This is a genomic window from Actinophytocola sp. (assembly GCF_035942955.1).
Classification (GTDB): Bacteria; Actinomycetota; Actinomycetes; order Mycobacteriales; family Pseudonocardiaceae; genus DASYTH01.
The window spans coordinates 1-46,846 of the sequence record NZ_DASZCQ010000211.1 but is presented as its reverse complement, the minus strand read 5'-3'; the positions used below and the strand labels follow the sequence as shown (position 1 = coordinate 46,846).

At 72.5% G+C, this 46,846-nt stretch carries 41 protein-coding genes, 1 pseudogene and 1 riboswitch; of the genes and pseudogenes, 36 read left to right on the top strand and 6 right to left on the bottom strand.

Annotation, left to right across the window (positions count from 1 at the left end):
- The 5 genes from VGX25_RS21645 to VGX25_RS21625 all read left to right on the top strand — a co-directional run.
- Positions 1-2,065, top strand: a 2,065-nt coding sequence (locus tag VGX25_RS21645; RefSeq protein WP_326919681.1) for a vitamin B12-dependent ribonucleotide reductase, incomplete at its 5' end; no start/stop codon positions are given.
- Positions 2,066-2,098: 33 nt separating this feature from the next.
- Entirely contained in the window at positions 2,099-2,437 is a 339-nt protein-coding gene (locus VGX25_RS21640) for a hypothetical protein (RefSeq protein ID WP_326919680.1), read from the top strand.
- Between the two features lie 72 nt (positions 2,438-2,509).
- On the top strand, positions 2,510-2,761 hold the full coding sequence (locus VGX25_RS21635; protein WP_326919679.1) for a hypothetical protein: 252 nt from the start codon (positions 2,510-2,512) through the stop codon (positions 2,759-2,761).
- Positions 2,751-3,353, top strand: a complete 603-nt coding sequence (locus VGX25_RS21630; protein WP_326919678.1) for a TetR/AcrR family transcriptional regulator — start codon at positions 2,751-2,753, stop codon at positions 3,351-3,353. Before VGX25_RS21635 ends, VGX25_RS21630 begins: the two co-directional genes overlap by 11 nt.
- 57 nt (positions 3,354-3,410) lie before the next feature.
- On the top strand, positions 3,411-4,376 hold the full coding sequence (locus VGX25_RS21625; protein ID WP_326919677.1) for a neutral zinc metallopeptidase: 966 nt from the start codon (positions 3,411-3,413) through the stop codon (positions 4,374-4,376).
- A 143-nt stretch (positions 4,377-4,519) separates the two neighbouring features.
- On the opposite strand, the gene VGX25_RS21620 is transcribed toward VGX25_RS21625, so the two are convergent.
- Entirely contained in the window at positions 4,520-5,548 is a 1,029-nt protein-coding gene (locus VGX25_RS21620; protein ID WP_326919676.1) for a PHP domain-containing protein, read from the bottom strand.
- A 309-nt stretch (positions 5,549-5,857) separates the two neighbouring features.
- Between VGX25_RS21620 and VGX25_RS21615 the strand changes: the two genes are divergently transcribed.
- A complete protein-coding gene (locus VGX25_RS21615) occupies positions 5,858-6,271 on the top strand; it encodes a DUF3040 domain-containing protein (RefSeq protein ID WP_326919675.1) in 414 nt (137 codons plus the stop codon).
- 119 nt (positions 6,272-6,390) lie between these two features.
- On the top strand, positions 6,391-7,959 hold the full coding sequence (locus tag VGX25_RS21610) for an aldehyde dehydrogenase family protein (RefSeq protein ID WP_326919674.1): 1,569 nt from the start codon (positions 6,391-6,393) through the stop codon (positions 7,957-7,959).
- Here the strand turns inward: VGX25_RS21610 and VGX25_RS21605 are convergent.
- From VGX25_RS21605 to VGX25_RS21595, 3 genes are read right to left on the bottom strand one after another with little or no spacing between them, the layout of a single operon-like run.
- Complete coding sequence (locus VGX25_RS21605) at positions 7,956-10,376, bottom strand: DUF3488 and transglutaminase-like domain-containing protein (protein ID WP_326919673.1); 2,421 nt, start codon at positions 10,374-10,376, stop codon at positions 7,956-7,958. The genes VGX25_RS21610 and VGX25_RS21605 overlap by 4 nt on opposite strands.
- Positions 10,373-11,638, bottom strand: coding sequence for a DUF58 domain-containing protein (locus tag VGX25_RS21600; protein ID WP_326919672.1), 1,266 nt, complete (start codon positions 11,636-11,638; stop codon positions 10,373-10,375). Before VGX25_RS21600 ends, VGX25_RS21605 begins: the two co-directional genes overlap by 4 nt.
- Positions 11,639-11,644: 6 nt before the next feature.
- The gene (locus VGX25_RS21595) at positions 11,645-12,775 is read right to left on the bottom strand and encodes an AAA family ATPase (RefSeq protein WP_414635904.1); all 1,131 of its coding nucleotides are present in this window, start codon (positions 12,773-12,775) and stop codon (positions 11,645-11,647) included.
- 378 nt (positions 12,776-13,153) lie between these two features.
- On the opposite strand from VGX25_RS21595, the gene mraZ reads away from it, so the two are divergent.
- The 26 genes from mraZ (at position 13,154) to VGX25_RS21465 (ending at position 42,633) form a co-directional block, all read left to right on the top strand.
- Positions 13,154-13,585, top strand: a complete 432-nt coding sequence (mraZ, locus tag VGX25_RS21590) for a division/cell wall cluster transcriptional repressor MraZ (protein ID WP_326919671.1) — start codon at positions 13,154-13,156, stop codon at positions 13,583-13,585.
- A 160-nt stretch (positions 13,586-13,745) separates the two neighbouring features.
- The gene (gene rsmH, locus VGX25_RS21585; protein ID WP_326919670.1) at positions 13,746-14,684 is read left to right on the top strand and encodes a 16S rRNA (cytosine(1402)-N(4))-methyltransferase RsmH; all 939 of its coding nucleotides are present in this window, start codon (positions 13,746-13,748) and stop codon (positions 14,682-14,684) included.
- Positions 14,681-15,388, top strand: coding sequence for an FtsB family cell division protein (locus VGX25_RS21580; protein WP_326919669.1), 708 nt, complete (start codon positions 14,681-14,683; stop codon positions 15,386-15,388). The genes rsmH and VGX25_RS21580 overlap by 4 nt, the downstream gene beginning before the upstream one ends.
- Positions 15,388-17,307: a penicillin-binding protein 2 gene (locus VGX25_RS21575; RefSeq protein ID WP_326919668.1), complete on the top strand. Its 1,920-nt coding sequence runs from the start codon at positions 15,388-15,390 to the stop codon at positions 17,305-17,307. The genes VGX25_RS21580 and VGX25_RS21575 overlap by 1 nt, the downstream gene beginning before the upstream one ends.
- A 459-nt stretch (positions 17,308-17,766) precedes the next feature.
- Complete coding sequence (locus tag VGX25_RS21570; RefSeq protein ID WP_326919667.1) at positions 17,767-18,918, top strand: hypothetical protein; 1,152 nt, start codon at positions 17,767-17,769, stop codon at positions 18,916-18,918.
- Between the two features lie 31 nt (positions 18,919-18,949).
- Positions 18,950-20,503: a UDP-N-acetylmuramoyl-L-alanyl-D-glutamate--2,6-diaminopimelate ligase gene (locus VGX25_RS21565; RefSeq protein WP_326919666.1), complete on the top strand. Its 1,554-nt coding sequence runs from the start codon at positions 18,950-18,952 to the stop codon at positions 20,501-20,503.
- Positions 20,504-20,582: 79 nt separating this feature from the next.
- Positions 20,583-22,022 carry a UDP-N-acetylmuramoyl-tripeptide--D-alanyl-D-alanine ligase gene (locus VGX25_RS21560; protein ID WP_326919665.1) on the top strand — a complete coding sequence of 480 codons (1,440 nt, stop codon included), beginning with the start codon at positions 20,583-20,585 and terminating at the stop codon, positions 22,020-22,022.
- Positions 22,019-23,104 (top strand): phospho-N-acetylmuramoyl-pentapeptide-transferase, encoded by a 1,086-nt coding sequence (gene mraY, locus VGX25_RS21555; RefSeq protein WP_326919664.1) that lies wholly within the window; start codon positions 22,019-22,021, stop codon positions 23,102-23,104. The genes VGX25_RS21560 and mraY overlap by 4 nt, the downstream gene beginning before the upstream one ends.
- A 4-nt stretch (positions 23,105-23,108) precedes the next feature.
- On the top strand, positions 23,109-24,434 hold the full coding sequence (gene murD / locus VGX25_RS21550) for a UDP-N-acetylmuramoyl-L-alanine--D-glutamate ligase (RefSeq protein WP_326919663.1): 1,326 nt from the start codon (positions 23,109-23,111) through the stop codon (positions 24,432-24,434).
- Positions 24,434-25,762 (top strand): putative lipid II flippase FtsW, encoded by a 1,329-nt coding sequence (ftsW, locus tag VGX25_RS21545; RefSeq protein WP_326919662.1) that lies wholly within the window; start codon positions 24,434-24,436, stop codon positions 25,760-25,762. Before murD ends, ftsW begins: the two co-directional genes overlap by 1 nt.
- 28 nt (positions 25,763-25,790) lie before the next feature.
- The gene (murG, locus tag VGX25_RS21540) at positions 25,791-26,894 is read left to right on the top strand and encodes an undecaprenyldiphospho-muramoylpentapeptide beta-N-acetylglucosaminyltransferase (protein ID WP_326919661.1); all 1,104 of its coding nucleotides are present in this window, start codon (positions 25,791-25,793) and stop codon (positions 26,892-26,894) included.
- The gene (murC, locus tag VGX25_RS21535) at positions 26,884-28,332 is read left to right on the top strand and encodes a UDP-N-acetylmuramate--L-alanine ligase (RefSeq protein ID WP_414635903.1); all 1,449 of its coding nucleotides are present in this window, start codon (positions 26,884-26,886) and stop codon (positions 28,330-28,332) included. The genes murG and murC overlap by 11 nt, the downstream gene beginning before the upstream one ends.
- Positions 28,329-29,078: a cell division protein FtsQ/DivIB gene (locus VGX25_RS21530; RefSeq protein ID WP_326919660.1), complete on the top strand. Its 750-nt coding sequence runs from the start codon at positions 28,329-28,331 to the stop codon at positions 29,076-29,078. Before murC ends, VGX25_RS21530 begins: the two co-directional genes overlap by 4 nt.
- Positions 29,079-29,243: 165 nt before the next feature.
- Positions 29,244-30,485: a cell division protein FtsZ gene (gene ftsZ / locus VGX25_RS21525; protein ID WP_326919659.1), complete on the top strand. Its 1,242-nt coding sequence runs from the start codon at positions 29,244-29,246 to the stop codon at positions 30,483-30,485.
- A 260-nt stretch (positions 30,486-30,745) separates the two neighbouring features.
- Complete coding sequence (gene pgeF, locus VGX25_RS21520; protein ID WP_326919683.1) at positions 30,746-31,462, top strand: peptidoglycan editing factor PgeF; 717 nt, start codon at positions 30,746-30,748, stop codon at positions 31,460-31,462.
- Positions 31,459-32,196, top strand: coding sequence for a YggS family pyridoxal phosphate-dependent enzyme (locus tag VGX25_RS21515; protein WP_326919658.1), 738 nt, complete (start codon positions 31,459-31,461; stop codon positions 32,194-32,196). Before pgeF ends, VGX25_RS21515 begins: the two co-directional genes overlap by 4 nt.
- A 35-nt stretch (positions 32,197-32,231) precedes the next feature.
- The gene (locus tag VGX25_RS21510; RefSeq protein WP_326919657.1) at positions 32,232-32,888 is read left to right on the top strand and encodes a cell division protein SepF; all 657 of its coding nucleotides are present in this window, start codon (positions 32,232-32,234) and stop codon (positions 32,886-32,888) included.
- A 19-nt stretch (positions 32,889-32,907) separates the two neighbouring features.
- The gene (locus VGX25_RS21505; RefSeq protein ID WP_326919656.1) at positions 32,908-33,192 is read left to right on the top strand and encodes a YggT family protein; all 285 of its coding nucleotides are present in this window, start codon (positions 32,908-32,910) and stop codon (positions 33,190-33,192) included.
- A gap of 47 nt (positions 33,193-33,239) precedes the next feature.
- Complete coding sequence (locus tag VGX25_RS21500; protein ID WP_326919655.1) at positions 33,240-34,064, top strand: DivIVA domain-containing protein; 825 nt, start codon at positions 33,240-33,242, stop codon at positions 34,062-34,064.
- Between the two features lie 152 nt (positions 34,065-34,216).
- The gene (locus tag VGX25_RS21495) at positions 34,217-34,756 is read left to right on the top strand and encodes a hypothetical protein (RefSeq protein ID WP_326919654.1); all 540 of its coding nucleotides are present in this window, start codon (positions 34,217-34,219) and stop codon (positions 34,754-34,756) included.
- 231 nt (positions 34,757-34,987) lie between these two features.
- Positions 34,988-38,119, top strand: coding sequence for an isoleucine--tRNA ligase (gene ileS / locus VGX25_RS21490; protein ID WP_326919653.1), 3,132 nt, complete (start codon positions 34,988-34,990; stop codon positions 38,117-38,119).
- Positions 38,120-38,122: 3 nt separating this feature from the next.
- The gene (locus VGX25_RS21485; protein WP_326919652.1) at positions 38,123-38,494 is read left to right on the top strand and encodes a nitroreductase family deazaflavin-dependent oxidoreductase; all 372 of its coding nucleotides are present in this window, start codon (positions 38,123-38,125) and stop codon (positions 38,492-38,494) included.
- A 22-nt stretch (positions 38,495-38,516) separates the two neighbouring features.
- Entirely contained in the window at positions 38,517-39,083 is a 567-nt protein-coding gene (locus VGX25_RS21480) for a TetR/AcrR family transcriptional regulator (RefSeq protein ID WP_326919651.1), read from the top strand.
- Positions 39,084-39,240: 157 nt separating this feature from the next.
- Positions 39,241-39,519, top strand: a complete 279-nt coding sequence (locus tag VGX25_RS21475) for a DUF167 domain-containing protein (protein ID WP_414635901.1) — start codon at positions 39,241-39,243, stop codon at positions 39,517-39,519.
- Between the two features lie 43 nt (positions 39,520-39,562).
- Positions 39,563-41,041 carry a potassium/proton antiporter gene (locus VGX25_RS21470; protein ID WP_326919650.1) on the top strand — a complete coding sequence of 493 codons (1,479 nt, stop codon included), beginning with the start codon at positions 39,563-39,565 and terminating at the stop codon, positions 41,039-41,041.
- An 83-nt stretch (positions 41,042-41,124) separates the two neighbouring features.
- Positions 41,125-41,241: riboswitch (SAM riboswitch) on the top strand.
- 33 nt (positions 41,242-41,274) lie between these two features.
- Positions 41,275-42,633 carry an aminotransferase class V-fold PLP-dependent enzyme gene (locus VGX25_RS21465; protein ID WP_326919649.1) on the top strand — a complete coding sequence of 453 codons (1,359 nt, stop codon included), beginning with the start codon at positions 41,275-41,277 and terminating at the stop codon, positions 42,631-42,633.
- Between the two features lie 290 nt (positions 42,634-42,923).
- On the opposite strand, the gene VGX25_RS21460 is transcribed toward VGX25_RS21465, so the two are convergent.
- A complete protein-coding gene (locus tag VGX25_RS21460; protein ID WP_326919648.1) occupies positions 42,924-43,760 on the bottom strand; it encodes an alpha/beta hydrolase in 837 nt (278 codons plus the stop codon).
- A gap of 59 nt (positions 43,761-43,819) precedes the next feature.
- Between VGX25_RS21460 and lspA the strand changes: the two genes are divergently transcribed.
- Both lspA and VGX25_RS21450 read left to right on the top strand, forming a co-directional pair.
- Positions 43,820-44,383: a signal peptidase II gene (gene lspA, locus VGX25_RS21455; protein WP_326919647.1), complete on the top strand. Its 564-nt coding sequence runs from the start codon at positions 43,820-43,822 to the stop codon at positions 44,381-44,383.
- Positions 44,384-44,474: 91 nt separating this feature from the next.
- A complete protein-coding gene (locus tag VGX25_RS21450; RefSeq protein WP_326919646.1) occupies positions 44,475-45,404 on the top strand; it encodes an RluA family pseudouridine synthase in 930 nt (309 codons plus the stop codon).
- On the opposite strand, the gene VGX25_RS21445 is transcribed toward VGX25_RS21450, so the two are convergent.
- On the bottom strand, positions 45,401-46,378 hold the full coding sequence (locus tag VGX25_RS21445) for an AsnC family protein (RefSeq protein WP_326919645.1): 978 nt from the start codon (positions 46,376-46,378) through the stop codon (positions 45,401-45,403). The genes VGX25_RS21450 and VGX25_RS21445 overlap by 4 nt on opposite strands.
- An 80-nt stretch (positions 46,379-46,458) precedes the next feature.
- On the opposite strand from VGX25_RS21445, the pseudogene VGX25_RS21440 reads away from it, so the two are divergent.
- A pseudogene (locus tag VGX25_RS21440) lies at positions 46,459-46,846 on the top strand (hypothetical protein); the annotation flags it as partial.

Below are 46,846 nucleotides of genomic sequence, written 5' to 3'. Positions count from 1 at the left end.
CGTCTGGACCAAGGCGCGCGAGGAGAACAAGATCCGGGCGCTGCGCGACGCCGGCTTCGACATGGACCTGGGCGGCGCCGACATCGTCAGCGTGCAGTACCAGAACGCCAACAACTCGGTCCGGGTCTCCGACGAGTTCATGCGTGCGGTCGAGGACGGCGCCGAGTTCGGGCTGCGCGCCCGCAAGACCGGCGAGGTGATCGAGACCGTCGACGCCCGCGAGCTGTTCCGGAAGATCTCCCAGGCCGCGTGGGAGTGCGCCGACCCGGGCCTGCAGTACGACGACACCATCAACGACTGGCACACCAACCCCGAAACCGGGCGGATCACCGCGTCCAACCCGTGCTCGGAGTACATGAGCCTGGACAACAGCTCGTGCAACCTGGCGTCGCTGAACCTCATGAAGTTCCTGAAGAAGGACGGCACCTTCGACAGCAAGAACTTCGTGAAGGCCGTCGAGCTGGTCATCACGGCGATGGACATCTCGATCTGCTTCGCCGACTTCCCGACCGAGCCGATCGCCGACACCACGAGGAAGTTCCGCCAGCTCGGCATCGGCTACGCCAACCTCGGCGCGCTGCTGATGGCCACCGGGCACGCCTACGACTCCGACGGCGGCCGGTCGCTGGCCGCCGCGATCACCTCGCTGATGACCGGCACCGCGTACCGCCGCTCGGCCGAGCTGGCCGGCGTGGTCGGCGCCTACCAGGGTTACGCGCGCAACGCCGAGCCGCACCAGCGGGTGATGCGCAAGCACGCCGCGGCCAACGACCTGATCCGCACCTACGGCTCCGACGACGCGGCCGTGCACCGGTTGGCCACCCGGGAATGGCTGCGCGGCCTGGAGATCGGCGCGCGCAACGGGTGGCGCAACGCCCAGGCGTCGGTGCTCGCGCCCACCGGCACCATCGGGCTGATGATGGACTGCGACACCACGGGCGTCGAGCCCGACCTGGCTTTGGTCAAGTTCAAGAAGCTGGTCGGCGGCGGCTCGATGCAGATCGTCAACCAGACCGTGCCGCGCGCGCTGAAGTCCCTCGGCTACCAGGACGAGCAGATCGAGGCGATCGTCGAGTACATCGCCGAGCACGGACACGTCGTGGACGCGCCGGGTCTGCGCCGCGAGCACTACGAGGTGTTCGACTGCGCCATGGGCGTGCGGTCCATCGCCCCCACCGGGCACGTCCGGATGATGGCCGCCGTGCAGCCGTTCATCAGCGGCGCGATCTCCAAGACGGTCAACATGCCGGAGTCGGCGACCGTCGAGGACATCGAGGAGATCTACTTCCAGGGCTGGAAGCTCGGCCTCAAGGCGCTGGCCATCTACCGCGACAACTGCAAGGTCGGCCAGCCGCTGTCGGCGGGCAAGGGCGCCAAGGGCGCCGCCGAGAAGGACACGGTGGTCGAGTACCGCCCGGTCCGCAAGCGCCTGCCCAAGAAGCGCCCCAGCCAGACCGTGTCGTTCACGGTCGGCGGCGCCGAGGGCTACCTGACCGCAGGGTCCTACCCCGACGACGGCCTTGGCGAGATCTTCGTCAAGCTCGGCAAGCAGGGCTCCACCCTGGCCGGTGTGATGGACGCGTTCTCCATGTCCATCTCCGTCGGCCTGCAGTACGGCATCCCGCTGGAGTTCTACGTCCAGAAGTTCGCCAACCTGCGCTTCGAGCCGGCCGGCATGACAGACGACCCGGACGTCCGGATCGCCACCAGCGTGCTCGACTACCTGTTCCGCCGGCTGGCCCTGGACTACCTTCCCTACGACAAGCGCGCCCAGCTCGGCATCTTCACCGCCGAGGAGCGCACCGCCCAGGTCGCCAACGACTACAACGGAACGTCCGATGTAGACATCGAGGGGCTGCAGACCTCCGTCGACGCCACCCCCACCCCCAAAGCCGTCGAGCCCGCCCCACCCAAGCCCGAGGCCCACAGCTCCACCGAGCTCCTCGAGCTCCACCTCGGCAAGGCCGCCGACGCGCCCCTCTGCATGACCTGTGGCACCAAGATGCGCCCCGCCGGCTCCTGCTACGTCTGCGAGGGCTGCGGCTCCACCTCCGGCTGCAGCTGACAGCTCGGTCCGTGCCGCCCGATACTCGACCTCGTGGAGATCGGTTCGGGCGGTACGGAGGGGCCTCGGCTCGCCGGAGAGTTGAGTGGGCTGGACAACAACCTGTACGGCTCGCTGGCCGGAGGCCCGGAGCCGGCGGAGGTGGCACGGGCGTTCGTCAATGCGGGGTGGCGGGCGCGCCGACCGTCCTGGACCGGCTACGAGGTCGAGCACTCGTGGGCTCAGATCGAGTTCTTCCCTCGCTGTGACGGCATCACCGGATTCGCCGGCGTGATCGACCCGGGCCGGGTCGATCAGCTCATGGCCACGTTCGGCGCTCTCCGGCTGTCGGGCTCGCTCGAGCTCGAGCCCGGTTCTAGAATGGAATTCTAGAAAGTTGTTCTAGAATCTGGTTGGAGTTCCAGCCGTGGTGATCACCGGCGGGGCGCGGGAACCGGCTACCCCGTGGCGCAGCAGCTCGGCGGCCCGGTCGGTCTGCTGGTGAAGGGCGTGAAGCTGTTCTGGCGGCGGCCCGAGGCGGGCGCCAGACCCGTCGTGCGGCTGGCGACCGATCCCGGGCTGGCCGGGGTGACCGGCCGGTACTTCGACGTCGACGAGGAGGTGCCGCTCGAGCCGGTGGCCGACGACGAGGACCTGGCCAGGCGGACGTGGGACGAGGCGATGGAGCTGACCGCGACGGGATCCGATGTCCCCTAAGCAGGTTCGCGGCGAGCAGACGATCACCAGGCTGCTGGACGCCGCGCTGGAGGTGTACCGGGAGCGGGGGCCGGAGGGCTTCTCGGTGCAGGCGGTGACGGCCGCGAGCGGCGTCAGCCTCGGCAGCCTCTACCACCACTTCGGCGGGTTCGACGACCTCGCCGCCGCGCTGTACGGCCGGTGCATGACCGAGCTGCTCGACGCGATCTTGGACCGGCTTGACCGCGCCCGCACCGCGCGGACCGGGGTGCGGGCCGTGGTCACGGCCTACCTGGAGTTCGTCCGGACGGACCCGGCCAAGGCCCGGTTCATTCACGCCTGGGCGTACGCCGCGTTCCTCCCGGCAAGGGCTGCCGTGATCGCCGAGGCGAAGCGGCCGCGGATCGAGCGGATGATGGCGTGGGCTCGCCCGCACGTCGCGGCCGGGCGGCTGGTCGACCTGCCCGACCCGTACCTGGAGATGCTGCTGATCGGCCCGGTGGCCGAGACCGCCCGGCGGTGGCTGGCCGGCGGGTCGGGCATCGACCTCGAGCGCGCCGAACGGGTGCTGCCGGAACGGGTGTGGCAGTCGCTGCGCGGTCCGGCGGGCTGATCGCCGCGTGGCCTATGCTGTGGCCAGACGCTGGGGGACCGACTCCGAGGTGGGCGAATGCACGATCAGGGGGGCAACTGGTCCACCTGGCCGCCCGCCCAGCCGCCGCGGTCGATCCTGGCTCCGGACTCGCCGGAGCAGCCCAACTCCCCGGCGAAGCTGGCCGGCGTGCTCGGCGTCGTGATCGCCCTCGTCCTCGCCGTGGCCCTGCTCGGCCGCGACGACGTGTTCGACGGCGTCACCGAGATCGCCGGCGTCCCGATCGCCGCGCCCGGCGCACCCAACGCGGCGCCGGGCTCCACCACCCCGAGCACGGGGGCCATGCCGCGCGCGGTGTACCGGTTGGGCGACAACCCGTTGCTGGCCGAGGGAATCGCCATGCCCCAGGTCACCTGCGAGCTGCCGGCGATGAAGAGCGACGCCGAGCAGCTGCGTGCCTACTACCAGGCCGCGATCGGCTGCCTCGACCAGGCCTGGCGGCCGGTGCTGGCCAGCGTCAACGAGCCGTTCACCCCGCCCCGGCTGGAGATCGAGGCCGCCCGCAGCATGTGCGGCGAGGCGCCCTCGGCCGACGAGGCCACCGCCTACTACTGCAGCGGCGGCAAGGTGATCTTCATGCCGGTCGACCGGCTGCTCGATCAGGCCGGGCTCAGCCAGGCTGCGCACCTGACCGTGCTTGCCCACGAGTACGGCCACCATGTCCAGGCGCTGAGCGGGATCCTGACCGCCGCCTACGACAAGGGCGAGCCGTTCGACAAGAAGTCGCCGGAACGCCTCGAGCTGACCAGGCGCGCCGAGCTGCAGGCCAACTGCTTCGCCGGGCTGTTCATCGCCAGCGTGGCCGGGCGCGGATCGGTCGGCACGAAGCTGGCAAGGGCGGCCGCGGACAGCTTCCGCGACACGATCGCCGACGACGCGCACGGCACCATCAAGCACCAGGTCGCCTGGGGCCGGGCCGGCTACGACAGCGGCCGCACCGCCGCCTGCAACACCTGGAACGCGCCGGCCGAAGAAGTGAGCTAGGGGGCCAGTTTCGGTGAGGTGAGGTCTTGACCCTGCCAACCGCACCTCAGGGGACCGTGATGGCACCCAGCCACAATCAACCCGATACCCGCACCATCGGCTGGAACGCAACGACAGCAGTTAATCTCGGAGAGGCGGATCAGCTAATCCCGGAGAGGCGGATCAGCCCAGGCCAGGATGTCGTCGGCCGGCAGGGTGTTGATCACCCGGTCCGGGGTGACGCCGCACTCCTCGCCGCGGGCGCAGCCGAAGGGCTGCCAGTGCAGCTGGCCGGGGGCGTGGGCGTCGCTGTCGATGGCGAACACGCAGCCGAGCTCGACGGCGAGGCGCAGCAGGCGGCGCGGGGGATCCAGCCGGTCCGGCCGGCAGTTGATCTCCACGGCGACGCCGTTGTCCCGGCACGCGGTGAACACCGCCTCGGCGTCGAACTGCGACTCCGGCCGGGGCCGGCGGCCGAGCACCCGGCGGCCGGTGCAGTGGCCGAGCACGTCGACGTGCGGGTTGGCGATCGCGGTGAGCATCCGCTCGGTCATCTCCGCGGCCGGCGAGCGCAGCAGCGAGTGCACGCTGGCCACCACGATGTCCAGCTCGGCGAGCAGCTCGGGCTCCTGGTCCAGCCCGCCGTCGGCCAGGATGTCCACCTCGATGCCGGTGAGGATGCGAAACGGCGCCAGCTCGGCGTTGAGCTCGGCGACGACCGCGAGCTGCCGGCGCAGCCGCTCGGCGGACAGCCCGTTGGCCACGGTCAGCCGCGGGGAGTGGTCGGTGAGCACCATCCACTCGTGGCCGAGCTCGATCGCGGCCTCGGCCATCTCCCGGATCGGGCTGCCGCCGTCGGACCAGTCCGAGTGCGTGTGGCAGTCCCCGCGCAGCGCGGCCCGCAGCGTCTCGCCGCCCCGCACGTCGACCAGCACCCGGGTGGGCCGCCCGCGCAGCTCGGTGAGGTAGGCGGGTTCCCGCCCGGCCGCGGCCTCGGTGATCACGGCCGCGGTGGTCTTGCCGATGCCGGGCAGCGCCATCAGCGTGCCGGCGCCGATCCGCTGGTCCAGCTCGCCGGGCGGCAGGCCGGCGACCCTGGCCGCGGCCCGGCGGAACGCTTGCACCTTGTGCGTCGGCTCGCCGGTCCGCTCGAGGTGGAGGGCGATCTGTCTGAGGGCGTGCACGGGGTCCACGCACAGTGCCTACCGCACCCGGCCGGGAACCACGACCGGCGGGCAGGTGTGAGGCTGTACGCAATTGAGTGACAACTCAGCGTGTATCCAGGTGAGAGTTGTCTGATTTGCCTCCTCGATCGAGCATCCAGGCATGCGCGAGCCCGATCGGTTTTCCTGGTGCCTAAGACCGTGATGCAGGATCGGGTAGTCGCGGAGACTCGTGGCTCGTATTCTGGAAGGTGACGTCCCCGCCCGTGGGGTGCCCGCCGGGACCGGCGGCAACCGTGATCGCCCGGCGCCTGCGACCGTTGTGCCGGAGGAGGAACGATGCCACTCTCCGAGCACGAGCAGCGTCTGCTCGACCAGATCGAGCGCGCGCTCTACGCCGAGGATCCCAAGTTCGCCTCGACGGTTCGTGGCGCGCGACTCAGGCGCCCGTCACGGCGCCGTCGGCTGCAGGGCATCGCCCTCTTCGTGCTGGGCGTCGCCCTTCTCGTGCTCGGTGTGATGCCGGTGCTGCCGCTCAAGCCCGGTGGCATACCGGTGGTGAGCCTGATCGGCTTCCTGGCCATGTTCTTCGGTGTGCTGCTCACGCTGACCGCCATCCGCAACGGCGACCGGGGTGAGGAGGGCTCCGACGAGTCCGGCGGCTCCGCCGGCAACGTCACGAAGCTGCGCAGGAGCTCCTTCTCGCAGCGGATGGAGGAGCGCTTCCGCAAGCGCTTCGACGACGAGCACTAGCACCGGGACGCACAACCAACACGGTCGACGAGACATACGCCGGGCTGTCGGCGTGGACAGCGCTGGTGGGGGTGAAGGCCGCCCCGATCCGTCCCGCCGCACGGAAAGGCTGACGTCCTTTGGCTGGTCTGCACGTACCCGAGTACGCCGAATGGCCACGACTGCTCGAGCGGGTCGCGCGGCTCGCTCCCGCCGCGTTCTCCGGCGACCGTCTCCGCAACCTGCACGAGGGCCGGTGGCAGGACTCCGGTGAGCCGTCGGTGATCACCAGCCCGGTCGACCAGAGCACGCTCGGCCGGCTGTCCAAGATCGACGAGCCGACCGCGCTCGCCGCCGTGGCGCACGCGCACGAGCAGCACCGCGACTGGTCGAAGGCCGTGCTCGCCGACCGCAAGGCCCGGGTCCTGGATGCCGTCGACGCGATGACCGCCGCGCGCGACGACCTGGCGCTGCTGCTGGCCTGGGAGATCGGCAAGCCGTGGAAGCTGGCCTGCGCCGACGTCGATCGCGCGCTGGACGGCGTGCGCTGGTACGTCGACAACATCGACGGGATGCTCGCCACCGACGCCGACGGGCGGCCGTACCAGCGGCAGCCGCTGTCCGGCCCGGTCAGCAACATCGCCAGCTGGAACTACCCGATGAGCGTGCTGGTGCACGCCGAGCTCGTCCAGCTGCTGGCCGGCAACGCGGTGGTGGCCAAGACGCCGACCCAGGGCGGCGCGTTCTGCCTGACCGTGGCGCACGCGCTGATGCACGACGCCGGTCTGCCGGTGACGCTGCTGTCCGGTGACGGCTCGAAGCTGTCCTCGGCGCTGGTCCGCTCCGCGGAGATCGGCGCGCTGGCGTTCGTCGGCGGCCGGGACAACGGCGGCAAGGTGGCCGCCCAGCTGGTGGACACCGGCAAGCGGCACATGCTCGAGCAGGAGGGCCTGAACTGCTGGGGGATCTGGGACTTCTCCGACTGGGACAGCCTGGCCGCGCAGCTGCGCAAGGGCTATGAGTACGCCAAGCAGCGGTGCACCGCCTACCCGCGGTTCGTCGTGCAGCGTGAGCTGGTCGACACCTTCCTGGCCACCTACCTGCCGGTGGTCACGTCGGTCCGGTTCGGCCACCCGCTCGCCGTCGCCGACGACGGGGACCCGCTGCCGGAGCTGGCCTTCGGCCCGCTGATCTCCGCAGCCAAGGCGGCCGAGCTGCGCGCCAAGGTCGACGAGGCGCTGCACCACGGCGCCATCCCGCTGTACCGCGGCACGCTGGACAACGGCCGGTTCCTGCCCGGCCAGGACACGTCGGCCTACGTGGCGCCGAACGTGCTGCTCGCCCCGCCCGGCGCCAGCCGGCTGATGCACGAGGAGCCGTTCGGCCCGGTCGACACGATCGTCGTGGTGGACACCAAGGCCGAGCTGCTCGCCCAGATGAACGCCTCCAACGGCGCACTGGTCGCCAGCATCGCCTGCGACGACGTCGAGCTCGCCACCGACCTCGCCGAGCACGTCCAGGCGTTCAAGGTCGGGGTCAACAAGCCCCGCTCCCGCGGCGACCGCGACGAGCCCTTCGGCGGCCGCGGCGGCTCCTGGAAGGGCGCCTTCGTCGGCGGCGTCCACCTCGTGCACGCCGTCACCCAGGGCCCGGCCGACGAGCTGCTGTACGGCAACTTCCCCAACTACAGCCGTTACCCGGAGGTCTAGCGGGCTCGGCGCAGCCGGCCGAGCACGGAGCGGGGGAACAGGCGGGCCCGCAGCGCGACGGGGGAGGTGCGGTGCAACCCCGCGACCAGGTCGTCGAAGGCGGAGGGGAGGGCCGGGTCGGGGTCGGGGCGGGCGCTGTACCAGGAGCGCTCGACGGCGCCGACCACGGTGCGCAGCGCGCGCTTGCCGTCCTCGTCGAGGTCGTGCTCGCGGGCAAGGCGGCGGGCGGTCATGCGAACGGTTTCGGCGCGGATGAGCTCGGTGCCGCGGTCGAGCGTCTCGGCCATCAGCTCCTGCCACGCGGCGGACGCGGCCAGGGCATGGTTGCGGTGCACGGCATGGCGGCGGGAGCGGCGCTGCCACTGGCGCACGAAGCCGGGGGCGGCGGCCAGGGTGAGGGCGACGATCAACGCCGACAGCCACCACGAGACCAGGGCGGCGGCGAGCACGACGGACAGCAGCCAGCAGATGGCCGCGATCGGGATCAGCACCCGCCGGCCGGTGATGAACCGGCCGGGCAGCATGCCGCCGGCCGCGAGCAGGGCCAGCACGGACAGCAGCAGCGCGACCAGCGCGATGGCGCCGGTGGTCCAGCCGATCCAGGCCGGCTTTCCTTCCTGCGGCGCCGAACCGGGCGCGGCGCCCTGGTCGGGGTCGGCGCGGTCGTCGCGCGGGGTCGCGGCGCCCGCCGACGACGGGCTGCTCGGCGTGGTGGTCTCCGCGGTCGGGTCGTCGGTCGGGCCGGCCGTGCCGCTCGGCGTGGCGTAGGGCGGAGTGTAGGCGCGGCCGTCGTTCAGCGGCGTCGGGTCGAACATGATCCAGCCCTGGCCGGGGAAGAAGATCTCCACCCAGGCGTGCGCGTCCTTCGTGGTGATCGAGCGGTAGTCGCCGATGACGTACCCGCCGGTGTAGCCGATCGCCACCCGGGACGGCAGGCCGGCCGCGCGGGCCAGGATCGCCATGGCCGAGGCGTACTGCTCGCAGAACCCGGCCCGGCTGCGGAACAGGAAGTCGTGCAGCGCGTCCTCGTCGGCGCCGGTGGCCGTCTGCAGCGCGTAGATGAACCTGTTGCCGTCGAAGAACTTGTCCAGTGCGACGGCCTTGTCGTACGGGGTCGACCGGCCGGCGGTGATCTGCTCGGCGAGCCCGGCGACCTCCGGGTCGATGTCGCCGTTGTCCAGGTAGCTCTGGTCGATGTCGCCGTAGTCGGTCCCGGCCACGCGCAGGTCGTCGGCGGTCGGCTGGCCGAGGTCGACGTCCTCCCGGTACCGGGCCAGCCTGCGCTTGCTCTCGCTGTAGACCATGCCGCTGCCGGCGTCGTAGCGCATGCCCTGGGGCAGGTTGCGGATCCGCCGCGGCGTCCCGTACACGCCGGCGAACAGGTCCTCGTAGTTGATCGTCTCGATGTCGATCGTGGTGAACTGGCCCGGCTCGCGGCTGCCTGGCGGCAGCGGCAGCTCCCGGCCCGCCGGCGTGCCCTGCGGCATGGGCTGCCGCAGCTCCCAGCCGCCGTTGCGGTTGTAGACCGACAGCGTCATCGCGCGCATGTACCGGCCGTCCTGGCCGAGGCCGCGCACCCGGAACAGCTCCCGGTTCTCGCCCTGGTCGAGCATGCCGCGCAGTTGGGTGAACGGCTTGAGGCCGAGGCCCCCGGCGCCGCCGGTGCCCGCGTTTCCGGGCAGCTGGCCGACCGTGCCGATGGCGGTGATCGTCGAGCCGGCGATCAGCGCGAGCAGCAGCGCGGCCGACACGTGCGTGGCCGGCGAGCCGACCCCGGCGCCGGTCCCCGGCATGGTCGGACGGTTGCGCCACTGCTGGTGCCGGTGCGCCCCGTCCACCGCGAGCAGCAGCGCGAACGAGCCCGCCCCGAGCACGAACGACCACCAGGGCAGCATCTCGTCGGCCAGCGACGCCGGCACCGCGTACACGCACAGCAGCACCAGCCCGCACGCGGCGGGCGTGCCGGCGGCCACGGCCAGCGTATCCACCAGCACGGCGACCAGGCCGATCGCGATCACCACGAGGCACAGCACGGCCGCGGAGGGCTCGACCGGCGGCACCCCGGTGCGGACCACCTCGACCGAGCGCTGCAGCACGTCGCCAAGCTCGGAGATGGCCGCGGGCCCCGGCAGCAGCCCGAGGATGCCGGTGTTGGTGAACAGCGCGACCAGCAGGCACAGCACGGCGAACAGCTGCGCGAAGGCGACCAGCACGACCGGCGTCCGCACGGCCCGCAGCCCGAGGCCGGTCGCGGTCACCACGATCACGGCCACGCCGGCGTAGCCCAGCCAGCGCAGGCCGTCGATCACCCCGGACATCGCCGTGGACGCGCACAGCGTGGTCAGCGCGGCCACCACCGGCGTGACCGTCATCGACCACTGCTGGGCGGTCATCTCCGGCTGGGCTGGTGCGCTCATTGACCGGCTCCGGCGATCATGGCCTCGCCGCGGCTGAGGCCGGTGCGGCACAGGTTGGCCCAGACGCGGTGCATCGCGATGTCCGGCTGGGCGACGGTCACGCCCCAACCGGCGGCGCGCAGCAGCGCGACCGAGCCCTGCTGGTCGAGCGGCGGGTCGTCGCCCGCGCCCCACGCGGGCGCGTCCAGCAGCACCGCGAGGCTGCGGCTGCCGCGGCCGCGGTGCCGGACGAGCTGGCCGAGCGACTCGGCGCTGGCCGCGCCGACGATGGCGATGAGCTCCTGCCCGTGCCCGGGATCGGACCGCAGGTCCACGTCGCGCTGCGGGGTGGGCTGCAGCGCGGCCAGCGCGTCGAGCACGAGGTTGTCGTGGTGCGTGCCGTCGCCGGAGTCGCCGACCAGCAGCCGCCCGCTCTCGGTCACCAGCCGGATCCGGTGGCCGTGCCGGTGCAGGTGCAGGCACACGCTGGCGGCGAACGAGATCGCCCACTCCAGGCTTGCGCTCGGGCCGGCGCCCCGGTGGGCCGACGCCCGGTGGTCGAGCAGGATCGTGGTGCCGCCGCGCCACGGGCGCTCCTCGACCCGCACCATCATCTCGTCACGCTTGGCCGTGGACCGCCAGTGCACCTTGCGCAGGTCGTCGCCCTGGCGGTACGGGCGGACGATCGCGTCGTCCTCGCCCTGGCCGGCGTTGAGCCGCACCGAGCCGTCGTCGCCGGAGCCGAGCCCCGAGCCGCCCGGCACGCCGGCCAGCCGGACCACCCGCGGCACGACGATCAGCCGCGAGGTGTGCGCCAGGTCCCGTTCGAACTCGGCAAGCCCGAACGGGTCGGTGATCGTGGCCTTGAGCGGGCCGAGCTGCTGGATGCCCCGCAGCGTGGGGTGCACGGTGTAGCGCAGCTGGGTGCCGGTATGCCGGGGCAGGTGCTCGATGACGAACCGGGGCTTGCCGCCGAGCGCGTACGGCACGCCGTCCTGGATGAGCAGCCCGCCGGTGGGCAGCCGGCCGGTGCTGCGCACGTGCAGGGCGACCTCGGCCCGGCCGCCGACCGGCACCCGGACCGGGTTGATCCGGCGCTCGGCGTGCAGCCCGACCCTGGCCACCGCGGTGAGCACGCACACCAGGATCGGCAGCGCCACCACGAACACCGAGACCCGCAGCAGATCGCGCTCGTTGAGCACGATCGAGCAGAGCGCGGCGGCCAGCCCCGCGGCCAGGAGGCACCGGCCGCGTGTGGTCAGACCGGACAGCGCGCCCCGCACCGGGGGTTACCTCGTTCGCCGGGGCGCCACCCCGGTCACCCACTGGGTGCTGGGATCGTGCGCGCCCTGCGGCACCGGAACCCGCTGCACCAGGCTGCGGATCAGGTCGGCCGGGGAGCGCCGGCTGGCCTGCGCCTCGGCGGTGAGCACGAGCCGGTGGGCGAGCACCGGGATGGCCACCGCGTGGATGTCGTCCGGCACCACGAAGTCGCGGCCGGCCAGCGCCGCCTGCGCGCGGGAGGCCCGCACCAGGTGCAGGGTGGAGCGCGGGGAGGCGCCGATGCGGATCTCCGGCAGCCGCCGGGTGGCCGACACCAGCTCGACGGCGTAGCGGCGGACGTCGGCGGACAGCTCGACCCGGCGCACGGTCTCGATCAGCGAGATGATCTGGGCGGCCTCGGAGACCGGCTGCAGCGCGGCGAGCGGGTCGGCGCCCGCGTGCTCGTCGACCATGGCCAGCTCGGCGTTGGGGTCCGGGTAGCCGATCGAGACGCGGGTGGTGAACCGGTCCCGCTGCGCCTCGGGAAGGGCGTAGGTACCCTCCATCTCGATCGGGTTCTGGGTGGCGATCACCATGAACGGCGCCTGCAGCCGGTAGGTCTGCGTGTCGACGGTGACCTGCTGCTCCTCCATGCACTCCAGCAGCGCCGACTGGGTCTTCGGGGAGGCGCGGTTGATCTCGTCGCCGACCACGATGTTGGCGAACACCGGACCGGGGCGGAACTCGAAGTCGTTGGTCTGCCGGTTGAAGATCGACACCCCGGTCACGTCGCTTGGCAGCAGGTCCGGCGTGAACTGGATCCGGCTGACGGTGCAGTCGATCGACCGGGCCAGCGCCTTGGCCAGCGAGGTCTTGCCGACCCCCGGCACGTCCTCGACCAGCAGGTGGCCCTCGGCCAGCAGGGTCACCAGCGCGATCCGGACCACCTCGGGCTTGCCGACCAGGACCTTCTCGACGTTGGCCGCGATCCGCTGGGCGGTCGAGTGCAGCTCATCGAGGGCGGGAGCCGCACGGTACGCGGCGCCGTCGATCGGGTGGTGGGAGTTCGTCGTGGGGACTCCCGGCACATAGCGATCGCCGCCAGGCGCGCCGTAGGGGTTACCGGGCAGCGCAGCTGGCGGGGTACTGGACGTCACTCGACCTCCCGATGGTCGGACCCGTCAGCCACATGGGTTGCGGCGAGGGCGCAGCATGTCACCAAGTGTGTCAAACCAAGGCGAAGTCCCCCACACCCCACGATGCCCCACAACCAGTACGTCGCGCAGCCGAATGACGTTCCCGGGGCTACCTAGGGGCGGGGTGAGTGACGCCAGATCTCCGGTATTCCCCGGGGCGGCATCCCCCAACCCGGTCATTCTCCCCACCGTCCCCCACCCGTCTGACCAGCGCTCTAGCTGGGCAAACGGCGACTGCCCCGCGGCCCGAATGGGCCGGAACGGGTTGACCGTGGTGAAAAGTGGGGTACTGTGGCGCCATGTGGGGCAGACGGGGGCCCCATGGGGAGGTGAGCACCGATGTTTCTCGGTACCCACACCCCGAAACTCGATGACAAGGGGCGGCTCACGCTGCCTGCCAAGTTCCGAGACGCGCTAGCGGGTGGACTGATGGTCACCAAGGGGCAGGACCACTGCCTCTACGTCTTCCCGCGAGCGGAGTTCGAGGAGATGGCACGCAAGGTGGCCGCGGCGCCCCTGACCAACGAGGCGGTCCGCGCCTACCAGCGGTATCTGTTCGCCGGCACCGACGAGCAGCGCCCGGACGGGCAGGGACGGATCGCGATCGCACCGGAGCTTCGGCGCTACGCCGGGCTGACCAAGGAGTGCGTGGTCATCGGTGCGATCACCAGGCTGGAGATCTGGGACGCGCAGGCGTGGCAGAACTACCTGGACGAGCACGAGGACGCCTACTCCGCGGCTCGCGACGAGGTTCTGCCCGGCGTGTTCTAAAGCTTCCGGCCCGCACGTGGAGCCGTAGGGGACGCGGGTGCCGCCAGGCCTCGGTCCGCTCGCCATCGGCCCTGGCGCACCTTCCCCGGTGCCAGGTCCGACGAGCGGGCGGGGACCTGGCGGTGCTCGGGTTTGGACAAGCGCAGGGGAGGCGAAGCCGATGCACGAGCCGGTGCTGCTCGACCGCGTGCTCGCCCTGTTCGCCCCCGCGCTGGCCGAGCGGCCCGCCGTGCTCGTCGACGCCACCGTAGGGCTTGGCGGGCACGCCGACGCGCTGCTGTCCGCGCACCCGGAGCTGACCCTGGTCGGGCTCGACCGGGATCCGCACGCGCTGGCCGCGTCCACCGACCGGCTGGCCAGGCACGGCGACCGGGTGCGGCTGGTGCACGCGGTGTACGACCGGATGCCGGCCGTGCTCGCCGAGCTCGGGCTGTCCTCTGTGGACGGTGTGCTGTTCGACCTCGGGGTCTCGTCGATGCAGCTGGACCGCGCCGAGCGCGGGTTCGCCTACGCCAAGGACGCCCCGCTGGACATGCGGATGGACCAGACCGCCGGCAAGACCGCCGCGGACGTGCTCAACACCTACCCCGCCGAGGAGCTGGCCAGGATCCTGCGGGAGTACGGCGAGGAGCGGTTCGCCCAGCGGATTGCCAGGGCCGTGGTGAGCGAGCGGGCCAGGGAGCCGTTCGCCACCAGTGCCCGGCTGGTGCGGCTGCTCTACGACACCGTGCCCGCGGCCACCCGGCGGACCGGCGGCCATCCGGCCAAGCGGACCTTCCAGGCGCTGCGCATCGAGGTCAACGGCGAGCTCGACGCGCTGCGCAGGGCACTGCCCGCGGCGCTGGCCGCGTTGCGGGTCGGCGGCCGGATCGTCGTGGAGTCCTACCAGTCGCTGGAGGACCGGCTGGTCAAGCAGGCGTTCGCCGAGCTGGCGCGGTCCCGCACCCCACCGGGGCTGCCGGTCGAGCTGCCCGGCCACGGGCCGTCGCTGCGCCTGCTCACCAGGGGTGCCGAGCGGGCCGGTGAGCAGGAGATCGAGAAGAACCCCCGCGCCGCCTCGGTCAGGTTGCGTGCGGCCGAACGAATCGAGGCAGCATGACGATGACGGCACCGACCAGGACCCGGACGCGGACTCGCGGCCGGGCGGCCACGGAGACCGCGAAGCCGGCGGCGACGGTCGACACCACTGCGCTGCTGCCCGACACCAGCCCGGCCACCGAGCGGCCGAGCGGGCGGCCGCGATCGGCCGCGGCACAGCGTGCCTACGCCCGGCGGGCGCAGCGCGAGGGCCGCGCGCCGGAGCGGGCGGAGGCCGACTCCCCAGGCGGGCGCGCCCGGTTCGTCGTCCTGATCATCGCGCTGCTCGTGGTCGGGATCGCGGCCACGCTGTGGCTGTCCACTCAGGCCATCGCCGACTCGTACCGGTTGGAGCAGGCCAAGAAGGAGGCCACCGACCTGTCCGAGCGGGCGGACGCGCTGCAGCGCGAGGTGACCAAGCTGGGCTCGCCGGCCGCGCTCGCCGAGCGCGCGCGGGAGCTGGGCCTGGTCTTCCCCGGTGAACCGGCCCGGCTGGTGGTCCAGCCGGACGGCACGGTGGTCGTGGTCGGCGAGCCGAAGCCGGCCGAGGCCCCCGCCCCGCCTGCGCCACCCGCCGAGCAGCAGCCACCGGCCCAGCAGCAGCCGGCCGACCAGGCGCCCCCGGCCGACCAGTCGCAGACCGCGCCCGACGGCGAGCAGGGCGACGCCGAGCAGGGCGCCGACCCGCCCGCACCCGAGCAGGGCGCCGCAGCCGGGGCAGGCTGATGCCCCATCCACGGGGCGGGCGCCCGGCACGACCAGCGGCCCGCCGGGCGCCGCCGCCCCCGTACCGGACCAGACACGCGCCCATCCGGCCGCGCCGGGTACGGCCGGCGACGCCGCACGTCAACCCCCGCATCCGGGTGGTCGTCGTGCGCTTCCTGCTGATCGCCGCCCTGGTGGCGGCCGGGCTGCGGCTCATCCAGGTCCAGGGCCTCGAGGCGGAGGCCCTGGCCACGCGGGCCGAGCGGCAGCGGGCGACCGAGATCGACATCCCGGCCACCCGTGGGTCCATTGTGGACAGAAACGGGGTGGAGCTCGCGTTCAGCGTGGAGTCGCGGGTGCTGGCGTTCCGCCCGAACGCCCAGCGCGTGGAGACCGACAAGTACAACCGGGAGCATCCGGACGCGCCGCTGAGCTTCGACGAGCGGACCGCGTACATCGCAAGGACCATCCGGGAGACCCTCGGCGGCGGGATCAACGAGCAGGAGCTGCTCGACAAGCTGCGCCGCGACGCGTCGTTCATCTACCTGGTGGACAACGTCGAGCCGGCGAAGGCAAGGGAGATCCAGAAGAAGGTCCCCGAGATCAACGTGGAGTACCGGGCGGTCCGCGAGTACCCGGGGCACTCGGTGGCGTCCAACATCGTCGGCGTGGCCAACTGGCGCATGGACGACCCCGATCCGGAGAAGCACAACCTGCACGGCCTGTCCGGGCTGGAGATCCTGCGGGACAACGACCTGGCCGGCACGCCCGGCCGGCGGATCGTGGACACCGAGAACGACAGCGGCGTGGTGATCCCGGGCACCGAGCGGGACGTGCAGGGCGCCACCGACGGCTCGGACCTCGAGCTGACCATCGACGCGGACCTGCAGTACTTCCTGCAGCAGCGGGTGGCCGACTACGCCGCGCGGGTCGGGGCGAACAGCGCAAGCGCGGTGATCATGGACGCGCACACCGGCGAGGTGTACGCGCTGGCCAACGACAAGAGCTTCGATCCGATGAACCCGGGCGGGTTCGAGCTCAAGGACATGGGCAACCCGGCGGTCACCACCCCGTACGAGCCCGGCTCGGTGAACAAGATCGTCACCGCGCTCTCCGCGATCGAGTACGGGATCACCACCCCGGACGCGCAGCACCGGGTGCCGGGGCAGATCCGGATCGCCGACCGGGTGGTGCACGACGCGTGGAACCACGGGACGCAGACGTTCACCACCACCGGCGTGTTCGCCAAGTCGTCCAACGTGGGCACGCTGATGCTGGCGCAGAAGGTCGGGCCGGACCGGTACGCCGACATGCTGTCCCGGCTCGGGTTGGGCCAGCGGACCGGGGTCGGGCTGCCCGGGGAGAGCCCCGGCCGGGTGCCGCCGCGCGGGCAGTGGTCCGGCAGCACGTTCGGCAACCTGCCGATTGGGCAGGGGCTGTCGATGACCGTGCTGCAGATGGCCGGCATGTACCAGACGATCGCCAACGACGGCGTGCGCGTGCCGCCGCGGATCGTCCGGGCCAAGATCAACCCGGACGGGACCCGGGTCGAGGAGCCGCGGCCGCAGGAGGTCCGGGTGGTCAGCCCGGAGACCGCGCGGACCGTGCGCGACATGTTCCGCGCGGTGGTGCAGAAGGCCCCCAACGGCAACTCCGGCACCGCGCCGGCGGCCGCGCTGACCGGCTATCAGATCTCCGGCAAGACCGGGACCGCGCAGCAGGTGGTCAACGGGCGGTACAGCGACTCCAAGTACTGGATCACCTTCGCCGGCATCCTGCCGGCCGACAGCCCCCGGTTCGTCGTGGGCATCGTGCTCGACGGGCTGTCCCACGGCTCGGCCGCCCCACTGTTCCACGACATCGCGTCATTCCTGGCGCAGCGCTACGCCATCCCCATGTCCAAGGAGCCGAGCCCGTTCATGCCCTTGGTGGCCGGGTGAGGTGCTCGCCCGACTGCGCGGCCACCAAGGTGACCACAGCGCGCGCCACGGGGGCCGAAGGCAGGGCTCCGGCAAAGTCGCCAAAGATCGCCACGCGAGAAGACGCGGCCGCGCGGCGGCCGCCTCTTCTGGCATTGCCAGCTGGGGCCATCGGCCGCACCCGACCCGCCGCACTCCCGACCGGGCAACCCGGTGAGCAGACCGAACACCGAAAGCATGATCATGGCTTTGTCGAAGCCCGGGGCCGAAGGCCGGTGAGGTGCTCGCTGACAGCGCGGCCACCAAGGTGACCACAGAGCGCGCCCTCCGGCCGAAGGCCCGCAATCGCGGTGGCAGGGCCCCGGGCCGGTACTGCAGAGTGAGGTTCATCGAGGCCCTGCCGGAGCGATTGCGCCGCGCGCGAAGTCGCGGAGATTAGGGGCGGAGATACGGAGATACCGGTCCCCGTAAATTGTTCGGGTGGTCCTGCCCCAGATCGTGGAGCTGCGCCGCCGGCTCGATGCGGCGCTCGAGGTGCACGGCTCGGTGGATGCCGAGGTGTACGCCAAGTCGGCGGCCGACGTGCTGGACACGGTCGAGTCGTTGATCGCGTCCGGGCACGCCGCGGAGGCCCGCCCGCTGGCCCGCCACGCGGTCGAGCGGATCACCCGCACCCTGCTGTTGATCGACTCCGCGGATCTGGTCGTCGCGGCCTGCCAGCGTGCCCTCGGCCTGTACGCCATGGCCTGCTCGGCGGCCCGGCCGAACGCCGTCAAGCTGGCCCGCTGGCTGTTCCAGCTGCAGGTGGACAGCCCCGGCTGGCCGACGGTCGAGCTGGCCGCCTTCGCCGACGCGCTGGGCGACGCCGGACTGGCGGCGTACCGCGCCCTGCTCGACGAAGCCTGGCAGAACCGCTCGTCGGACTCGCTCGACGAGGCCGACATCCGCCTGGCGCTGACCCTGCTCGTCATGCGCGAGCGCCTGGCCACCTTCGACGGCACCTCGGTCAACGTGGCCGACGCCCTGCCCGAGGGCCTGCCGACCCCCGCGGCGTTCCTCGGCGTGGCGTCCGGCGGGCACACCAACTGGCTGGTCGAGTTCCTGGTGCAGGCCTACCTGGACGGTGGCCGCGCCGGCGATGCCTTGGAGCTGCGCCGTTCCGAGCTTCGCGCGCGCCCGGTCCGGGAGCACTACGCCAAGCTCAAGGAGACCGCGCTGCGGCTCAACCGCTGGCCCGAGATCCGCCCGTGGGCGCTTGATGTTCTGCACTCCGGCGGCTCCGGCGACGACATCGTCGGCGCCATGATCGACGACGTCGACCCCGACGCCGCCTGGGCGGCCGCGGCGCGCTACGGCTGCGCCGCCCCGCTGTGGCTGGAGGTCGCCCGCCACCACGCCGAGCGCCGCCCCGCCGACGTGCTCCCCGGCTTCCGCGCCCTGATCATCGAGTGCGCCGCCCGCACCGGCCGCCGGCACTACCGGGAGGCCGTCGCGTTGCTCCACGAGCTACGCGCGCTGTCCGAACGCTGCGGCCGCCGCACCGAGTTCGCCGAGTTCGTCGGCGCCCTGCGCACCCGGCACCGGCGCAAGCGCGCGCTGCTCGACGAGCTCGACCGCGCCCACCTGTCATGAGCCGATTTCCGCGCAGGTAGCCTCTCGCGACGTGCCCGCCAAGCTGGTCGGCAAGGCCGCCACGGCGCCACCCCGGCCCTCCCACGTCACGCCCGTGCCACTGCCCGCATTGGCTTCCCGGGCCGGCGCCCACCTGATCTCCGAGCGGGCCGCCGATGTGCGCGTGACCGGGGTGACGCTGCGCGCACAGCAGGTGCGGCCCGGTGATCTCTTCGCGGCCCTGCCGGGCGCACGGGCGCACGGCGCCGACTTCGTCGAGACCGCCATCGCCAACGGCGCGGTGGCGGTGCTCACCGACGCGGCGGGGGCCGGCCGGCCGGCGGCCACCCGGGTTCCGGTGCTGGTGCACGAGGATCCGCGGCGGATTCTGGGCGACGTCGCGGCATGGATCTACGCCGAGCCGTCGCTTCGGTTGTCGGTGCTGGGAATCACCGGTACGTCGGGGAAGACCACGACGTCGTACCTGATCGAGTCCGGGCTGCGCGCGGCCGGGCGCCCGACCGGTCTCATCGGGACGGTCGAGACGAGGATCGCCGGGCAGCGGCTGGACAGCGCGTTCACCACGCCGGAGGCGCCGGATCTGCAGGCGCTGTTCGCGGTCATGGTGGAGCGCGGGGTCAGCCACGTGGCCATGGAGGTGTCCAGCCACGCGTTGCGGCTCGGGCGGGTCGGCGGCACCCGGTTCGCGGTCGGCGCGTTCACCAACCTGTCGCAGGATCACCTGGACTTCCACGAGGACATGGAGGATTACTTCCAGGCCAAGGCGTTGCTGTTCGACGGGCGGTCCACGGTGGAGGTCGTGTGCACCGACGGCCGGTGGGGGCGGCGGCTGGTGACCCCGGAGACGATCACGGTGGCCACCGAGGGCGACGGCGACTGGACCGCGTCGGACATCGGGACCGACCGCACGGGCGCGCAGTCCTTCGTGGTGCACGGGCCGAACGGCCTGCGGCTGCCCGCGACGCTGCCGATGCCGGGGCGGTTCAACGTGGCCAACGCGTTGGTGGCGGCCGCGTGCCTGCACGCGGTTGGCGTCGAGCCCGACGCCATCGCGACCGGACTGTCCACTGTGGAGGTTCCGGGGCGGATGGAGCCGGTGGTGCTCGGCCAGGATTTCACCGCCGTGGTGGACTACTCGCACAAGCCGGCGGCGGTGGCGCTCGCGCTGGACGCCGTGCGGGAGCGCAATGCCGGCAAGGTGATCGTGGTGCTCGGCTGCGGCGGCGACCGGGACGTGGCCAAGCGGCCGCTGATGGGCGAGGCCGCCGCCCGGCGCAGCGACTTGCTGATCGTGACGGACGACAACCCGCGCAGCGAGGACCCGGCCGCCATCCGCGCGGCCATGCTCGCCGGAGCGAACAATGTGCCCGCGGCGCAACGGGGTGAGGTGATCGACATCGGAGATCGGCGGGCGGCCATCGAGGCCGCGGTCGACCGGGCCGGCCCGGGCGACGTCGTCGTCATCGCCGGAAAAGGGCACGAGACCGGGCAGGAGGTCGGCGGCGTGGTGCACCCCTTCAACGACCGCGACGAGCTGCGGGCGGCAATCGAACGGCGGATGCGCAGGGAGGACCCGACCACATGACTTCGCGGCAGTCGCGGCGACCATCGAGCGCGCCGCTGGCCGAAGTTTGCGCGGACTTCCGAGAAGGACTGGAGTGCCGATGATCCCCATGACGCTCGCGGAGATCGCCGCGGCCGTCGGCGGGCGGCTGGACCGGGCCGCCGGTGAGGAGCTGGTCACCGGCGCGGTCGAGTTCGACTCCCGGGAGATCGGGCCGGGCGGGCTGTTCGTGGCGATGCCCGGTGAGCGGGTGGACGGCCACGACTTCGCGGCCGAGGCGGTCGCCGCGGGCGCCGTCGGCGTGCTCGCCGCCCGCCCGACCGGCGTGCCCGGGGTGATCGTGCCGCCGGTGAGCGAGGCGCACACCCGGTCGGTGGCGCTCGCCGGGGACCGGGACGGTTCCGGGGCGGCCGTGCTGGCCGGGCTCGGCGCGCTGGCCAGGGCGGTGGTCGACCGGCTCACCGCGACCGGCCTGACCGTGGTGGGGGTGACCGGCTCCTCCGGCAAGACGTCCACAAAGGACCTGCTGGCGCAGGTGCTCGAGCCGATGGGCGCGACGGTGGCGCCGCCCGGCTCGTTCAACAACGAGCTTGGCCATCCGTGGACGGTGCTGCGCGCCGACGGCGGCACGCGGTACCTGGTGCTCGAGCTGTCCGCCCGCGGCCCGGGGCACATCGCCGCGCTGTGCACAACGGCGCCGCCGCGGATCGGCGTCGTGCTCAACGTGGGCACCGCGCACCTCGGCGAGTTCGGCTCCCGCGAGGACATCGCGCGCACCAAGGGCGAGCTGGTCGAGCAGCTGCCGCCGGACGGGCTGGCCGTGCTCAACGCCGACGACCCGATCGTGTCCGCGATGGCCGACCGGACCGCGGCCAGGGTCGTACGGGTCGGCCGGGCCGAGACCGCGAACCTGCGGGCCGTCGACGTCGAGCTGGACGAGCAGGCACGGGCGAGCTTCCGCATGGTGACCCCGAAGGGCGAGGCGGTCGTGCGGCTCGCGCTGCACGGGGCGCATCACGTCGGCAACGCGCTGGCCGTCGCCGCGGTCGGGCTCGAGCTGGGGGCCGGCCCGGACGAGATCGCGGGGCGGCTGTCCGCGGCCCGGCGCCGGTCCGCGCGGCGGATGGAGGTGACCACCAGGGCGGACGGCGTGACCGTGGTCAACGACTCGTACAACGCCAACCCGGAGTCGATGAGCGCGGCCCTGCACACCCTGGCCGCGATGGCCGGGAGCGACCGGAGATCATGGGCGGTGCTCGGCCTGATGGGTGAGCTCGGCGACGCCACCGACGCCGCCCACGAGGAGATCGGCCGGCTGGCGGCCCGGCTGGGCGTCGATCGCCTGGTGGTGGTCGGCGAGGACGCGAGCGCCGTGCTGGCCGGCGCGAAGGGAGAGAGCTCTGTGCTGGTGCCGGACGTCGACGCGGCGGTGGCGCTGCTGCGGGCCGAGCTGCGGCCGGATGACGTCGTCCTGATCAAGGCGTCCAAGGTGGTCGCGCTGTGGCGGGTCGCCGACGCGCTGCTCGGTGATGCGGCGTGAAGGCGATCCTGATCGCCGCGGCCATCGCCATGGTCGTCGCCATCCTCTTCACGCCGTACCTGATCAGGTTCTTCTCCCGGCAGGGGTTCGGCCAGGAGATCCGCGAGGAGGGCCCGCAGGGGCACCAGTCCAAGCGCGGCACGCCGACCATGGGCGGGGTCGCGATCCTGGTCGCGATGTGGACCGGCTACCTGATCGCGCACCTGATCAACGCGATGTCCGACGGCAGCGAGGCGCCGACGATCTCCGGCCTGCTGGTCCTGTTCCTGGCCACGGGCCTTGGCATCGTCGGGTTCTTCGACGACTTCATCAAGATCCGCAAGGGGCGCAACCTCGGCCTGAACAAGACCGGGAAGATGGTCGGGATGCTGCTGGTCGCGGTGGCCTTCGCGATCGTCGCGTCGCAGTTCCCCGACGACTTCGAGCTGCGCCCGGCCTCGCTGAACGTGTCGTTCGTGCGGGACATCGCGATCCTGTCGGTCGGCACGGTCGGGTTCATCGTGTTCTGCTACCTGGCCGTGGCCGCGTGGTCGAACGCGGTGAACTTCACCGACGGCCTCGACGGGCTGGCCGGCGGCTCGTCGGCCATGGTGTTCGGCACCTACGTGGTGATCTCGTTCTGGCAGTTCCGCTACAACTGCGGGGTCGACCAGCCGACCGTCGGCTGCTACCACGTGCGCGACCCGCTGGATCTCGCCGTGATCGCCGCCGCGGCCATGGGCGCCTGCATCGGCTTTCTGTGGTGGAACGCGGCGCCGGCCAAGATCTTCATGGGGGACACCGGCTCGCTCGCCCTCGGCGGGCTGGTCGCCGGGCTGTCCATCACCACCCGTACCGAGCTGCTGATGGTCGTCGTCGGCGGGCTGTTCGTGGTCGAGGCGCTGTCGGTGGTGCTGCAGATCGCCGTGTTCCGCACCTCCCGCCGCCGGCTGTTCCGCATGGCCCCGTTCCACCACCACTTCGAGCTCGCCGGCTGGGCCGAAACCACGGTGATCATCAGGTTCTGGCTGCTGGCCGGCATCTGCGCCATGTTCGGCCTCGGCCTGTTCTACAGCGAGTGGCTCACCGCCACGGGAAGCTAGACCCATGTTCGCCGGGCAGCGGGTACTGGTGACCGGGGCCGGGGTGACGGGCCGGTCGGTCGCGGCGGCGTTGCTGGGGATGGGGGCGCGGGTGACGGTGACCGACGCCGACCCGGAGCGGCTGGTCGGGTTCGACCCGGCCGTCACGCTGGTGCCGGGGCTGGCGGCGGTGCCCGACGGGACCGACCTGGTGGTGACCAGTCCCGGGTGGGGGCCGACCAACCCGCTGCTGACGGCGGCGGCCATGGCCGGTGTCGAGGTGATCGGCGACGTGGAGCTGGCCTGGCGGGTGGCGCGCCGGCCCACCTGGCTGGCGGTGACCGGGACCAACGGCAAGACCACCACGATCGGGATGCTGGAGGCCGTGCTCAACGCGGCCGGCCTGGACGCCGTGGCGTGCGGCAACGTCGGCCTGCCGGTGATCGACGCGGTGCTCGCCGGGCACCGGGTGCTGGCCGTCGAGCTGTCCAGCTTCCAGCTGCACTGGCAGTCGTCCTTGCGCCCCAAGGCATCCGTCGTGCTCAACGTGGCCGAGGACCACCTCGACTGGCACGGCTCGCTCGACGACTACGCCGCCGCCAAGGGCAAGATCTACGCCGGCGCCGAGGTGGCCGTGTTCAACGCCGACGACGTCTGGTCCACGCTGCTGTCGGCGGGGCACGGTGACCGGGTCGGGTTCACCCTCGACGAGCCCGGCGACCACCGGTTCGGCATCGTCGACGGCTGGCTGGTCGACGGCGACGAGCAACTCGCCGAGGTGTCCGACGTGCCGGCGCCGGGGCTGCACAACGTGGCCAACGCGCTGGCCGCCGCGGCGCTGGCCAGGGTGCTCGGCGTGCCCGCCGAGGCGGTGCGGGACGGGCTGCGGGTGTTCCGGCCGGGCGATCACCGGGCGGTGCTGGTCGGGGAGTGGAACGGCGTGCGCTACGTCAACGACTCCAAGGCCACCAACCCGCACGCGGCGGCCAGCTCGCTCGGCGCCTACTCGTCGGTGGTGTGGCTGGTCGGCGGGCAGCTCAAGGGCGCGTCGATCGACGATCTGGTGGCCGAGGCCGTCGCCCGGCTCCGCGGCGTCGTCCTGATGGGCGCAGACAGCGACGTGATCTCCGCGTCGCTCGCGCGACACGCGCCGCAGGTCCCCACGCACCGCGTGGGTCCGGGAGACGATGACCCCATGATGGCAGCGGTGCGCGCGGCGAGCTCGATGGCCCGCCCCGGGGACGTCGTGCTGCTCGCGCCGGCCGCCGCGTCGTTCGACATGTTCCGCAACTACGCCAAGCGAGGCGAGGCGTTCGCGGCCGCGGTCAAGCGGCTGCACGGGGTGGCGTGATGGCGACCGTGGGGAAGCAACGTGACGTTGCCGTGCGAGAAGGAAAGCAGCAACCTCGTGTTGCTTCCCGGCCCGGCCGGGTCGGCGCGCTGCGCACCGCGCTGACCGCGTGGCTTGGCCGCCCGCTGGCCTCGTTCCACCTCGTGCTGGCGGTGTGCGCGCTGCTGACCGTGCTCGGCCTGGTGATGGTGCTGTCGGCGTCCGCGGTGATCTCGCTCAACACCGGCTCGGCGTACACGGTGTTCCGCAAGCAGGTGGTGTACGTGCTGGTCGGGCTGACGCTGTTCTGGATCGGGCTGCGCGTCCCGCTGCGCAAGATCCGGGCGTGGAGCCCGATGATGCTGGGGCTGTCCGTGCTGCTGCTGATCCTGGTGCTCACCCCGCTCGGGTCGACGGTCAACGGCACCAAGAGCTGGTTCACCTTCGGCCCGGTGTCGTTCCAGCCGGTCGAGGCGGCCAAGCTGGCGCTGGCCCTGTGGGGGGCGCACATCCTGGTGGTCAAGCGCGCCGTGCTGCACCAGTACCGGCACCTGCTGGTCCCGGTGGTGCCCGCGGCCCTGGTGATGTTCGCCCTTGTCATGCTGCAGCCCGACCTCGGCGGCACGATCACCCTCGGCGTGGTGCTGATCGCCCTGCTATGGTTCGCCGGGGCGCCGCTGCGGCTGTTCGGCGCGCTCGCGCTCGGGGCGGTCGCCGGCGTGGTGGTGCTCGCCGTGGGCACCGACTACCGGCTGTCCCGGGTGCTGTCGTTCCTGCACCCCGAGGAGGACCCCGGCGGCGCGGCCTACCAGGCCACCCAGGCGGTGTACGCGCTGGCCGACGGCGGGCTGTTCGGCAAGGGCCTTGGCCAGGGTCCCTCGAAGTGGCAGTACCTGCCCAACGTGCACAACGACTTCATCTTCGCGCTGATCGGGGAGGAGCTCGGGTTCCTCGGCTGCGTGCTGGTGCTCGGCCTGTTCGCGGCGCTGGCGATCACCGGCATGCGCATCGCCACCCGCAACATCGACCCGTGGATCCGGATGGTGGCCGCCACGCTGACCGTGTGGCTGGTGGCCCAGGCGGCGATCAACATCGGCTACGTGGTCGGGTTGCTCCCGGTCACCGGCATCACGCTGCCGCTGATCTCGTCCGGCGGCACCTCGGTCGTGGTCACCCTGCTGGTGTTCGGCCTTCTGGCCAACTGCGCGCGCCACGAGCCGGAAGCGGTGTCCGCACTACGCTCTCAGGGGCCGGGCCGGTTCGGCCGCCTCATGCGACTGCCGGCGCCCGACCCCTACCAGCCGCCGAAACGCAAGCCGCGCAGGCCCCAAGGAGGACGGCGCACTTGACCACAACGCGCACAACCGCGGAGGAACATTGACCGAGCCGAGTCGTCGAAGCCCGTGTGTCGTCGTCGCCGGGGGTGGCACGGCCGGACACATCGAGCCGGCGCTGGCGCTGGCGGACGCGGTGCGCCGGCTGCGTCCGGACGCCAGGGTGGTGGCGCTGGGCACCGAGCGTGGGCTGGAGAAGACGATCGTCCCGGCCCGGGGGTACCCGCTGGAGCTGATCCCGCCGGTTCCGTTGCCCCGCAAGCCGAATCTCGACCTGCTGCGGCTGCCGCTGAAGGTGCGGTCCGCGGTGAAGATCACCCGCGAGGTGCTCGACCGGGTGGGCGCCGACGTGGTGGTCGGCTTCGGCGGTTACGTCGCGATGCCGGCCTACCTCGCCGCGCGCGGCCGGCTGCCGATCGTGGTGCACGAGTCCAACGCGCGCGCCGGGGTGGCCAACAAGATCGGCGCCCGGCTGGCCGAGCGGGTGCTGGCCGCGGTGCCCGACTCCGGGCTGGCCGGGGCCGACGTGATCGGCATCCCGCTGCGCCCGTCGATCCTCGAGCTGGACCGGGCGAAGCTGCGCGCCGAGGCCCGCGAGCACTTCGGCCTCGATCCGGACGCGCCGACGCTGCTGGTCACCGGCGGCTCCCAGGGGGCGCGCTCGATCAACGCCGCGGTGTCGGCGGCCGCACGTGATCTCGCGGACGCCGGGATCGGCGTGCTGCACGCCCACGGGCCGAAGAACACCCTTGTGGTGCAAGAGGTTCCGGGCAAGCCGAAGTACGTCGCGGTGCCCTACATCGAGCGGATGGACCTGGCCTACGCCGCGGCCGACGCCACGCTGTGCCGCAGCGGCGCGATGACTGTCGCCGAGGTGTCCGCGGTCGGCCTGCCCGCGGTGTTCGTCCCGCTGCCGCACGGCAACGGCGAGCAGGCGCTCAACGCCCGGCCGGTGGTCGACGCCGGCGGGGCGGTGCTGGTGCCGGACGAGGAGCTGAGCCCGAAAACCGTCCGCGAGCTGGTCATCCCGCTGCTGCTCGACACCGAGCGCCTGGCGGCGATGAGCGGCGCCGCGCGGGCCACCGGGCACCGCGAGGCGGCCGACGAGCTGGCCCGGATCGTGCTCGAGGTCGCCCATGGCCGCTGACGTACCATCCTCTGCCCCGCCCCCGCCCACTCATCGTGGCGCTCCGCGCCGCAGTGCTCAATTCGAGCGCGCGCACCTGGTGGGCATCGGCGGCGCCGGGATGAGCGGCATCGCCCGGATTCTGCTCGCCCGCGGCAAGCAGGTGTCCGGCTCGGACGCCAAGCCCTCGCGGGCGGTGGACGCGCTGCGCATGCAGGGCGCGCGGATCGCGGTCGGGCAGGCCGCGGAGAACCTCGACCTGCTCGACGGCGGCCCGACGGCGGTGGTGGTGTCGACGGCGATCAAGGAGACCAACCCCGAGCTGGCCGAGGCCCGCCGCCGCGGGCTGACCGTGCTGCACCGGTCGGCGGCGCTTGCCGAGCTGATGGCCGGGTACCGGGTGGCCTGCGTGGCCGGCACGCACGGCAAGACGTCCACCACCTCGATGCTGACCGTGGCGCTGCAGCAGTGCCGGCTCGACCCGTCCTTCGCCATCGGCGGCGACCTCAACGAGTCCGGCGCCAACGCCCACCAGGGCACCGGCGAGCTGTTCGTGGCCGAGGCCGACGAGAGCGACGGGTCGTTCCTGGCCTTCTCCCCGTGGGTCGCCGTGGTGACCAATGTGGAGGCCGACCACCTCGATCATCACGGCACGGTCGAGGCGTACGTGTCGGTGTTCGACCAGTTCCTCAAGCGGATCGAGCCGGGTGGGCTGCTGGTGGCCGGTGTGGACGATCCAGGAGCCGCCGCGCTGGCCGACCGGGCCGAGGCCGCGGGCATCCGGGTGCGGCGGTACGGTCGGTCCACTTCGGACGTCCGGTTGCTGTCCCACCGGCCGGACGACGGCGGCGGGGTGGCCCGGATTTCGTTGGACGGCAAGGAGATCGAGCTGCGGGTCGCGGTGCCGGGGGAGCACATGGCCAGCAACGCGATCGGCGCGCTGCTCGCCGGGCTCGAGCTCGGCGCTCCGCTTTCCGGGCTGCTGGAGGGAATCGCGACGTTCGGCGGGGTGCGCAGGCGGTTCGAGTTCAAGGGCCGGTCGGCCGGCGTGCGGGTGTACGACGACTACGCGCACCATCCGTCCGAAGTAGACTCACAGCTCAGGGCGGTGCGGCCGACGCTGGGCAACGGCCGGCTCGTGGTGGTCTTCCAGCCGCACCTGTACTCCCGGACCAGGCTGTTCGCCGACCGGTTCGGTGCGGCGCTCGCCCTCGCCGACGAGGTCGTGGTGCTCGACGTGTTCGGCGCCCGGGAGGAGCCGGAGCCCGGCGTCACCGGTGCGCTGATCGCCAGCGCGGTGCCGCTGCCGGAGGCGCGGGTGCACTACGAGCCGTCCTTCGAGCGGGTGCCGGCGCTGGTGACCGGCCTCGTCGACGAGGGAGACCTGGTGCTCACCATGGGCGCGGGCGACGTGACGATGCTCGGGCCGGAGATCCTGGCCGAGCTGGACCGCCGATGACCGGCGCCGTCCGGGGCCGGGTCCGCCGCAGGATGCCCGTGGCGGAACGGGAGCCGGAGCCCGAGCACCGCCCGAGCCGCCGCCGCTACGTCCGCCGGCGATGGATCGCCGTCGCCGTGCTGGCGGCGGTCACCGGCCTCACCTACGCGGTGCTGTTCACGTCGCTGTTCGGCGTCCATTCGGTGGACGTGTCCGGGACGCGCACCATCCCGGCCGACACGGTGCGCGCCGCCGCCGCGATCGAGCCGGGCACGCCCCTTGCGCGGCTGGACACCGACGAGGTCCGCGACCGGGTGGCCGCGCTGCCGAAGGTGTTCTCCGTCGAGGTGTCCCGCTCGTTCCCGAGCACCGTGGAGATCGTCGTCGTCGAGCGCGGCCCGGTGGCCGTGGTCTCCGCCGGCGACGGGGTGCACCTGGTGGACGCCACCGGCCTGGACTACGAGGTGGCCAAGGCGAACCCGGGAAGCCTGCCCGAGCTGGCCGTGTCCACGGTCCGCCCCGACGACCCGGCGACCAGGGCGGCGGTCACCGTGCTCGGCGTCATCCCGCAACAGCTGCGCGCCCAGGTGGTGAAGGTCAGCGCGCGCACCGCCGGCAGCGTCGAGCTGGCCCTCGCCGACGGCCGCACCGTCCGCTGGGGCGGCGCCGACGAGTCCGAGCGCAAGGCCGCCGTCCTGGCTCCGCTGCTGACCCGCCCCGGCACGGTGTACGACGTCACCACACCGGACTTCCCGACGGTGTCCTGAATTCAACCCCGTCACACGGCGTGGCGGCTGGATCGAGGCTGGCGGGATGCCTACCGTCCTGAACGACGGCTCGGGTTGACATAACTCTCGACCTCTTGTAGAGGTTCAGAGTTTGCCGCCCGCGCTTGATCGGACGCAAGGCCTCGATCAGGAAGGCGAAGGGCGATGACACCCCCGCACAACTACCTGGCGGTGATCAAAGTCGTCGGCATCGGCGGCGGTGGGGTCAACGCCGTCAACCGGATGATCGAGGTCGGCCTCAAGGGTGTCGAGTTCATCGCGGTGAACACCGACGCGCAGGCGCTGCTGATGTCCGACGCCGACGTCAAGCTCGACATCGGGCGCGAGCTGACCAGGGGCCTCGGCGCCGGGGCCAACCCCGAGGTCGGGCACAGGGCGGCCGAGGACCACCGCGAGGAGATCGAGGAGGTCCTCAAGGGCGCCGACATGGTGTTCGTCACCGCCGGTGAGGGCGGCGGCACCGGCACCGGCGGCGCGCCCGTCGTCGCGTCCATCGCCCGCAAGCTCGGCGCGCTGACCATCGGCGTGGTCACCCGGCCGTTCTCGTTCGAGGGCAAGCGGCGCGCCAAGCAGGCCGACGAGGGCATCACCAACCTGCGCAACGAATGCGACACGCTGATCGTCATCCCCAACGACCGGCTGCTGCAGCTCGGCGACATCGGCGTCTCGCTCATGGACGCCTTCCGCTCCGCGGACGAGGTGCTGCTGTCCGGTGTCCAGGGCATCACCGACCTGATCACCACCCCCGGTCTGATCAACCTCGACTTCGCCGACGTCAAGAGCGTGATGTCGGGCGCGGGCAGCGCGCTGATGGGCATCGGCTCCGCGCGCGGCGAGGGCCGAAGCGTGCAGGCCGCGCAGAAGGCGATCAACTCCCCGCTGCTCGAGGCATCCATGGACGGCGCGCACGGCGTGCTGCTGGCCATCGCCGGCGGGTCGGACCTCGGCCTGTTCGAGATCAACGAGGCCGCCTCGCTGGTGCAGGAGTCCGCCCACCCCGAGGCCAACATCATCTTCGGCACGGTGATCGACGACTCGCTCGGCGACGAGGTGCGGGTCACCGTCATCGCGGCCGGCTTCGACAGCGGCACGCCGACACACAAGAAGCTCGACCCCACGATGGTCAGCTCCCGCGGCCCGGTCGCGTCGGGATCGGCGGGGCAGGTGCAGCAGCCGCAGCGTCCCGTGCCGCCGGTGCAGACCCCGCCGCCGGCGCCCCCGGTGCAGCCGCCGGCGCCGCCCAGGGCGTCGACTCCGCCGCCGGCGAACAATCATGGGGTGCCGGGGCAGCGCAGCGGCACGCCGGGGAGCCTGCCGAGCCGGGCGATGCCGGTGGTTGATGATCCGGATGATGAGGTGGATGTTCCGCCTTTTATGCGGCGGTAGGGGTGAGGTAGGGCCGGGTGGGGGGCGGCCGGGTTTGGTGGGGGTTGGGCTGCGTTGGCGGGCGCCGGTTTCGGCGGGGTTGGGGATGCCCGGGTTTGGTGGGGGCTGGGTTGCTTGGCGAGTGGCGGTTCCTGCGCAGGGTCTGCGGGTATCGGGTGGGCTGCGCGAAGGTGTGTGGCGGGTTCGTGTAGGGGCCGGGGTGGAAACGTCGGGGGCACACTGCTTCGTGCGTCGGTGGTGGGGGCGGGAAGATGGGGGCTGTGCGCATTCGACGAGTGGTGACTACCCGGGCGGGCGGGGTGTCGAGGCCGCCGTTTGACTCGTTCAACCTGGGGGCGGGGGTGGGGGATGATCCGGAGGCGGTGGCGGCGAACCGGAAGCGGCTGGCGGACGAGTTGGGGTTGGCGCCTGATCGTCTGGTGTGGATGGAGCAGGTGCATGGGCGCAACGCGGTGATCGTGGAGGGGCCGCGGGAGGGGGCGGTGCCGGTCACCGACGCGTTGGTGACGGCGGTGCCGGGGCTCGCGTTGGTGGCGTTGGTGGCGGATTGTGTGCCCGTGTTGCTCGCCGATCCGGACGCGGGCGTGGTGGGGGCGGTGCATGCCGGGCGGGTGGGGGCCCGGGTCGGGGTGGTGCCGGCGGCGTTGGGGGCAATGCGGGAGGCGGGGGCGGACATCGGCCGGGTCGAGGTGCTGCTGGGGCCGGCGGTGTGTGGCGAATGTTATGAGGTGCCGGCGACGATGCAGGCCGATGTCGAGAAGCACCTGCCGGGGAGCGCGTGCCGCACGCGGAAGGGGACGGCGGGGTTGGATCTGCGGGCGGGGTTGTGGCGGCAGCTGGCGGACGCGGGGGTGGCGCGGATCGGGATCGATCCACGGTGCACGGTGGAGGACGAGACGCTGTTCAGTCACCGCAGAAACAAGACCACTGGGCGATTGGCGGCGCTGACGTGGGTTGATCGGGATGGGGGCCGATGATCGCGGAGCGGGGGCGGCTCGGCGAACTGTCCGCGGCGCTGGCGGGGGTGCGGGAGCGGATCGACGCGGCGGCCAGGGCGGTGGGGCGGGATCCGGCGGGGATTCGGCTGCTTGCGGTGACGAAGACGTTTCCGGCCAGCGACGCGGCGCTGCTGACCGATCTGGGGGTGCTCGAGCTTGCGGAGAATCGGGAGCAGGAGGGCGGTCGCAAGGCCGGGGAGCTGACGGCACTGCGACCGGATGTGCAGGTCAGGTGGCATATGGTCGGCCGGTTGCAGCGGAACAAGGCGCGGTCGGTGGTGCGGTGGGCGGCGGAGGTGCAGTCCGTCGACTCGGTGCGGTTGGCGCGGGCGTTGGAGCGGGCGATGGGGGCGGCGCGGGCGGCGGGGGAGCGGGGGGAGCCGCTGGACGTGTTGGTGCAGGTGAGCATCGACGGGGATCCGGAGCGGGGTGGGTGTCCGATGGAGGAGCTACCGGGGCTGGCCGATGGGGTAGCTCGATCAGGTGAACTGCGGTTGCGGGGGATCATGGCGGTCGCGCCGCTCACGATGAGTCCCGACGCGGCCTTCGAACGCCTTGCCAGAGCGGCGGATCGGCTGCGTCACGATCATCCACAAGCGACCGAAATCTCCGCCGGCATGACCGGTGATCTGGAGCAAGCCGTCGCACACGGGTCGACCTGCGTGCGTGTCGGAACCGCGCTGCTCGGCGCCCGCGGGCTAGCCTCCCCTTGACAGACAGTATCGACGGGAGTGCGAGGCAGGTCGAAATGGGCACGCTGCAGAAGCTGAAGGCCTACTTCGGCATGGTCCCGGCGGACGACTTCGATGACTACGACGCCGTCGACGACTATGACCGCGGGTACGGCCATCGCCCGGCCTACCTCGCCGAAGACGACTACGAGCCCTACCCCGCCCCCACCCGCCGCCGCCTGTTCGGCCGGCAGGACGCCGAGCCCGAGCTCGACGTCCGGAACGCCGACTACGAGCCGGCCAACCGCGCCCGGCCCCGCCCCACCTGGACGGCGGAGACCCCGCCCGCCCCGGTGCACGGCGCGCTCGCCATGGAGACCAGGAGGGAGCCGGTGACCAGGTTGCGCACCGAGCCCCGGGACAACCCGATCGCGTCCACCCCCACCAGCTACCCGCTCGGTCGGATCGTCACCCTCCACCCGACCAGCTACAACGAGGCCAGGGCGATCGGCGAGCACTACCGCGACGGCAATCCGGTGATCATGAACCTCACCGAGATGGATGACGCCGACGCCAAGCGTCTGGTTGACTTCGCGGCCGGACTGGCGTTTGCTCTCCGGGGTTCGATCGACAAGGTCACCAACAAGGTGTTCTTGATCTCACCGCCCAACGTCGACCCATCGGCGGAGGACAAGCGGCGGATAGCCGAGGGTGGGTTGTTCACCCGAAGCTGAGTGATGGCAGAGTTGACATGTGGAACCGGTGCGGCTTGCCTTGTACTGGGTGTTGTTCGCGTTCTGGCTGCTGCTGACGGCCCGCGTGGTGGTGGAGCTCGTTCGCGCGTTCGCGAGGGAGTGGCGCCCGGCGGGCGGAGTTGCGGTCGCGCTGGAGAGCATCTACACAGTGACCGATCCTCCGGTCCGACTGGTCCGTCGGGTGATCCCGATGGTGCGGATCGGAGGCGTAGGGCTGGACCTATCGATTATGGTGCTGCTGCTGGTCGTGTTCATCGCAATGCGGCTGGCGTATCCCGGGTGACGGGGACTTGGGTGACCAGGCAGCCACGGAGTGCGTGAGGTGATCTGATGTCGTTGACCCCCGCTGACGTTCATAATGTCGCGTTCAGCAAGCCTCCCATCGGCAAGCGGGGCTACAACGAGGACGAGGTGGACGCGTTCCTTGACCTGGTCGAAGTCGAGCTGTCCCGGCTGATCGAGGAGAACAACGACCTGCGTCAGCAGATCGAGCAGCTCGACTCCCAGCTCGAGTCCGCTCGAGCCGAGATCGACGACGCCCGCATGGGCGCACCCCACCCACCCCGCCCGGAGGAGCCGCGCCGCCTGACACCGGTGCCGCCGCCCAGCGCGATGGAGCAGACCTCCCCCGGCGCGGGCGGCGACCACCACGTGCAGGCCGCCAAGGTGCTCGGGCTCGCCCAGGAGATGGCCGACCGGCTCACCGGCGAGGCCAAGTCCGAGGCCGACAGCATGCTCGCCGAGGCGCGCACCAAGTCCGAGCAGCTGCTGTCCGAGGCCCGCGCGAAGGCCGACGCCATGGTCAACGAGTCCCGCACCAGGGCCGAGACCATGCTCAACGACGCCCGCACCCGGTCCGAGACGCTCGAACGCCAGGCCAGGGAGAAGGCCGCGGCGCTGGAGCGCGACGCGCAGCGGCAGCACAACGAGGTCCTCGGCGCGGTCCAGGCCGAGCGCACCTCGCTGGAGAAGAAGATCGACGAGCTGCGCACGTTCGAGCGCGAGTACCGCACCCGCCTGAAGACCTTCCTCGAGTCCAGCCTGCGCGAGCTCGGTGATCGCGGATCGGCGGCCCCGTCCGCGTCCGGCGACGGCGGCGGACGAGCCGGCCAGCAGGGCTACGCCTTCGGCCCGCGGGCCGCCGAAGCCGGGTAACCGAGGGTGATGGCTGAGCCGTGCTCGCGGAAAGCGCTCGCCGGAGACCCTCGGCTAGTGCCTTCCGGGGGCCAAGCCCCCAGACCCCCTGCCGGCGGGGCTTCGCCCCCCGGACCCCCCGATTCGAGCGCTGACCATCGATCGGGTTCTTGATGCTCTATCTCGTCCTGATCCTGGTGATCGCGGCCTTCGTGCTGCTGATCGCCGCCCTGGCCACGGCCAACACGATATGGGCCTGGGTCTCCGTAGGCATCAGCGTGGTCGCCGCCGGGCTGCTGGTGTACGACTGGCTGCGCGGCCGCCGGCGGGTGGCCGCGACCTCGGCGCCGCGCGAGGTGGAGCCGGTGGTGATCGAGGACGAGCCGGAACCCGTGCCGCCGGCCGAGGAGCACCGGGCCGAGCCGCCGGCCGAGGAACCCGCCGCCGTTGATCACATCGGGGACGAGGAGCCGGGCGAGGAGACGACCGACGCCACCGACCTGCTGGTGATCTCCGACCTGGCCGACGAGGTCAAGGTCGTCGACGAGCACCCCCGCTACCACCTGGCCCAGTGCACCTGGCTGTCCGGCAAGCAGACGATCCCGCTGCCCGTCTCCGAGGCCCGCGAGCTGGGCTTCACCCCGTGCGCCCGGTGCGGCCCGGACGCCGTGCTCGCCGCCAGGCACCGCGCCGGCCGGGGGGCCACGCAGTAACCGGTTGCCCGCGGCGGCTATCGTTGAAGGACAGGCATCGATCCGGCCATCACCGGGGAGCCTCCGGAAGAACGGGCGCCAGCCTCAGTAGAACCGGACGGGACGGCCCGTCACAGCCGACATCGAGTGGTCGCCGCGGCGCAGCGGCGGCAAGCGGGGTGGTACCGCGGAGCGCGGACGCGCTTCGTCCCCGCGTGGATCGGCACGATCGACCCGCGAGGAGTACCACCGATGGCGTACCCCAAGGCATCCCACGAAGCTGCTGATTTCAGAGACAGCACAGTGCCCGCGCAGCCGTCCTTCCCGGCTCTCGAGGAGAAGGTGCTGGACTACTGGGCGCGGGACAAGACCTTCCAGGCCACAGTGGACGCCCGGCCGGCCGGCGAGAACGGCGCCAACGAGTTCGTGTTCTACGACGGCCCGCCGTTCGCCAACGGCCTGCCGCACTACGGCCACCTGCTCACCGGCTACGTCAAGGATCTCGTGCCGCGCTACCAGACCATGCGCGGCAGGCACGTCGAGCGCCGGTTCGGCTGGGACACCCACGGCCTGCCGGCGGAGGTCGAGGCCGAGACGCAGCTCGGCATCAAGACCAAGGACGAGATCGAGGAGATGGGGGTCGCGGAGTTCAACGAGGCCTGCCGCACCTCGGTGCTGCGCTACACCGGCGCCTGGCGCGACTACGTCACCCGGCAGGCCAGGTGGGTGGACTTCGACAACGACTACAAGACGCTCGACCTCGACTACATGGAAAGCGTCATGTGGGCGTTCAAATCCTTGTGGGACAAGGGTTTGATCTACGAGGGCTTCCGCGTGCTGTGGTACTGCTGGCGCTGCGAGACGCCGCTGTCCAGCACCGAGACCAAGATGGACGACGTCTACCTCGACCGGCAGGACCCGGCGATCACCGTCGGGCTGCGGCTGGAGACCGGCGAGCTGGCGCTGGTGTGGACGACCACCCCGTGGACGTTGCCGAGCAACCTGGCCATGGCCGTGCACCCCGACGTCGACTACGTGGTGGTGCAGGCCGGCGGGGAGCGGTACCTGCTTGCCGAGGCCCGGGTCGCCGCCTACGCAAGGGAGCTGGGCGAGGACCCGCCGATCGTGGCCCGGTACAAGGGAAGTGACCTGCTGGGCCGGCGGTACACGCCGCCGTTCGACTTCTTCGTCGGCACCGAGAACGCCCACCAGATCCTCGCCGCCGACTACGTGACCACCGAGGACGGCACCGGGATCGTGCACATCGCGCCGGCCTACGGCGAGGAGGACAAGGTCGTCACCGACGCGGCCGGGATCACCCCGGCCACGCCGGTCGACAGCACGGGCCGGTTCGGCCCGGAAGTGCCGCCGTACGAAGGCATGCACGTCTTCGACGCCAACGGGCAGATCATCGCCGACCTGAAGAAGGCCGGCCGGGTGCTGCGGCACGAGACCTACGACCACGCCTACCCGCACTGCTGGCGGTGCAACAACCCGCTGATCCAGCGCGCGGTGTCGTCCTGGTTCGTCGCGGTGACCCGGTTCCGGGACCGGATGGTCGAGCTGAACAAGCAGATCAACTGGGTGCCCCAGCACATCCGGGACGGCCAGTTCGGCAAGTGGCTGGAGAACGCAAGGGACTGGTCCATCTCCCGCAACCGGTTCTGGGGCTCGCCGATCCCGGTGTGGGTCTCCGACGATCCGAACTACCCGCGCGTCGACGTGTACGGCTCGCTCGACGAGCTGGAGCGCGATTTCGGTGTCCGGCCGACGGATCTGCACCGGCCGTACGTCGACGAGCTGACCCGGCCGAACCCGGACGACCCGACCGGCAGGTCGACCATGCGCCGGGTCAAGGACGTGCTGGACTGCTGGTTCGAGTCGGGCTCGATGTCGTTCGCCCAGGTGCATTACCCGTTCGAGAACGCCGACTGGTTCGAGCACCACTACCCGGGCGACTTCATCGTCGAGTACAACGGCCAGACCCGCGGCTGGTTCTACACGATGCACGTGCTGGCCACCGCGCTGTTCGACCGGCCGGCGTTCCGCAACTGCATCGCGCACGGGATCGTGCTCGGCGACGACGGGCAGAAGATGTCCAAGTCGCGGCAGAACTACCCGGACGTCAACGAGGTGTTCGACCGGGACGGCTCGGACGCCATGCGCTGGTTCCTGATGGCCTCGCCGATCCTGCGCGGCGGCGACCTCGTGGTGACCGAGCGCGGCATCCGCGACGCCGTGCGCCAGGCCGTGCTGCCGCTGTGGAACAGCTGGTACTTCCTTGCCCTGTACGCGAATGCCGAGGGGGTGACGGGCACCTGGCGCACCGACTCGCGGCACGTGCTCGACCGCTACATCCTGGCCAAGACGCACGACCTGGTGGCGTCGGTGACCGCGGCGCTGGACGCCTACGACGTGTCCGGCGCGTGCCAGACCGTCCGGGAGTACCTGGAGGTGCTGACCAACTGGTACGTCCGGCGGTCCAGGGACCGGTTCTGGGCCGGGGAGGTCGACGCGATCGACACCCTGCACACCGTGCTCGAGGTCGTCTCCCGGGTCGCCGCGCCGCTGCTGCCGCTGACCACCGAGACCGTGTGGCGCGGGCTGACCGGCGAGCGGTCGGTGCACCTTGCGGACTGGCCGGCGGCCGCCGACCTGCCCGCCGACGACGCGCTGGTGGCCGCCATGGACCGGGTGCGCCAGGTGTGCTCGGCCGCGCTGTCACTGCGCAAGACCGCCCGCCTGCGGGTCCGGCTGCCGCTGGCGCGCCTGGTCGTCGCGGCCGCCGACGCCCCGGTGCTCGAGCCGTTCGTCGCGCTGATCTCCGACGAGGTGAACGTCAAGGCGGTCGAGCTGACCACGGACGTGGCCGAGTACGGCCATGTCGAGCTGGCGGTGAACGCCCGTGCGGCCGGCCCCCGGCTGGGCGCCGACGTGCAGAAGGTGATCAGAGCGGTCAAGGCGGGGGAGTGGACGACGAGCGGCGACACGGTGAGCGCGGCCGGCATCGAGCTGCTGCCCGGCGAGTACGAGCGGCGCCTTGTCGCCACCGATCGCGGGGCCACCACCGAGCTGCCCGGCGGCTCCGGCCTCGTGGTGCTGGACACCGACGTGACCCCCGAGCTGGCCGCCGAGGGCGTGGCCAGGGACCTGATCCGCGTGGTGCAGCAGGCCCGCCGCGAGGCCGGCCTCGACGTGTCGGACCGGATCGCGCTCACCGTGTCCGCACCCGACGACGTGGTCGCCGCCGCCCGCGCGCACGAGGCGTTCCTTGCCGGGGAGACGCTGGCCGACTCGGTCGCGTACGGCTCCGTCGGATCCGCGGGGTTCGAGGGAACGGTGGGCGACGGCGTGCCGGTCCGGGTCGAGGTCGCCAGAATGTAACCCATGGTGCTGTCGCGAAGGTTGGCGCGGTTCAACAAGCGGGTCACCAACCGGGTGCAGGGGGTGTGGGCGCCCTACCTGCCGCCGTGGGCCCTGATTGTCCACAAGGGACGGAAGTCGGGCGCCGAGTACCGCAACCCGGTGCTGGCGTGGCGGTCCGGTGACCGGCTCGAGGTGGTGCTGTTCTACGGCGAGCGCACCGACTGGGTCCGCAACGTCCTTGCCGTGGGCGGGGGTGAGGTGATCCGGCGCGGGCGCACCATGAGCCTGGCCAACCCGAGGGTGGTCGACGGGACCGACCCCGCGGTCAGCGCCCCCGTCCGCCGGGTGGCCGGCGCCCGGTTGCGGGTGCTGCTCGGCGACCTCGCCGACTGATTCCATACGGTAGCGTATGGGCGTGCCCCGGCTGAGCAAGAACGACTGGACGGCGGCCGCGCTCGCCGCGCTCGCCGAGGGCGGGGTCCCGGCGGTGGCGATCGAGCCGCTCGCGGCGCGGGTGGGGGCCACGAAAGGCAGTGCCTACTGGCATTTCCCCAACCGGGAGGCGTTGCTCGAGGCCACGTTGCGGCGCTGGGAGACCGAGCACGCCGGCGCCCTGGCCGAGCTGGTGGAGGCGGACCGGCCGCCGCCGGTGGAACGGCTGCGCCGGTTGCTCGGCGCCGTGCTGGACGCCGCGCGGCCCGACCACGTGGAGCTGGCCCTGCTGGCGTCGGCCGACGAGCCGCTGGTCGCCGCCGCGCTGCGCCGGGTAACCGAGCGGCGGCTGAGCTACCTGGCGAGGCTGTTCGGGCAACTCGGCTTCACCCCGGCACAGGCGCGGCGCCGGGCGGTGCTCGCGCATTCGCTCTACCTCGGCCAGGCGCAGCTGGTCCGCGGCGCGCCCGAGGTGCTGCCGCGCACCTCCCCGGCGCGCCGGGCCCAGCTCGACGACGCCGTGCGGACCATGACGGCGCCGCCGGCATGAGCGGAGCTTGCGGAGCGAACCATTCGATGCTCCTGCGTCTTGGAGGAACGAGAAGACGCGGGCTTGGCGGAGCTTGCGGAGCGAACGACGAATACTGTCCCGCTGCCGAGGGACGAGGCGGCGGGCCGGCCATCACCGAGCTTGCGAGGTGACGGCAGTGAGCGTGCGGTTCGCCGTGCGGGTGCGGCCGGGGGCGTCCCGGACCGCGGTGGGCGGGCGCTGGTCGGGCGGCGCGCTGATCGTCGCGGTCGCCGCGCCCGCGGTGGCGGGCAAGGCCAACGAGGCGGTCCGGCGCGCGCTGGCCGAGGCCTTCGGGGTGCGCCGGCGGCAGGTGGCGATCGTGCGCGGGGAACGCGGCCGGGACAAGCTCATCGAGCTCGACCCCGCCCCGCCGGACGCCGAGTCGATCCTCGCTCGACTGCTCGACGGGACGTGAGCTGCGACAATGACGCCTTCACAACGAGCACTCGGGAGGTGGGGTGGCCGAGCTGACGATCGTGCTCGGCATCGGCGCGGCGGTGATCCTGCTGGCCGTTGTCGCGGTGCGGCTGTCGGTGCGGGTCGGCCTGCCCTCGCTGCTGCTGTACCTCGCGATCGGCGTCGGCCTCGGGGAGGCCGGGCTCGGCATCCAGTTCGACAACGCGCCGCTGACCCAGGCGCTCGGCCTCGCCGCCCTCGTGCTGATCCTCACCGAGGGCGGCCTCACCACCCGGTGGTCGGACGTGCGACCCGCGCTCGGCCCCGGCATCGCACTGTCCATTGTGGCCGTCGGGGTCAGCATCGGGATCACCGCGACCGCGCTGCACCTGATCTTCGACTTCAACTGGCGGCTGGCCTTCCTGTGGGGCGCGGTGCTGGCACCGACCGACGCCGCGGCGGTGTTCAGCGTGCTGCGCGGGATCGGCGTCGGCAAGCGCCTCGTCGGTGCGCTCGAGCTGGAGTCCGGCCTCAACGACGCGCCGTGCTATATCGCCGTGGTGCTGCTCGCGTCCGGCAGCGCTCTGGAGTGGACACTGCCGTTCGTGGTCGGCTACGAGCTGATCGCCGGCGCGCTCATCGGGCTGGTGTTCGGCTGGTTCGGCGGCCTCGCCCTGCGCCGGGCCGCGCTCCCGGCCACCGGCCTGTACCCGCTGGCGACGGTCGCGGTCTGCGTGGCGGCCTTCGCCTGCGGCCAGCTCGCGCACGCGTCCGGGCTGCTGGCCACCTACGTCGCCGCGCTGATGCTCGGCAACTCGCGGCTGCCGCACCGGGCGGACACGCTGTCGTTCGCCGAGGGATTCGGCTGGCTCGCCCAGATCGGCCTGTTCGTCCTCTTAGGACTGTTCTCGTCGCCGTCCCGGCTGCTCGACGCGATCGTGCCGGGACTGGTCGCCGCCGCCGTGCTGACCCTGCTCGCCCGCCCGCTTTCGGTGCTCGCGTCGGCCGGGCCGTTCCGGATGCCGCTGCGCGAGCAGGGATTCCTGTCCTGGGCCGGGTTGCGCGGCGCGGTGCCGATCGTGCTTGCGCTCATCCCGCTCACCGAGGGGGTCGACGGGGCGCGGCAGCTGGTGGACGCGGTGTTCGTGCTGGTGATCGTCATGACCCTGGTGCAGGGCACCACGCTGCAGCTGCTGGCCCGCCGGCTCGGCCTGACCGCCGGCGCAGAGTCGGTGGAGCTGCAGGTCGACGCCGCCCCGCTGGACGAGTTGGGCGCCGAGCTGCTGCAGGTGCGCATCCCGACGGGCTCCAAGCTGCACGGCGTGTACCTCGCCGAGCTGCGCCTGCCGACCGGCGCCACGATCAGCCTGATCGCCCGCAACGGCCACGGCTTCACCCCCGGCGCCACCACCCGCCTGCAGGAGGGCGACGAGCTGCTCGTCGTCGCCACCGCGCAGGCCCGCGCCGCCGCCGAGCGCCGCATCCGCGCGGTGGACCGGGCCGGCCGGTACGCCCGGTGGAGGGGCGAGACCGGTAACTGAGCCCGCTCTAGCCAGGCCCGAGCGTCCCACGATCCGGGCCGGATTCGATGGATGGACGCTCGATCGGATAGCCTGCACAGCAAGGTCATGAGCGCCAGCGCGAAGCCCCGGCTCGCTGGCCGGCAACCCTCCAACCGCGGTGGGGTGCCCCGGGTGAGGACCTGGCCCTCCGCGAGGTGCGGAGCGGGCAAGCGCGGACCCTCCCTGGGTCCCGACCCATCGGAGGTCGTGCCATGACCCTGGCCCACGTCGTCGAGCCCCGCTGTGCCGACGCGCACCCCGCGCTGCCCGCCGTCACGTCGGCGCGGCTGACCGTGCCGCTGGTGGACGGCCGGCGCGTGCCGTACGCCAACCTCGACCACGCGGCCAGCGCGCCGTGCCTCGAGGCGGTGCAGGACGCGGTCAACGAGCTGCTGCCGTGGTACGCCAGCGTGCACCGCGGCGCGGGGTTCGCCTCGCGGGTGTCCACCCGGGTCTACGAGCAGGCCCGGGACACGCTGCGCGCCTTCGTCGGGGCGCACCGCGGCGACACGGTGGTGTTCACCCGCAACACCACCGACGCGCTGAACCTGCTGGCCCGCTGCCTGCCGCGGGGCACGTCGGTGGTGCTGTTCGACACCGAGCACCACGCGGCGCTGCTGCCATGGCGGGGACCCAACGTGCGCCGGATCCCGACGCCCGAGCGGCCAGGCGACGCCGTGGTCGCGCTGGAGGACGCGCTGCGCGGCTGCCCGACCGGCCCGCGGCTGGTCGTGATCACCGGCGCGTCCAACGTGACCGGCGAGGTGTGGCCGGTGACCAGGCTGGCCGAGGTGGCCCGGCGGCACGGCGCCCGGATCGCGCTGGACGCCGCGCAGCTCGCCCCGCACCGGCCGGTCGACGCGCGGGCGCTGGACGTGGACTACGTGGCGCTGTCCGGGCACAAGCTGTACGCGCCGTTCGGGGCCGGCGCGCTGGTCGGGCGGGCGGACTGGCTGCAGGCGGCCGAGCCGTACCTGTCCGGCGGCGGCGCGACCAGGCAGGTGGTCGACTGGGGCGACCGGCTCGGCGTGTCCTGGTCGGCGGTGCCGGAGCGGCACGAGGCCGGCTCGCCCAACGTCGTCGGCGTGCACGCGCTGGCCGTGGCATGCGAGACGCTCGACCGGCACGGCTGGGAGCCGATCATGACCCACGAGCGGCTGCTGCTCGACCGGCTGCGCACCGGCCTGGCCACGGTGCCCGGGTATACCGGGCTGAGCCTGTTCGGACCCGACAACGACCGGGTTAGCGTGGCCAGCTTCACCGTGACCGGGCAGGATCCCGGCCGGCTGGCCGCCGTGCTGTCCGCCGAGCACGGCATCGGCGTGCGCGACGGCCTGTTCTGCGCGCACATCGCCACCCGCCGGCTACTCGACCGCGCCGGGTCGACCCAGCAGCGGGCCCTGCGGGCCAGCCTCGGCCTCGGCAGCACCGTCGAGCACGTCGATCGTCTCGTCGCGGCGCTGCGCTCGGTGGTCGCCGACGGCGCGGGCTGGAACTACCGGCTCATCGACGGCCGCTGGACACCCGACCCCGACCCGCGCCCGCTGCCGCCGTTCCTCACCGCCGGCTGACGGTGTGGGCCCGACCCCCTGCCCCCGCGGGCAGGGCTCCGGCAAAGTCGCCAAGATCGCCCTGGCTCCCCGCCACCATGCCCCGACCCTGCCTAGGCAGACACAGGGCTCCGGCACGGCCGGGCCACCGCAACACGACACACGGCTACACCAACACAGAACGCACCTCCCGGAAGGCGAAACACACCGGGCCGGGAACCGCGATCCCGGACGTGCCGCACCTGACGCCGAGCGGGGTGCCGGCCGGCTCGTCGACGCCCGATCCGGACCCGCGTCCGTTGCCGCCGTTCTCACGGCGGGCTGAGCCGGGTGCCGACGAAGTGGAGCACTTCGGGCAGGACTCGGAGCCAGTAGCCGTTGTCGTGGGCGCCGCGGGAGATCGCGGCGACCTGGGGGTGGGCCGTGGCGATCAGGTGGCGGGCGGCGTCGACGAACGGGTCCTCGGTGCCGCACCAGATGCCGAGCGGGGTGCCGGCCAGCTCGTCGACGTGGCGCAGCGGCTCGCTGTCCCGCCACTGCCGCTCGTCGGTGAAGGCGTTGCGGGAGCGGGCTTCCGGCCAGTCCCGGAACAGCGCGGGGCTGGCGACGCCGACGGCTTTCAGCGGTCTGTGGCGGGCGAGGTTGAGGGCGCCGTAGCCGCCCATGGACAGGCCGAAGGCGGCTCGCGGCGGGCCGGGGATCTCCCCGACCAGCATGCGGAGCGGGTCGTCGCCGTCGCGCGGCACGAAGTAGTTGTCGCCGCAGTCGACGGCGGTGATCGCGAAGGGCGGCACACCGGCGCGGACCGCGGCGGCCAGGAACCGGGGGAGCCCGAGGTCGAGAAAACTGCGGGCGGTGCCGCCGCGACCGTGCAGGGCAAGGCAGACCGGCAGCGCGGCCGTGCTTCCCGGTGGGTGCATGGTGATCAGGTCGACGTCCCGGCCGCGCGCCGGCGAGTGGATCCGCTCGACGGTCACCGGCCCCGGCGGGACGTCCGGCACCGTGCCGTCCGGTCCGGTGATCCCGAGTGCCCGGCGCAGCGGCGGGCCGCCGGGCAGGACGTCGGTGATCATGCCGGCGCCGGCCGCCGCCGCGGCGCCGGCCAGGCCGAGCCCGCCGACCAGCACCCGGCGTCTGGTGATCCCCATGGCTCTACGGATGCGCGAGCCCCGCGTCCCGTTGCCTCGTGGCCATGGACAATGGGCGGATGAGCACTCCGGAGACCGAGCCCGCGGCCGACCCGCGTCCACCCCGGCGGGGGCTGCTGCTGGTGCTGGTCGCTTCGGTGGTGCTGACCGCCGACGTGCTCACCAAGATCGCCGTGGTGGCCGCGCTGGAGGGTGAGCCGCCGGTGCGGCTGCTGGGCGGATTCGTGTACCTGCAGCTGGTCCGCAACCCGGGCGCCGCGTTCTCCATGGCCACCGGCATGACCTGGGTGCTCAGCCTGATCGCGATCTCCGTGGTGCTCGGCATCATCTGGATCCTGCCGCGCCTGCGCTCGATCGGCTGGGCGATCGGGCTGGGCCTGGTGCTGGCCGGGGCGCTCGGCAACCTGTCCGACCGGATCTTCCGCGCCCCCGGCCCGCTGCGCGGTCACGTGGTCGACTTCGTCTCGGTGTTCGCCCCCAACGGCGACGCGTTCCCGGTGTTCAACGTGGCCGACTCGGCGATCTCCTGCGGCGGCGCCCTGATCGTGCTGCTGGCCCTGCTCGGCCGGGACTACGACGGCCGCTCCACGCGGAAGCCGGCCGCAGAGGTCGAGGCGCCGTGAGCGGAGCTTGCGGAGCGAACCATCGGATACCGCCCTGCCGCCGAGGGACGAGGCGGCAGGGTCACCAGCACCGAGCTTGCGAGGTGCTGGCATGAGTGACGTGCGGGCGCTGCCGGTGCCGGAGGGGCTGGACGGCATGCGGGTCGACGCCGGGCTGGCCAAGCTGCTCGGCCTGTCCCGCACCGCGGTGGCGGAGCTGGCGGAGTCCGGCGAGGTGCGGTTGGACGGGCGGGTCGCCGGCAAGTCCGACCGGCTGGTCGCCGGGGTGCTGCTCGAGGTGTCCCTGCCGGCCCCGGCGTCCCCCGTCCAGGTGGTGCCGGTGCCCGTCGAGGGGCTGATCGTGCTGCACCAGGACGACGACATCGTGGTCGTGGACAAACCCGTTGGGGTGGCGGCACATCCCAGCCCCGGCTGGACCGGCCCCACCGTGATCGGCGGGCTGGCCGCCGCCGGCATCCGGATCTCCACCTCGGGCGCGGCCGAGCGCCAGGGCGTGGTGCACCGCCTCGACGTCGGCACCACCGGCGTCATGGTGGTGGCCAAGAGCGAGCACGCCTACACGGTGCTCAAGCGCGCCTTCAAGGAGCGCACCGTGGACAAGGGCTACCACGCCCTCGTGCAGGGCCACCCCGATCCGTCCGTGGGCACCATCGACGCCCCGATCGACCGGCACCCCCGGCACGACTACAAGTTCGCCGTGATCGCCGGCGGCCGGCCGAGCGTCACCCACTACGAGGTCATCGAGGCCTTCCGCGGAGCGTCCCTTGTGGACATTCGGCTGGAGACCGGCCGCACCCACCAGATCCGCGTCCACTTCGCCGCCCTGCACCACCCCTGCGTCGGCGACCTCACCTACGGCGCCGACCCCACCCTTGCCCGCCGCCTCGGCCTGACCCGCCAGTGGCTGCACGCCCGCTCGCTCGCCTTCCACCACCCCTCCGACGGCCGCCGGGTGGAGTTCGTCAGCGAGTACCCCGACGATCTCCGCGCCGCGCTTGAGATTCTGCGCGCCGAGGGCTAACCGTCGGCGACGCTCCAGGTGAGCGTGCGGGACTCCTCGTCGGGGCGCGGGCTCCAGCGCACCGAGGTCACCTCGGTCGACTCCGGCACGACGTACACCGTGTGGCCGCCGGCGGTCTCGCCGGGGGCGACGCCGATGCGGTGGGGTGGGCGGGAGGACAGGGAGACCGGGGCCTTGGAGATGGTGCGGCCGTCGGCGGTGACGAGCACGAGGTAGAGGTCGGGCAGCGTCTGGAACGGGACGCCGCCGCGGTTGGTGAGCTCGGTGTGCACGACGATGGAGCGCTCGCCTTCCTGGAGGCGGTAGCCGGCGGCGGTGAACAGGTAGTCGGCGGGGTCGACCACCTCGATGAGCTGGATTGCCAGCCGCTCGCCCTCGAGGCCCTCGGTGAGCAGGGTGGCGCCGACCTTGCCGGTGCGCGAATCGCTCCCGTTTGGACGGTCGGTTCGGACGGTCGGTTGGGTGCGGTCCTGCGGCGACGGCTGAACCGGCCGGGCGGGCGGCGCCTGCCGGTCGCCCCTGGCCCAGGACGAGCTCTGCGGCGGGCCCCAGGTGCTCATCGGGGCCGGCGCGGCGGGGAACGGGTTGCTCGGCGGGCCGGTCTGCACCGGGAACGGGTTGCTCGGCGGGCTCGGCGGGTACGGGCCGCTCGGCGCGCCGTGCACCGGATGCGGGCCGGACGGCCCCGGCTGGTAGCCCGGGTACGGCGGCCCCTGGACCGGCGGCGCGAAGCCCCCGCTCGGGACGCCGTACGGCTGCGCGACGTTCACCCTGGCCAGCGCGGCGCGCAGGCCGTTGGGATCGCACTCGACGCCGACCAGCAGCGGCAGCCCGGACGCCGACAGCGCGACCAGGCGCGACGCCACCTCGCGCGGGTCCATGCCCAACCGCGCGGCGACCTCGTGCACCGCTGCCCTTCCCAGCTCGGCCACCAACCCGAGCAGCCGGGCGTCTATCGGATCCACGGTTCGCACGCTACCCCGTTCCCCCGCCGATCGCGGCAGTAGCCGCGCCGGGCACCGCGCGCGGAGCGTCCGGTGGCAGGATCGCCCGGGTGACCGCGACGATCGTCCATCGCGGCCGGTGGACCAGGGCGGACCGGGCCCGCGACAGCTGGCCGCGGTTGCCGTTCGAGCTGCCCGCGGGCTGTCCGGCGCTGACCGTCGAGCTGGAGTACGACCCCGCCGGCGGCGCGGTGATCGACCTCGGCTGCGCGGGACCCGCGGGCTGGCGCGGCTGGTCGGGCGCGGCCCGGCGGCGGTTCGTGATCACCGCGGAGGCCGCGACGCCCGGCTACCGTCCCGGCGAGCTGGAGGCCGGCGCCTGGCACGTGGTGCTCGGCCTGCACCGGCTGCCGGCGGACGGGACTCCGTTCACGGTGACCATCTCCACGGGCGCCGCCGCGCCGCCGGACCCGCCCGCCGAGCCGCCCGTGCCGGACC

Bases quoted from the DNA above. Each gene is read 5' to 3' on its own strand.
- VGX25_RS21630 (WP_326919678.1), top strand. From the start codon at position 2,751: ATGTCCCCTAAGCAGGTTCGCGGCGAGCAGACGATCACCAGGCTGCTG.
- VGX25_RS21625 (WP_326919677.1), top strand. From the start codon at position 3,411: ATGCACGATCAGGGGGGCAACTGGTCCACCTGGCCGCCCGCCCAGCCG.
- VGX25_RS21615 (WP_326919675.1), top strand. From the start codon at position 5,858: ATGCCACTCTCCGAGCACGAGCAGCGTCTGCTCGACCAGATCGAGCGC.
- VGX25_RS21605 (WP_326919673.1), bottom strand. From the start codon at position 10,376: ATGAGCGCACCAGCCCAGCCGGAGATGACCGCCCAGCAGTGGTCGATG.
- mraZ (WP_326919671.1), top strand. From the start codon at position 13,154: ATGTTTCTCGGTACCCACACCCCGAAACTCGATGACAAGGGGCGGCTC.
- rsmH (WP_326919670.1), top strand. From the start codon at position 13,746: ATGCACGAGCCGGTGCTGCTCGACCGCGTGCTCGCCCTGTTCGCCCCC.
- VGX25_RS21580 (WP_326919669.1), top strand. From the start codon at position 14,681: ATGACGATGACGGCACCGACCAGGACCCGGACGCGGACTCGCGGCCGG.
- VGX25_RS21575 (WP_326919668.1), top strand. From the start codon at position 15,388: ATGCCCCATCCACGGGGCGGGCGCCCGGCACGACCAGCGGCCCGCCGG.
- VGX25_RS21560 (WP_326919665.1), top strand. From the start codon at position 20,583: ATGATCCCCATGACGCTCGCGGAGATCGCCGCGGCCGTCGGCGGGCGG.
- murD (WP_326919663.1), top strand. From the start codon at position 23,109: ATGTTCGCCGGGCAGCGGGTACTGGTGACCGGGGCCGGGGTGACGGGC.
- ftsW (WP_326919662.1), top strand. From the start codon at position 24,434: ATGGCGACCGTGGGGAAGCAACGTGACGTTGCCGTGCGAGAAGGAAAG.
- murC (WP_414635903.1), top strand. From the start codon at position 26,884: ATGGCCGCTGACGTACCATCCTCTGCCCCGCCCCCGCCCACTCATCGT.
- VGX25_RS21530 (WP_326919660.1), top strand. From the start codon at position 28,329: ATGACCGGCGCCGTCCGGGGCCGGGTCCGCCGCAGGATGCCCGTGGCG.
- ftsZ (WP_326919659.1), top strand. From the start codon at position 29,244: ATGACACCCCCGCACAACTACCTGGCGGTGATCAAAGTCGTCGGCATC.
- VGX25_RS21515 (WP_326919658.1), top strand. From the start codon at position 31,459: ATGATCGCGGAGCGGGGGCGGCTCGGCGAACTGTCCGCGGCGCTGGCG.
- VGX25_RS21510 (WP_326919657.1), top strand. From the start codon at position 32,232: ATGGGCACGCTGCAGAAGCTGAAGGCCTACTTCGGCATGGTCCCGGCG.
- VGX25_RS21500 (WP_326919655.1), top strand. From the start codon at position 33,240: ATGTCGTTGACCCCCGCTGACGTTCATAATGTCGCGTTCAGCAAGCCT.
- VGX25_RS21495 (WP_326919654.1), top strand. From the start codon at position 34,217: ATGCTCTATCTCGTCCTGATCCTGGTGATCGCGGCCTTCGTGCTGCTG.
- ileS (WP_326919653.1), top strand. From the start codon at position 34,988: ATGGCGTACCCCAAGGCATCCCACGAAGCTGCTGATTTCAGAGACAGC.
- VGX25_RS21485 (WP_326919652.1), top strand. From the start codon at position 38,123: ATGGTGCTGTCGCGAAGGTTGGCGCGGTTCAACAAGCGGGTCACCAAC.
- VGX25_RS21465 (WP_326919649.1), top strand. From the start codon at position 41,275: ATGACCCTGGCCCACGTCGTCGAGCCCCGCTGTGCCGACGCGCACCCC.
- VGX25_RS21460 (WP_326919648.1), bottom strand. From the start codon at position 43,760: ATGGGGATCACCAGACGCCGGGTGCTGGTCGGCGGGCTCGGCCTGGCC.
- lspA (WP_326919647.1), top strand. From the start codon at position 43,820: ATGAGCACTCCGGAGACCGAGCCCGCGGCCGACCCGCGTCCACCCCGG.
- VGX25_RS21450 (WP_326919646.1), top strand. From the start codon at position 44,475: ATGAGTGACGTGCGGGCGCTGCCGGTGCCGGAGGGGCTGGACGGCATG.